Below are 55,349 nucleotides of genomic sequence, written 5' to 3' on the forward strand. Positions count from 1 at the left end.
GAACTCATGGCGCGTTACGCCACCCGCACCCTGCGGATCGAGCCGGGCAAGTTTGCCGACTCCCACGGCCCCGCCACTCCCACGGACGGCATGGCCGCACAGGCTGCGCCGGCACGCGCGGCCCGCACCGAGCCAGGCCTTGGCCATCCTGGAGAGTCCGCATGAACGCCTGGCTGCGGCAACATCGCTACGCGCTGCTGGTCACGCTGCGCCGGCTGATCAAACAACCCTTTTCCTCGCTCGCCAACCTGCTGGTCATGGCGCTGGCGCTGGCGCTGCCGCTCTTGGGCAGCGCCATCCTGGTGTCGGTGCAACCCGTGGCGCGGGAAATGTCCGTCACGCCGGAGGTCACCGTCTTCATGCGTGTGGACGCCCCGGCAGGCGCCGCCGCGGACGTGGCCAAGCGCATCAAGGACGACTACCCGCAGGACGTGCGCGCCGTGCGCGTGGTGGGCCGCGAAAGCGCCTTGGCCGACCTGCGCGCCAACCCCGCCTGGCAGGAGGCGCTGGCCGTGCTGCCCGGCAATCCGCTGCCCGATGCGGTCGTCGTCACGCTGGCCGATGGCGACAACCTGGCAGGTCGCGCCGACACGCTGGCCTCGGCCTGGAAGCAATGGAACCACGTGGACCTCGTCCAGCTGGACAGCGCCTGGGTTCAGCGGCTGGAAGCCATCCTGCGCTTCGCGCGGATCGGCCTGGGATTCCTGGCCGCGTGCGTGGCGGTCGTGGTGCTGGCCACGGTCTTTAACACCGTGCGCATGCAGGCGCTGTCGCAACGCGAGGAAATCGGCGTGGCGCGGCTGGTCGGCGCCACTGAATCGTTCGTGCGCCGGCCGTTCCTTTACCTGGGAGCGCTGTCCGGCGCCCTGGCCTCCTTGCTGGCCATCGGGGTCGCGGCGGTCGCGCTGTCGCCCTTGAACGAGGCCCTGCTGGGACTGGCCCGCAGTTACGGGGCGGAGTTCGCCCTGCACCTGCCGGGCGCCCCCGTCCTGATCGGCGCGGTCGTCGCCTCCGCCGCGCTCGGCGCGCTGTCTGCCCGCTGGTCGGTCACGCGCAGCACCCGGTTCTGAGCCCGCCGCGAGGGGGCCAGCCCCCTCGGGTCCTGCCGTCCGCGCCCGGCCCGCCGTCTGTGTCCTAACTGCCGGCGGGTCTAAAGGTCCGTTTGAAGCCCCTTCCTCCCCGTGATCCGGGGAAAGCCCCCCAAATGCCCTGTGTACGATGACTGCCTGCCATCCGTACGGGCCGTTTTGCGTGCGGGGAACAGGTACAAGTTCCAATAAACGACGCTTTGGTCGTATTTACACAGTTTTCTTCCAAGCGCTGCCGGGATATGCAAGAATAAAGCGACATTTTTGTACATTTTTTGTCACAATTACCGCTTCCGCTCGCATTTCAGTGTCTCAATCGCCGTTTTTGCCCAGATATCCGTCCCATGGCCGCTCTTGAAGCCCGCGCAACACGTCACTACTACGACAGCGCGTTCCAATCTCAGGCAGTGAAAGTGCTCCCCAATGAGTACTACGTCACCAACGAGAACATGATGATCTCGACCGTGCTGGGGTCCTGTGTGGCGGCGTGCATCCACGATCCGGTGACGGGCGTGGGCGGCATGAACCACTTCATGCTGCCCGAGGGCGACATGCAGTCCCCCGCGTCGGCCACCATGCGCTACGGCGCCTTTGCGATGGAAGTGCTGATCAACGAGCTGCTCAAGGCCGGCGCCTCGCGCGACCGCCTGGAAGCCAAGGTGTTCGGCGGCGGCGCGGTGCTGGCGGCCATGCAGCAGATGAACATCGGCGAGCGCAACGGCCAGTTCGTCCTGAACTACCTGAAGACCGAAGGCATCCCCGTCAAGGCGCAGGATCTCGGCGACGTGCACGCGCGCCGCATCAATTACTTCCCGCGCGACGGCCGGGTGATGGTGCGCAAGATGGCGCCGCACCACCAGCGCGCCGAAGAGATCATCGCCAAGCGCGAACAGGAAGCGGCGCAAAGCGCGGCGGCCAAGACCGCCACGCCGCAACGGGTCGAGCGCTTTGCGCGGCCGGGCGTCGAACGTTTCGACCGTCCAGGCGTGGAACGGCTGGATCGTCCCGGCGTCGAGCGGCTGAACCGCCCCGGCGTCGAGCGTTTCGACCGCCCTGCCGCCCGCCCCGGCGTGGAACGCTTTGACCGCCCTGCCCGGCCTGGCGTCGAGCGCTTTGACCGGCCCGCTGCGGCCGACGCCGCCCCCGCGCAAGCGGCCCGACCCAGCGCAGCGCGTCCCGGCGTGGAGCGCTTTGATACCGGACTGACCCGGCGCCCCAAGCCGTAACCCGGCCGGCCCGCCGCGCAGGACGGCAGACTGCAATAGCGCTTGGGCGTCCTACAATCTGCGCATGTCCACCCTCCGCCTCTTCTACGCGCTATGGCCGTCCCCTTCGCTGGCGGCGTCCCTTGCCGGATGGGCGGAGCAGGCCAGGCTGACATGCGGCGGACGCGCCATGCGCACCGAGACGCTGCATCTGACGCTGGCATTCCTGGGGCCGGTCGACAGCGCCCTGGCCGATGAACTGGCCGCCGCCACGCCCGAACGCAGGCTGGCGCCGGGCGACGTGCCGCTGGAACGCTATGGGGTGTTCACCCGCCAGCGCATCCTGTGGGCGGGCCCATCCCAAACGCCTTTCGGCCTGCAGCAAGCCCACGACGATCTCTGGCGGTGGCTGTCGGGCTACGGGCTCACCCCGCCCACCCAGCCTTTCCGCCCGCACGTCACGCTGCTGCGCAACATCATGCTTGCCGAGCCGCCCGACGACGCGCCCGCGCCGCTGGCCTGGCACTACGACCGCATGGTGCTGGTCGCGTCCGAGTCGCTGACCGGCGGCAGCCGCTACCGCATCGTGGCGCAATCCCGGCCGCTTGGCGGCTAGGGCACAATCGTACGGTTGCCAATACCTGGGACCCCCATGATCATCCTGCTGGATCAAGACGGCGTGCTGGCCGATTTTGAACACGCCTTCATCGACGCCTGGCGCGCGCGCCACCCTGACGTCGCGCCCGTGGCGTTCGAGAACCGCAAGTCCTTCTACATCCGCGAGGACTACGCCCCCGAACTACGCGGGATGGCCGAGGCGATCTACACGGCGCCGGGTTTCATCCGCAACCTGCCGCCGGTCCCGGGCGCGCTGGAGGCCTTCAAGGAGTTGCTGGCGCTGGGCATGGACGTGCGGATCTGCTCGTCGCCGCTGTCCCAGTTTGAAAACTGCGTCGCCGAGAAATATCTGTGGGTGGAAAAGAACCTGGGCCGCGAGGCCACCAACCGGCTGATCCTGACCAAGGACAAGACGCTGGTGCAGGGCCATCTGCTGATCGACGACAAGCCGCATATCCAAGGCGCCGCGCGGCCGCGCTGGAAGCACATTCTGTTCGATGCGCCCTACAACCGTGAGGTGACGGACCGCCCGCGCATCAACTGGCAGAACTGGCGTAACGTGCTGGCCGGCGAGCTCTATACGGCAGACGCCTGACTCCGGCTGAATCCTGTTCAGGCGTCATCGTTTGGGACTATCCTGTGGAGTCGTACGCCCCACCCGGGAGGAGCCCGCGCCATGAATCTGTACCGCCTGCTCAAGCAGCGAGAAGCCGACCACAAGCCTCTGCGAGTCGCATTGTTGGGCGCCGGAAAGTTCGGCGCCATGTTCATGAGCCAGGCCCCGCGCACGCCGGGCATCCGCCTGGTGGCGGTGGCGGACCTGGTGCCCGACCGGGCCCGCGCCGCGCTGACCCGTGTCGGCTGGCCGGCCGGCGCGCTCAACGCCAGCAGCATCAATGACGCCTACAAGAACGGCAAGGTCTATTTCTGCGACGATGCGCGCACCGTCATCGCCAGCCCCGACGTCGACATCGTCATCGACGCGACCGGCCAGGCCGCCGCCGGCATCACGCACGTGCTCACCTGCTGCGAATACGGCAAGCACATCATCATGGTCAACGTGGAGGCCGACGCGCTGGCCGGCCCGCTGCTGGCGCGCCGCGCGCGCGAAGCGGGCATCGTCTATTCGCTGGCCTACGGCGACCAGCCCGCCCTGATCTGCGAAATGGTGGACTGGGCGCGCGCCAGCGGCTTCGAGGTCATGGCCGCGGGCAAGGGCACCAAGTATCTGCCCGAATTCCACACGTCCACCCCCGACACCGTCTGGCCGTATTACGGCTTCACCGCCGAAATGGTGGCGGCGGGCGACTTCAACGCGCAGATGTTCAACAGCTTTCTGGACGGCACCAAGAGCGCCATCGAGATGGCGGCCGTCTCCAATGCCACGGGTCTTTTGCCGTCGCCCTCTGGCCTGCACTTTCCGCCTTGCGGCGTGGATGATCTGGCGCGCGTGCTGCGTCCCCGCGAGGACGGCGGCATGCTGCATCATCGCGGCCAGGTCGAGGTGATCTCGTCGCTGGAACGCGACGGACGGCCGGTGTTCCGGGACCTGCGCTGGGGCGTGTATGTCACGCTTGCGGCCGACAGCGACTACGTGCGGCGCTGCTTTCAGGAATATGGCCTGGTCACCGATCCCAGTGGCAACTTCACCGCCATGTACAAGCCCTACCACCTGATCGGCCTGGAACTGGGCATCAGCGTGGCCAGCGTGGGCCTGCGGCGCGAGCCCACCGGCGCGCCCGCGGGCTGGCACGGCGACGTCGTGGCCACCGCCAAGCGCGACCTGCAGGCCGGCCAGATCCTGGACGGCGAAGGCGGCTACACGGTGTACGGGCGCCTGATGCCTGCCCCCGATTCGGTCGAGGAAGGCTATCTGCCGCTGGGCTTGTCGAACAAGGTCAAGCTCAAGAACCCCGTGCGCCAGTCGCAGGCGATCCGCTGGCGCGACGTTGAGTACGACGAACGCTCGACCGCGGTGCAGTTCCGCCGCGAGATGGAGCAGACGTTCGCGTAGGCGCGGCCCCGCGGTCACACGGGCGCGGGGCGCTCCGCCTGGAACAACCGCAGCCGGTCCGCCGCGTTGCGCAGGTGCTGTTCGGCGGCGCGGCCCGCGGCGTCGGAGTCGCCGGCTTCAATGGCGGCAAAGATGGCCTGATGCTCGCTCTGCACGGCAGCCATGCGCTCGGCATACCTGCGCGCCGTGTTGTGGCGCGCGCTGCGGATGACGCGGCGCACATTCGCTTCCAGGTAGTCGTTCAGCGCCACCAGGTGCGGGTTGTGCGTCGCCTGCACGATGGCCTGGTGGAATTGATAGTCTTCCTCGTCGCCCAGCTTGTCGTTGATGAGCGCGTACTCCATGCCCACCAGCGCCTGCCGCATCTTCTTCAGGTCGGGCTCGGTGCGCCGCTGCGCCGCATAGCGCGCCGCCGTGACTTCGATGGACAGCATCAGTTCCAGGATGTGCTCCAGGTCCTGGTTGTCGCCCGGCGTGGGTGCGGCGATGCGAAACGCGTTCTTCTGGAAATTCGGGTCGACGAACACGCCGCTGCCCTGCTGCGACGTGACCAGCCCTTCGGACTTGAGGCGAGCCAGGGCCTCGCGCACGACCGCGCGGCTGACCGAGTGCATCTCCGTCAGCTGCTTTTCGGTCGGCAGGCGATCGCCGGGGGCCAGCACGCCTTGGCGTATCTGATCGGCCAGGGCGTCCGCCACCGCCGCCGATAGCGAGCTGCGGGGCGCGGCGCGCGCCGGATCGGGTTCTTGACTTGGCTGCATGTGGATCGTTCGAACGTGAGGGCGGCGCGCGGGCGCGTCGGCCATGGTTATAGGAATGTCTCGCGTGGTGGTCCCGACAGGCTGGTTCGCGGCAGCGCCCTGGAAATTATAGGTTTGCCGGTTTTTTCCGGCGCGCCGCGTTCTGGCACTTTACGCGATATAGATCCCGCCATTGACCTGCATGACCTCGCCCGTCACGAAGGCCGCCAGCGGCGAACACAGGAACGCGATGGTCCCGGCGATTTCCTCGGCCGTGCCAAAGCGGCGCAGCGGCGTGCTTTCCAGCAACTGCGCGCCCTTCTGCCCGATCAGGTCGTGCGTCATGGAGGTGGCGATGATGCCGGGCGCCACCGCGTTCACGCGGATCTGCGGAGCCAGCTCCAGCGCCAGGCTGCGGGTGAAGCTTTGCACCGCGCCCTTGGACGCGGCGTAGGCGGCGTGCGCGTAGCTGCCGCGCTGCGCGGCCAGCGATGTCAAGAGGACGATCGAACCGTCATGGCGCAGATGGCGCTGGGCGGCGCGGCACACGTAGAACGTGCCGTCCAGGTTCACGCGCATCAGCGTGCGCCAGGACTCGTCGCTGGTGTCCTTGACGAGCTGCTCGGGGTAGATGCCCGCGCAGTGGACCAGATGGTCAAGCCCGCCAAAGTGCCGGGCCGCGGCCTCGAACACCCGTTCGCAATCGTGCGACACCGATACGTCCAGCGCGTGCGTGTAGACGCGCTGCCCGCTGGGATCGAGCTCGGCCGCCACTTCCTGCAGCCGCGCGTTGTCGATGTCGGTCAGCACCAGCCGCGCGCCATGCGCGGCCATGAGGCGCGCCGTGGCCAAGCCGATGCCGTTGCCCGCGCCGGTGATGGCGGCAACCTGCCCCTCGAACGAAATCATCCTGTCTCCTGAAGCTGTTTTTGGCGGGCCGCGTCCCTTTCGCGGCAGCAGCTCGAATTCAGATTGAACGCCTGAATCGGTTGCTTGACACGAGAAAAACGCTTGCCCTATGATTTATCGGACAACTTAATAAAGTTGCCTGACAACTTGTTCACCAAAGCGTAAATCAACTGCCGCTTTCAGGCAAGTCAGTCAGAAAAACACGGCGTCACGCCGCATAAACAGGCAGGGGACAACCAGGTGAACTTCACCGGCAGCATGACCGCATCCGCGCCCTCGGCACGCCCGACGGCGCACCTTCAGACGCCCCGGCGGCTTCATGCCCTGCCCGGCCGGCGCCTCGCCCCGGCGCCCCGCGCGTCGGCGGCCGGCGCCATTGCCCCGTCTTCGCGCCACATCGCCTGCCCGCCCTCGCGGGGCGCGGGCGATGCGGCGTGCGCACCTGCCTGACCCACGCAAATCAACACACTCCCGTTCCACGGAGGAGACACGCATGAAATTGGCTTTCACCACCGGTCTGCTGTGCCTGGCCGGACTCGCCGCCACCGCCCACGCCGCACCCGTCAAGATCGGCCTGATCGAAACGCTGTCGGGCCCGCAGGCCTCGACCGGCCTGATGTTCCGCGCCGCCGTCAAATACGAGCTGGACCGCATCAACGCCGCTGGCGGTTGGAATGGCCAGCCGCTGGAGCTGGTGGAGTTCGACAACCAGGGTGGCCCCGTGGGCGCCTCGGACCGTTTCCGCGCCGCGGCCGCCGAGGGCGTGCAGGTGCTGGTGCAGGGGTCGTCCTCGGCCATTTCGGGCCAGCTCACCGAAGACGTGCGCAAGCACAACCTGCGCAACCCGGGCAAGGAGATCGTGTTCCTGAACGTGGGCGGCGAAGCGCTGGAGCTGACCGGCCAGAAGTGCCACTTCTACCACTTCCGCTTCACCACCAACGCCGACCTGCGCGTGAAGGCGCTGGCATCCGTCATGTCCGCCGACGGCACGCTGGGCAAGCGTGTGTACGCCATCAACCAGAACTACTCGTGGGGCCAGGACATGGAAGGCGCGACCGAGCGCTTTGCCAAGGAGTATGGGTACGAGGTCGTGGGCAAGACGCTGCACGAGGTCAACAAGATCCAGGACTTCGCGCCCTATGTCGCGCGCATCCGCTCGGCCACGCCCGACACCGTAGTCACCGGCAACTGGTCCAACGACCTGCTGCTGCTCATGAAGGCCACGCAGGCCGCCGGCCTGAAGGTGCGCTTTGCCACGGTGTTCCTGGACCAGGTCGGCAACCTGGCCAACGCCGGCGAGGTCGCGCTGGGCCATTACATCGCGCACCCGTACAACATCGAGGCCGCCGGCGAGGAAGGCGCGGCGTTCGCCGAGGACTACAAGTCCAAGACCGGCCACTACCCCAGCTACACCGAGCCGCAGACCGTGATCGGCGTGCGCTTTCTGGGCGAGGCCTTGAAGCAGGTCAAGCCGCAGGACGGCAAGCTGCCGGTGCCCGAATTGGCGCTGGCGCTGGAGAAGGTCACCTACAAATCGGCGCTGGGCGAATACACCATGCGCGCCGAAGACCATCAGGTGCAGTTGCCGATGGTGGTGTCCAAGGTGGGCAAGAACGCCAAGTACAAGGCCGACGGCACCGACATGGGCTTTGAACCCGTGAAGGTGCTGGCCGCGGCGGACGTGTCCGCGCCGGTGCAGGGCACCTGCAAGATGCAACGTCCGAAGTGATGCCCGCGCGGCGGGCTGCGCGCTGACCTGCGCGCGGGCCGCCGCCGGCACATGACAAGCGCACTCCCGGCGCGGGCCGGGCAAAAACAGCGTGCGCAATCGCTCGCGGGACGCCTGGCGTCCCGCGCAAGAATCCTGGAGCGGACATGGAATACTTTACCGTCTCGCTGTTGAACGGCGTGATCTACGGCCTGCTGCTATTCATGGTGTCGGCAGGCCTGACACTGATTTTCGGGATGATGGGTGTGCTGAACTTCGCGCACGCATCGTTCTACATGATCGGCGCGTATGCCGCCTACACCCTCACGCCCGTCACGGGCTTCTGGACGGCGCTGGTGCTGGCCACGATTATCGCGGGCGTGCTGGGCATGGGCGTCGAACGCTTCTTCCTGCGCCGCGTGCACAAGTTCGGCCACGCGCAGGAACTGCTGGTCACCTTCGGGCTGGCGTTCATCGTCGCCGAGCTGATCAAGCTGTTCTACGGCGACTTTCCCGTCGACTACCGCGTGCCCCCGTTCCTGAACTTCGCGGCATTCCGCGTGTTCGACGCGGACTATCCGTTCTACCGCCTGCTGATGGGCGGCGTGTCGCTGGCGATGTTCGCCGTGATCTACCTGCTCTTGTCGCGCACCCGCGTCGGCATCGTGGTGCGCTCGGCCATCTACCGGCCGCGCATGGCCGAGGCGCTGGGCCACAACGTGCCGCTGGTCTTCATGAGCGTGTTCGGCGTGGGCGCGGCAATGGCGGGCTTGGCCGGCGCGGTCGCGGGCGCCTTCTACACCACCAACCCGAACATGGCGCTGGAACTGGGCGTGCTGGTGTTCGTGGTGGTCGTGGTGGGCGGCCTGGGCTCGCTGGAAGGCGCGATGATCGCGTCGCTGCTGATCGGCCTGATCAGCTCGTTCTCGGTCGGCATCGACGCCAGCCTGGCGACGCTGTTTGGCCTGTTTGGCGCGCGTGAGTGGGCCGAAAGCGTGGGCGGGCTGATGACGGTGAAGATCTCCAGCCTGGCCGCAACGCTGCCGTTCCTCTTGATGCTGGTGGTGCTGCTGGTCAAGCCGTCGGGACTGAAGGGAGAGCAGGCATGAGCCATACCGCCACTTCCACCCGCCGCGCCACGGGCGCGCTGCTGTTGATCCTGTGCGTGGCCGCGCTGTGCGCGCTGCCGTGGCTGCTGCCTGCCGGCCAGCTCGTGGCGGCCGTGCAGATGCTGATCGCCGCGCTGTTCGCCTGCGCCTTCAACCTGCTGGCCGGCCAGGGCGGCATGCTGTCCTTTGGTCATGCCGCCTACTTTGGCGTCGGCACCTTCGCCACCATCCACGCGATGAATGCGCTGGGCGGCGCGGGCCTGCTGCCCACGCCGCTGATGCCGCTGGTGGGCGGCGTGGCCGGGCTGCTGTTCGGCCTGGTCGCCGGCTGGTTCGCCACCATGCGATCGGGCGTGTATTTTTCGATGATCACGCTGGCACTGGCCGAACTGCTGCACGCGCTGGCGCCGCACCTGAAAAGCGTCTTCGGCGGCGAGGCGGGCGTGTCCGCGATGCGCATGCCGGCATGGGGCTTTGCCTTCGGCTCGGACATCGAGGTGTACTACCTGGTGCTGGCGTGGGTGCTGGTGTCGCTGGCCGCGCTGTATGGCCTGACGCGCACGCCGCTGGGCCGGCTGACGCTGGGCCTGCGCGAAAACGCCAACCGTCTGCGCTACCTGGGCTACCGCCCGCATGCGCTCAAGACCATGGTGTTTGCGCTGTCGGCCATGTTTGCCGGCATCGCGGGCGGCTTGCAGGCGCTGAACATCGAAGCCGGCAACTACGTGCTGTTCGAGGTCAAGCTGTCCACCGACGCGGTGCTGTTCGCCTACATCGGCGGCGTCAATGCGTTCCTGGGACCGGTGCTGGGCGCGTCCATCCTGACCTTCCTGTCGCAGACGCTGGCCGACATCACGCGGTCGTGGCTGCTGTATCAGGGCATTCTCTTCGTGCTGGTGATGCTGTTCGTGCCGGACGGTCTGGTCGGCCTGGTGCAGCGCGCGGCCAAGTCGCTGCGCGAGCGCGGGCTGGCCAACTGGCTGCCGCGCGCCGCGGTGTCTGTGGCCGGGGGGTTGCTGCTCACCGGCGCCACCGTCTTCACCGTGGAACTGCTGCAACGCATGTTTGCGCGCGATTACCGCGCGCTCCTCGCCATGAACCCCGAGGCCGGCTGGCCCGCCATCCCGCTGTTCGGCCAGGACTGGGTGCCGCTTGCGCTGTCGACCTGGCTGGTGCCGCTGGTGCTGTTTGCCGCGGGCCTTGCCGCCTGCCGCTGGGCGCTGGCCCTGTGGCGCGACACGGGCGAAGCCGCCCCCCTGCTGGAGCCCGCCCAATGAGCCACGAGATCCTGACCCTGACCGACGTGCGCAAATCCTTTGGTGAAGCGCAGATCATCCGCGGCGTGAATCTGGCGGTCGAAGCCGGCGAACGCCACGCCGTCATCGGCCCGAACGGCGCGGGCAAGTCCACGCTGTTTCACCTGATGTCGGGCTCGTTCGCGCCCACGTCGGGCGACATCAGCCTGCGCTCGCGCCCGATCGGCGGCCTGGCGCCCGAAGCCATCAACCGGCTCGGCCTGGCGCGTTCGTTCCAGATCACCAACGTGTTCCCGCGCCTGTCGGTGCGCGAGAACCTGCGCCTGGCGGTGCTGCGCATGCACGGCCTGGTCTACAACTTCTGGCGGCCCATCGCACGCAACCGCGCCGTCAACGAGGACGTGGACCGCCTGCTGGAGAAAGTGCGGCTGACGGCGCGCCAGGACACGGCGGCCGGCGACCTGAACTATTCCGAGCAGCGTTCGCTGGAAATCGGCATGACGCTGGCGTCGCGGCCCAAGGTGATCCTGCTGGACGAGCCCATGGCAGGCATGTCGCAGCACGAGGTCGACTACACGGTCGAACTCATCAAAGACGTGACGCGCGACTGCACCCTGCTGATCGTCGAGCACGACATGCAGGTGGTGTTCTCGCTGGCCGACCGCATCAGCGTGCTGGTCTACGGTGAGATCCTGGCCACCGGCACGCCCGCCGAGATCCGCGGCGATGCCCGCGTGCGTGAGGCCTACCTGGGAGAGGAAACGGTATGACGACGCAATCCCCCCTCTTGTCGCTGCAGGGCGTGCATGCCCATTACGGCAAGAGCCACATCCTGCACGGCATCGACCTGTCGATCGGGCGCGGCGAAGTCGTCAGCCTGCTGGGCCGCAACGGCGCTGGCCGCTCGACCACCATGAAAAGCATCATGGGCCTGGTGGACGTGACCGGCGGCCAGATCGCGATGGAAGGCCGCGACATCACCAACAAGCGTCCCTTCGAGATCGCCCGCGCGGGCCTGGCCTTCGTGCCCGAGGAGCGCGAGGTGTTCGCCAACCTGACGGTGGACGAGAACCTGCGCATGGGCGAGCAGCCCCGGCGCGACGATGCGCCGTACTGGACCGTGGCGCAGATGTTCGACTACTTCCCGCGCCTGAAGGAACGCAGCAATACCCGCGCCGGCAACCTGTCGGGCGGCGAACAGCAGATGCTGACCATGTGCCGCTCGCTGCTGGGCAATCCCAAGGTCATCCTGATCGACGAGCCCACCGAAGGGCTGGCGCCCAAGATCGTCGAGGTGATTGCCGACGTCATCCGGGATATCCACAAGCAGGGAGTGTCCGTCGTGCTGGTCGAACAGAAACTGACGATCGCGCTGAAGGTGTCCACCCGCGTCAGCGTCATGGGCCACGGCCGCATCGTGTTCGAAGGACCGCCCGCGCAGCTGCATGAGCGCCAGGACGTCGTCCAGGAATGGCTGGCGGTCTGAGCCGCCTTACGTACTCACCTTACACAGGCACACATCGTGGACAACACCACTGAAGTCATTCATGCCGAGTTGCGCGGCCAGGCGGTCGTCATCACCGGCGGCGCGAAGGGCATCGGCTACAGCACGGCGCAGGCCTTTGCACGCCAGGGCGCGCGCGTCGCGCTGCTGGACATGGATGCCGGCGCGCTGGACGCCGCCGTCGCGGCCCTGACCGCCGACGGCGCGCAGGCCATGGCGGTGCAGGCGTCCGTCATGGATGCCGACGCCGTCGAGCGCGCCTTTGCGCAGGTTGCGGAAACCTGGGGCGGCATCGACGTGCTGGTCAACAACGCCGGCATCTCGGCCAACAAGCCCACGCTGGAAGTCACCGTGGACGAATGGCGCCGGGCCGTCGACATCAACCTGACCGGGGTCTTCCTGTGCGCGCAGGCGGCCGGACGGCGCATGGTGCCCGCCGGCTCGGGCAGCATCATCAACCTGGCCTCCATGTACGGCGTGGTGGCCGCTCCCGACCGCGCCGCCTACTGCGCCACCAAGGGCGCGGTGGTGCTGCTGACCGAGACGCTGGCCGTCGAATGGGGCCCGGCGGGCGTGCGCGTCAACGCGCTGGCGCCAGGCTATGTCGAAACCGACCTGGTGCGCGACCTGGCCGCGCGCGGCCGGCTTGACCCCGAACGCCTCAAGCAACGCACGCCCCTGCGCCGCATGGCGCAGCCGGCCGAAATGGCCGACCTGGCGGTTTTCCTGGCCTCGCGCCAGGCCGCCTACATCACCGGACACACCCTGGTGGCAGACGGCGGCTGGAGCCGCTACAGCTACCTCTGATTGCCCCGACGCTTAAAAAAACACACTGGAGATTCATTCATGGCCACCTACCAACCGCTCGAGCCCCAGGCGCCCTGGCGGCAACTGACGGCCGAGGCCTCGGACTGGCAGCAGGCGGACCCCGCGCTGCTCGGCACGATGCTGACCCAACTGCACTGGATCCGCGCTTTCGAGGAAGCCGTGCTGGAACTGGCCGCCGAAGGCCTGGTGCACGGTCCCGCGCACTCGTCGGTCGGGCAGGAAGGCGGCGCCGTCGGCTCGGTGCTGGCCCTGGGCGCCGGCGACCAGATCAACGGCTCGCACCGCGGCCATCACCAGTTCCTGGCCAAAGCGCTGCAGCACGTGGCGCCGCTGGGCCTGGATCCGCGCAACCCGCTCACGCCCGCCATCGATGAGGTCCTGCACAAGACGCTGGCCGAGATCATGGGATTGGCAAACGGCTACTGCCGCGGCCGTGGGGGCAGCATGCACCTGCGCTGGCTGGAAGCGGGCGCGCTGGGCACCAACGCGATCGTCGGCGGCGGCGTGCCGCTGGCCGCCGGCGCGGGCTGGGCGCACAAGCACGCGGGCACCGATCGCGTGGCCGTGACGTACTTTGGCGACGGCGCGGTGAACATCGGCTCGGTGCTGGAAACGATGAACCTGACCGCCGCGTGGAAGACGCCGCTGTGCTTTTTCATCGAGAACAACCGCTACGCCGTGTCCACGACCGTGGAAGAGTCCACCGCCGAGCCGCGCCTGTCCGCGCGCGGCCTGGCCTTCAACATTCCCGCGTGGAAGGTCGACGGCATGGACCCGCTGGCCGTGCACCTGGCCATGTCGGAAGCCGTGGCGCACATGCGCGCGGGCAAGGGTCCCACCATCGTCGAGGTGGACGTCTACCGGTTCTTCCACCAGAACGGCCCCTTCCCCGGCAGCGCCTTCGGCTATCGCACCAAGGACGAAGAGGCGCAATGGCGCCTGCGCGATCCGCTGGACCGCATCGCGGCCGAGATGATCGGCCGCAAGCTGGTCACGCAGGCTGAGGTGGACGCGCTGCGCCAGCGCTGCAAGGACGTGATGAAGGAAGTGTCCGGCCGCCTGACCGAAGCGGCTGACGGCGGCAAGCGCCGCGTGCGCGCCGACCTGTGGCCAAGCCCGGATTTCCGCGACGTGGGCCTGCGCAGTGATGGCTCGGAACTGGCCGGCCTGCGCTACCAGGAGGCGGCGGACCACACCGGCGCCACCGTGACGCGCAAGTTCGTCGATGCGGTGGCCGACGTGCTGGACCGCCGCATGGAAACCGACCCCGGCGTCGTGGTGCTGGGCGAAGACGTGCACCGCCTGAAGGGTGGCACCAACGGCGCCACGCGCGGCCTGAAGGACAAGTATCCGGACCGCGTGCTGGGCACGCCCATTTCCGAAAACGCCTTTGCCGGGCTGGGTGGCGGGCTGGCGATGGACGGCCGCTACAAGCCCGTCGTGGAATTCATGTACCCGGACTTCATGTGGGTCGCGGCCGACCAGATCTTCAACCAGATCGGCAAGGCGCGCCATATGTTCGGCGGCGACATCGACGTGCCCTTCGTGCTGCGCACCAAGGTCGCGATGGGCACGGGCTACGGCTCGCAGCACTCGATGGACCCGGCCGGCATCTTCGCCACCGCGCCCGGCTGGCGCATCGTCGCCCCGTCCACGCCGCACGATTACGTCGGCCTGATGAACACGGCGCTGGCCTCCAAGGACCCGGTGCTGGTCATCGAGCACGTCGATCTGTACGCGTCTTCGGGAGAGGTTCCCGAGAATGACCTGGACTACGCCATCCCGTTTGGCCGCGCGCAGGTGCGGCGCGAGGGTGGCAAGGTCACCATCCTGACGTACCTGTCCATGGTCAGCCGCGCGCTGGCGGCGGCCGAAGCGGCCGGCGTGGATGCGGAAGTCATCGATCTGCGCACGCTGGACCGCGCCAGCCTGGACTGGGACACCATCGGCGCCAGCATCAAAAAGACCAACAACGTGCTGATCGTGGAACAAGGCGCGCGGGGCACGTCCTACGGCGCCATGCTGGCCGACGAGATCCAGCGCCGCTACTTCGACTGGCTGGACCAGCCGGTCAAGCGCGTCACGGGCGGCGAGGCCTCCCCCAGCATCTCCAAGGTGCTGGAGCGCGCGGCATTCGCCGATACCGATGAAGTGGTGGCAGGCCTGGCCGACGTGCTGGCCGACCTGGGGGAAAAGCCATGACTGCCCTGCACATGACCGTGCCGATGGAAGTCGGCATCTGCTGCGCGGATCTCGATGCGCTGGCCGCGTTCTACACCGATTTGATGGGCCTGACGCTGGTGAATCGCGTGACCGTGCCAGCCGGCAAGGCGCAGGCCACGGGGCTCACGCCGCACGGCTACGACGTGGCGCGTCTGCAGACCCCTTATGGCGAGCGCATCAAGCTGCTGCAGCCGGCCGTGGCGCCCGAACCGGCCGTGCGCGGCAAGGCCATTCTGGACCGCCAGGGCGCCGCCTACCTGACCTTCATCGTGCGTGACCTGCGCGGCGTGGTGCGCGATCTGCAATCGAAGGGCGTGGTCTTTGACAGCGCGCCCGCGCCCATGGAAGTGCGGCCGGGCACGTGGCTCGCCTTCTTCCGCGACCCCGAAGGCAATGTGCTCGAACTCGTCGAATACGACGACCCCGCCGCGTACCGGCCCGACCTGGCCGGCGCCGCTGAATAGGAACAACATCGTGGCATACCTCATCAAGCTCCCCTCCGTTGCCGCCGACGCCTCCGGCGGCGTGCTGCACCAGTGGCTCAAGCAGGAAGGCGATCGCGTCGCCGTGGGCGAGGCGCTGGCGGAAGTCGAAACCGAAAAGGCCATCGTCGAGATCAACGCCGAACAGGCAGGCGTGCTGGGCCGCATCGTCGTGCAGGCCGGGCCGGCCTCGGTGCCCATCAACACCGTGATCGGCGTGCTGATCGCGGATGGCGAAGATGCAGCGGCGATCGATCGTGCGTTGGCCGAGCACGGTGGCGCGGCGGTGGCTGCCGGGTCGGCTGCTGGCGCGGCGGCAGATGGCGCGGCGGCTTCGGGAGCATCGGCTTCCGGAGCGGCGGCTCCCGGAGCATCGGCTCCCGGAGCATCGGCTGCCTCGGCATCCGCTGGCGCTGGCGCTGCCTCTGCCTCGCAACAAGCCGGCAACGCGTCAGCATCCGCCGCGCAATCCCCATCCGCATCCTCGGCTGCTCCCGTCCCCGGCGGCCGCCTCTTCGCCAGCCCCGTCGCCCGGCGCCTTGCCGCGCAATGGCACGTCGACCTGCTGGGCGTCACCGGCACCGGCCCGCATGGCCGCATCGTGCGGCGGGACGTGGAAGCGGCGCGCGACCGTGCGCCGGCCGCCGCCCCCGCTGCCGCGCCGCTGGCGGGCCGGTCGGCCGCGCGCCGCGTGCCCCACACCGGCATGCGCCGCGCCATCGCGCGCCGTCTTACCGAAAGCAAGCAGCACGTGCCGCACTTCTACCTGACGGTCGACTGCCGCATGGACGCGCTGCTGGCGCTGCGCGCGCAGGCCAACCAAGGCGGCGCCGTCAAACTGTCGGTCAATGACTTCATCGTGCGCGCCGCCGCGCTGGCGCTGCGCGAGGTGCCCGAGGTCAACGCGTCCTGGCACGACGATGACATCGAGTACCACGCCGGCGCCGACGTCTCGGTGGCGGTGGCCACCGACGGCGGCCTGGTGACGCCCATCGTGCGCGATGCCGACGTCAAGCCGCTGTCCGCCATCTCGGGCGAGATCGCCGAGCTGGCCGGGCGCGCCAAGGTCAACCGCCTGAAGCCCGAGGAGTTCACGGGCGGCTCGCTGACCGTCAGCAACCTGGGCATGTACGGCATCAGCCAGTTCGCCGCCATCATCAACCCGCCGCAGGCCGCCATCCTGGCCGTGGGCGCGGCCGAACGCCGCCCGGTGGTCGACGCCGAGGGTCAACTCGCCGCCGCCACCGTAATGACGGTGACGCTATCGGCGGACCATCGCGTCGTGGACGGCGCGGTCGGCGCACGCTGGCTGGCGGCCTTGCGCACCCTGATCGAAAACCCCGTGCGCATCCTGCTGTGAGCCCCGCCATGACGAAGACGAGTTTTGATCTGGTGGTGGTGGGCGGTGGCCCGGGCGGCTACGTCGCCGCGATCCGCGGCGCGCAGTTGGGCATGTCGGTCGCGCTGGTCGAGCGCGCCGAACTGGGCGGCATCTGCCTGAACTGGGGCTGCATTCCCACGAAAGCCCTGCTGCACAGCGCCACCGTGCTGCGCGCCTGCCGCGAGGCCGCGCATTACGGCGTGACGGGCGCGGGCGAGGCGCGTCCCGATCTGGCCGCCATGGTCACCCGGTCGCGCAAGGTCGCCGGCCGGCTGGGCCAGGGTGTCGCGCACCTGATGAAGAAGAACGGGGTGACGGTGTTTGCCGCCAGCGCCCGGCTTGCCGGGTCCGGCAAGCTGGCGCTGGACAACGGCGCCACGCTGTCGGCCAAGCACATCATCCTGGCCACCGGCGCGCGCGCCCGCGAGCTGCCGGCGCTGCCCGTGGGCGAACGCATCTGGGCCTACCGGCAGGCACTGGTTGCCGACGCGATCCCGGCATCGCTGCTGGTGGTGGGCGCGGGCGCCATCGGCGCCGAGTTCGCCAGCTTCTATCGCGCGGTGGGCGCCGAGGTCACGCTGATCGACATGACGCCGGAGATCCTGCTTCAGGAAGACGCCGAGATTTCGCAGTTGGCGCGCAAGGCCTTCGAGAAGCAAGGCATCCGCGTCCTGACCCGCTGCGCGGTGACGGCCTCGTCGACCACCGCCGACGGCGTCAAGGTCACGCTGGAGCACGACGGCGAAAAGATCGAACAGACGTTCGACCGCGTCATCGTCGCCGCCGGCATCGTCGGCAACGTCGAGAATCTTGGCCTGGAAAAGACGCGCGTCAAAATCGAAAAGACGCACATCGTCACCGACGGTCTGTGCCGCACCGGCGAGCCGGGCGTCTACGCGATCGGCGACGTGGCCGGCGCGCCGTGGCTTGCCCACAAGGCCAGCCACGAAGCCGTGCTGTGCGTGGAAGCCATCGCAGGCCTGCCCGTGCACACCATCGACCCGCTGCGCATTCCCGCCTGCACCTATTCCTACCCGCAGGTCGCCAGCATCGGCATGACCGAAGCCCGCGCGCGCGAACACGCCACCCGACACGGCGGCGACATCCGCGTTGGCAAATTCACCTTCGCTGGCAACGGCAAGGCGATTGCGATGGGCGAGGACCAGGGACTCGTCAAGACAGTCTTCGACGCCAAATCGGGCGAACTGCTGGGCGCGCACATCATCCACCCCGAGGCGTCCGAGCTGATTACCGGCTATGGCGTGGCGGCATCGTTGGAAGCCACCGAAGAAGACCTGATGCACACCGTGTTCGCGCATCCGACGCTGTCGGAAACGCTGCACGAATCGGTGCTGGCGGCATTTGGACGGGCATTGCACGCGTAGCCAATGTCGGTGTCTGACACCCTCGTGAGACAGGCGACATGCCCAGAGCACGTCCGCAGGGTGTCAGACACCTGCGCCGAATCGGTGCCGGCGGAATTGGGCCGGGCATTGCACGCGTAGCCAATGTCGGTGTCTGACACCCTCGCGAGACAGGCGACATGCCCAGAGCACGTCCGCAGGGTGTCAGACACCTGCGCCGAATCGAGACACCTGCGCCCAATCGGTGCCGGCGGAATTGGGCCGGGCATTGCACGCGTAGCCAATGTCGGTGTCTGACACCCTCGTGAGACAGGCGACATGCCGAGAGCACGTCCGCAGGGTGTCAGACACCTGCGCGCATCAAATCCGGCCCGCGTAAAAATCCAGGAAGCACGCAATCCGCCGCGACAGCTGCGTATTGCGGTGGTACACCGCGTGCATCGGTTGCAGGTAATCTGTGTATTCGTTTTGCAGCACCTTCACCAGCCGCCCGGCCGCGATATCTTCGCGCACGACAAAGTCCGACAGGCAGGCGATGCCCACGCCGCGCAGGGCCAGTTGCCGCTGCGTTTCGCCGCTGGAAGTCGCCAGCGTCGGCGTCGCCTGAAAGCTTGAACCGCCCGCATGGCGCAGCGGCCAGAGATTCAGGCTTTCCGGCTGGGTAAAGCCCAGCAATTCGTGGTCCGCCAGATCCTCCACCGTGCGCGGCGCGCCACGGCGGGCGATGTAGTCGGGACTGGCCATCATCCAGCGCGGCGACGGCCGTAGCGCGCGGGCGTGCAGCGTGGAATCGGTCAGCGGTCCCATGCGCAGCGCCACGTCGGTGCGATGCTCCATCAGGTCCACGATGCGGTCGTTGCTGGTGAGCTCCAGCGATATCTCCGGATACGCGCGCCGGAACTCGGCCACGTGCGGCACCACGCAATGCAGCATCACCGGCACCGACGCATCCACGCGCAATCGCCCGGCCGGCCGCTGGTGCACCATCCGCATGCACTCCTCGGCCTCTTCCAATGCGGCCACGATCTGGCGCGCCTTGGGCAGGAAATGCCGGCCTTCCTCGGTCAGCTCCATGCGGCGTGTGGTGCGGTTCAGCAGCATGACGCCCAGGTCTTCTTCCAGCCGCTGCAGACCGCGGCTGACGCCCGACGCCGTCTGGCCCAGCATTTCGGCGGCGGCGCTGAGGGAACCGGCGTCGACCACGCCGAGGAACAGGCGCAAGGCTTCGGAGTTCAGGGACATTTATTGCGCTCCGGTGGGGGGTCGCTGAATTTTATCGGCACGATCACCGCGTTCACCTGCGATCGACGCCAAATCCACGATTTACAGGCTGGAGACGGTATTTCCGGTTTACAAATCAAAAGCTGTAAAGCCAGCAAACCCGCCCGCTTGACGAGTGCCGTTTACCACTGCCACAGCCGCTCGGCACAAAAAAAGGCGGCGCCCGAAGCGCCGCCTTTCTCAGCAACCGGTCATCAACCGATCACCGCTTGCCCTTGAGCTTGAGCTGCGACAGATCGCGCACCGCGCCGCGATCGGCCGACGTGGCCAGCGCAGCATAGGCCTGCAGCGCCTGCGACACCACGCGTTCGCGGCCGACCGGCTCCCAGCCGTCGGCGCGCGCGTCCATCGCGGCGCGGCGGCGGGCCAGTTCGTCATCGGCAACCGCCAGGTGGATCTTGCGGTTGGGGATGTCGATCTCGATCGTGTCGCCTTCTTCGACCAGGCCGATGGTGCCGCCTTCGGCCGCTTCCGGCGAGGCGTGGCCGATCACCAGACCGGACGAGCCGCCCGAGAAGCGGCCGTCGGTAAAGAGCGCGCAGGTCTTGCCCAGGCCCTTGGACTTCAGGTAGGACGTGGGGTACAGCATTTCCTGCATGCCGGGGCCGCCCTTGGGGCCTTCGTAGCGGATCACCACCACGTCGCCCGCGACGACCTTGTCGCCCAGGATGCCTTCAACGGCGTCGTCCTGGCTTTCGAAGACGCGTGCGCGGCCCGTGAAGACCCATTGCGACTCGTCCACGCCGGCCGTCTTCACGATGCAACCCTTTTCCGCCAGGTTGCCGTACAGCACGGCCAGGCCGCCGTCCTTGGAATAGGCGCTTTCCTTGCTGCGGATGCAGCCCGTCTTGCGGTCGGTGTCCAGCGTCAGGAACGTGGCGTCCTGGCTGAAGGCGACCGTGGTCGGGATGCCGCCGGGCGCCGCGCGGTAGAACTTTTTGGCTTCTTCGCTGGCGTTGCCGGCCACGTCCCATTGCTGGATGGCGTTGCCCAGCGTGCCGCTGTGCACGTTGCCGCAGGACAGGTCCAGCAGATCGGCGCGCGCCAGTTCACCCAGGATGCCCAGGATGCCACCGGCGCGGTGCACGTCTTCGATGTGGTACTTGTCGGTGGCGGGCGCCGCCTTGCACAGGCACGGCACCTTGCGCGAGATGCGGTCGATATCGGCCATGGTGAAGTCCACGCCGGCTTCCTGCGCTGCGGCCAGCAAGTGCAGCACGGTGTTGGTCGAACCGCCCATCGCCACGTCCAGCGCCATCGCGTTCTGGAACGCGCTCTTGGTGGCGATGTTGCGCGGCAGGACGGATTCGTCTTCTTCGACGTAGTAGCGGCGGCACAGGTCAACGACCAGACGGCCGGCCTGTTCGAACAGCCCCTTGCGCCAGGCGTGCGTGGCGACGATGGTGCCGTTGCCCGGCAGCGCCAGGCCGATGGCTTCGGTCAGGCAGTTCATCGAGTTGGCGGTGAACATGCCGGAACAGGAGCCGCAGGTCGGGCAGGCGCTGCGCTCGACTTCGGCGACTTCCGCGTCCGACACGTTGGGATCGGCGGCCTTGATCATGGCGTCGACCAGATCGATCTTGGCGATGACCTTGCCGTCGGTGGGCGACTTGACCTTGCCGGCTTCCATCGGGCCGCCGGACACGAACACGACCGGGATGTTCAGGCGCATCGCGGCCATCAGCATCCCCGGGGTGATCTTGTCGCAGTTCGAGATGCAGACCATGGCGTCGGCGCAGTGCGCGTTGACCATGTATTCCACCGAGTCCGCGATGAGTTCGCGCGACGGCAGCGAATACAGCATGCCGCCGTGACCCATGGCGATGCCGTCGTCCACGGCGATGGTGTTGAATTCCTTGGCGACGCCGCCGGCGGCTTCGATTTCCTTGGCCACCAGCGCGCCCAGGTCGCGCAGGTGCACGTGGCCAGGGACGAACTGCGTGAACGAGTTCACCACGGCGATGATCGGCTTGCCGAAGTCGCCATCCTTCATGCCGGTGGCGCGCCACAAGGCGCGGGCACCGGCCATGTTGCGGCCGTGGGTCGAAGTGCGGGAGCGGTAGTGCGGCATGATCTGTCTCAGGCTGTAGCTGTTAGCGTGGGCGGCAAAACGGTAAATAATACGCTGGTTCCGCCCCCGGCCGCCCCGCGGCCGTGCTGAAACGGACACGCGGCCGTCAGGCGGACGCCACGCTGCGCGCCGCAAAGGCGCTGGGCGACTCCCCCAGCGCCTTGCGGAACATGGCCGCGAACGCGCTGGGACTTTCGTACCCCAGGTCCAGCGCCACATCCAATACCCGATCGCCCCGCGCCAGCCGCTCCATGGCCGCCAGCAGCCGGGCCTGCTGGCGCCAGCGGCCGAACGTCATGCCCGTATGCCGCAGAAAAAGCCGATGCACCGTCTTGGGATCCACCCCCAACGCCCGCGCCCAGTCGGCCGCCCCGTCCTGACGTTCCGGATGCCGCACGATGGCCCGGCAGATCCGGGCAAGGCGCGGTTCCGACGGCTGCGGCAGATGCAGCGGCAGCGCCGGCTCCTGGCGCAGCTCGTCCAGCAGCAGCATCATCAGCCGGCCGTCGCGCGTGTCCGGCGCCCAGTCCAGCGGCACCTGGGCGGCGGCGGCCATCAACTCGCGCAGCAAGGGCGACACCGACAGCACGCAGCACTGCGCGGGCAGATGCGCCGCCGCGCCGGGCTCCACAAACACGGTGCGCATGCGCGGTTCGCCGCTCATGCGGATGCCGTGCGTCACCCACGCCGGCACCCACACGCCGCGCGTCGGCGGCACCACCCAGATACCCGCGTCCGTATCCACCACCATCACGCCCGAGATCGCATAGACCAGCTGTCCGCGCCGATGGCGATGGCGCTTGACGCGATGCCCGTCCGGATAGTCCACGGCCAGCCCCGCCACTGGACGGCGCGACGACTCATAGGGATAGAGATCCAGTTCGGCCGGCGTGCGCGGCACGGAGGACGCCGTCATGGCGCATACCCCCGCAGCGCCAGCAGCGCATCCTGCAGATGGCGCAGCCCGCGGCTGAGCGGCTTGTCGCGCCGCAGAACGATCGCCAGGTCTCGCGACAGGCGCGGTGTCAGCGAGCGTACCTCCAGCGCCTCGCGCCGGCCCGCGCCCGACACCGCCAGCCGCGGCAGCACCGCGCAGCCCAGGCCCGCCCCCACGATCTCCTTCATCGCCTCCGTGCTGCCCAGTTCCATGATCGGCTTGGCCGCCACGCCCGCCGCCCCGAACCAGTCGTCCACCAGCCGCCGCGTACGCGCGCCCGGCTCGAACAGCACCAGCGGCATCCGCGCCAGCGCCTGCGGCGTCACCGCCTCGGGGATGGCGGCCGCATCGCGCGCCGGAAAGATCGCCACGAATTCGTCCTCCATCAACGGCGTCGCCTGGAACATGCGGCCCGGCGCGGGCAGCGTGATCAACACGATATCCAGCGTATTGGCCTCCAGCCCGCGCAGCATGTCCGCCGTGTTGCCCGTGCTGGCCACGACGTCCAGCGCCGGAAACCGCTGGCGCAGATCCGCCAGCACCGGCGGCAGCAGATAGGTGCACGCCGTCGCGCCCGTGCCCAGCCGAATCCGCCCCGACACCTGCGACGCATGCGCGCTCATTGCCTGCTCGGCCTGCGCAATCGCGCCGTCGATCACGCGGATGTGCGCCAGCAGCTCCCGCCCCGCCGCCGTCGGCCCCGCGCGCCGCCCCACGCGCTCGACCAGCTTCAGGCCAAATCGCCGCTCCAATTGACGGATCTGCAGGCTGACCGCCGGCTGCGTCACGCCCCCGCGCTCGGCGGCGGCGGAAAAACTACCCAATTCGATCACCTGCGCAAACGTGCGCAGGTGGTCCAGATTCAAGCCGCGCATAGCTCACACCAAAGTTCTACTTATGAAAATCATAATAGACCAAAGCTTTATTAATGAAAGCGCTTGGCCCACACTGACGTTTTCATTACCCAACCACGCGTCCATCTGCGCGTCCACGCTTGCGGCTCCTTGCGCACCTGACCGCCTACTAAATTTCCGGCTATTTCCATGTCGCCCCATTCGCCCACCGTCCTCATCCGCGACAGCGCGGAAGCCGATCTGCCCGCCATCAAGACCATCTATGCGCACCACGTGCAGCACGGCACCGCCTCGTTCGAGCTCGACCCGCCCTCCATCGCCGAAATGCGCCAGCGCCGCGCCGGCGTTTTGGAAAAGGAAATGCCCTACCTCGTCGCCGAGATCAATGGCGAAGTCGTCGGCTACGCCTACGTCACGCCCTACCGCCCGCGCCCCGCGTACCGCCACACCGTCGAGGACTCCGTCTACGTCAAGGCCGGCCGCGCCGGACTGGGCATCGGCGGCAAGCTGCTCGCCGCCCTGATCGAACGCTGCACCGCCGCCGGCTGGCGCCAGATGCTGGCCGTCGTGGGCGACAGCCGCAACGCCGCCTCGCTGGCGCTGCACGCCAGCCAGGGCTTTCACCCCGTCGGCACCCTGCGCTCCGTCGGTCACAAGCACGGCGAATGGCGTGACACCATCCTCATGCAGCGCAGCCTGGGCGACGGCGACACCACGCCGCCGCAACGCCCATGATCCGCCCCCACGCCGTCATCTGCCTGGGGCTCACCCAGCTTGTCGGCTGGGGCGTCACCTTCTACCTCATCGGCGCCCTGGGCCCGGCCATGACCGCCGACCTGGGCTGGAACGCCGCCACCATCTATGGCGGCTTCTCCGCCGCCATCGTCGTCATGGCCCTGGTCTCGCCCGCCGCCGGCGCCGCAGTGGACCGATGGGGCGGCCACCGCGTCATGCCCGCCGGCGCCGTGCTTTCCGCGCTGGGCTGCGCCCTGCTCGCCGTCACGCACTCCCTCGCCCTCTACTTCGCGGCCTGGGCCACGCTGGGCGTCGGCATGCGGCTGTGCCTGTACGACGCCGCCTTCGCCGCCCTGGCCCACGCCGCCGGCCCCGCCGCGCGCCGGCCCATGTCCCAGATCACCCTCTTCGGCGGCCTGGCATCCACCGTCATGTGGCCCGTCGGCCACTTTCTTGCCGAATGGCTGGGCTGGCGCGGCGCCGCCTGGTGCTACGCCGCACTGGCGCTCGCCACCGTCCCCCTCTACCTGGCCCTGCCCCGCCGCCGCTACACCGCCGCCACCCACACCGACCCCGGCAAGGCCGCCACCGCCCTGACCCGCACCGCCGCCGAACGCCGCCTGGCCGGCACCCTGTACGCCGTCATGGCGATGCTGACCAACTTCCTGGCCGCCGGCAACGCCGCCCACCTGTTCTCCCTGCTGACCGGCCTGGGCCTGGCCACCGCCGCCGCCGTCAGCGTCGCCGCCCTATGGGGCATCGGCCAATTCGCCGCGCGCCTCGGCGACGTCCTCGTCGGCGCCCGCCTGCATCCCCTGACCCTCAACCTGGCGGTGGGCCTCGCCCTCCCCCTATGCTTCCTGCTCGCCCTCGTTCCCGGCGGGCACCTCTACACCACCGCCGCCTACACCCTGCTCTACGGCGCCTGCAACGGCCTCATGACCATCACCCGCGGCACCCTGCCGCTGGCGCTCTTCGACTTCCGAAGCTACGGCGCGCTGGTCGGATCGCTGCTGATCCCCAGCTTTCTACTCACCGCCGCCGCGCCGGTTGCGTATGCGTATGTCATCGAGTGGCAAGGCGCGAAAGCAGCAATGATGGCGTCCGCAGCGTTGGCAGCGGTCATTGCTGCGGCAGCGGTGATGCTGAGATGGAGGTTTATCGGGCGGGTGAATGAAGCGGCAGTGATGGCGGCCGTCACACCTGCCGTTGTGCCGACGGCGCGGGATGGTGTTTGAGCGCTGCGTTCTTGGGACGGTGTCAGACACCCAGGAGGCGGTGGCGCTAGATGGGATGGCGTTTCTGTAGGGTGTCAGACACCTAGTGCGAACACACCGCAGCAACGTGCGAAGCGTCATCACCAAACGCAAGACACCGCGTAAGCCCCGCCAGGCCGCCCGCGCGGCCGTCGTGGGGCGGGCGCCGCAAGATGCTTCAACCCCTCACGACAGCAGGCAAGAACCTTAAGAACTCGATTCGCCCCAGCGCCCGCCAAGCTGAAACCACCAGAGCTCGGCGTGTCGTCGGCCTGGGGTGCGCGGGGCGTGTAGATGCGCCCGAGGGAATCTGAAGGAAGCGCCGAAGGCGCTGACGAAGATGACAACGGGGCAGTCCGGAGCGAAGGCTCCGGACCGCAATCGTAGCCCCGCGCGCCCCAGGCCGACGACGCGCCGGGCGTCTCAAGAACCAGCTCCAGTACGCCGAAACACCGACCGTCTTAAGAACCAGATCCAGTCCGCCGAAACACCGACCGTCTTAGGAACCAGCGCTAGGCCTCCGAAACACCGAGCGTCTCAAGAACCAGCCCCAGGCCATTGCCGAGCTGACCAGCCACTCACCCCTCAGCCGCAGAAGCCACCACCCATTTCTCCCACCCGATCTTCCTCAACTTGCAAGCCGGACACTCCCCGCACCCGTACCCCCAATCATGCCGAGCCCCCCGCTCCCCCAGATAACACGTATGGCTTTCCTCGACGATCGTCTCCACCAACGCATCACCCCCCAGCGCATAAGCCAGCGCCCAGGTCTCAGATTTGTCGATCCACATCAGCGGCGTCTCGATCGTCACCCGTGACCCAAGTCCCAGCCCCAACGCCACCTGCTGCGCCTTGATCGTGTCGTCCCGGCAATCCGGATACCCCGAGAAATCCGTCTCGCACATCCCGCCCACCAGCACGTCCAGCTGACGCCGATACCCCAGCGCCGCCGCCAACGTCAGGAACAACAGATTGCGCCCCGGCACAAACGTATTCGGCAGCCCGTTGGCCTGCATCTCGATCGCGCGGTCGCTAGTCATCGCCGTATCGCCCACCTGACCCAGCACCTTCAGGTCCAGCAGATGGTCCTCGCCCAACCGCGCCGCCCAGTCCGGAAAATTGGCCCGGATCTCGCGCAGCACATTCAGCCGCGCAGACAGTTCGATGTGATGACGCTGCCCGTAATCGAACGCCACCGTCTCCACATGCGCATAGCGGTCAAGCGCCCAGGCGAGGCAAGTGGTGGAATCCTGGCCGCCCGAGAACAGCACGAGCGCGCGACGTTGATGATTTTGCATAAAGGGGGCTTCTGGAATAACGAAGGGATACCTCGCACTTTAACCGAGCAAACGGCCTTCCCCGTAAGGAACGCTGCGTAAAATCGACCCATCATTTTCAAGGTTTGCCCGCAACGCCCGCTTCGACTTTTCCTCTTCCAACAGCCATCAGACGGATCCCCGCACGATGAATGCCAAGCGCACGCAGTCAGATTCCGCAGAACCCTTGCGTCACGATATCCGGCTGTTAGGCCGACTGTTAGGAGAAGTCATCGAAGAATGCGAAGGCAAGCGCGTCTTCGACACCATCGAAACCTTGCGCCGCACCGCCGTCAAATTCCGCCGCGAAGGCGACGACGCCGACAGCAAACTGCTTGAGCAACGCGTCAAGCGCCTGCAGGGCAGCGACCCCAACTCCGTCGCACGCGCCTTCAGCTACTTTCTGCACCTGGCCAACATCGCCGAAGACCGCGACCAGAACCGCCGCCAGCGCGCCCGCGCCCTCACCGACGGCACGCCCGCGCGTGGCAGCCTGCGCGAAGCCATCCAGGTGCTTGGCGGCCAGGGCGTCGGCGTGGCGCGCATCCGCCGCCTGCTGGCCGAAGCCTGCGTCATGCCCGTCCTCACCGCGCACCCCACTGAAGTGCAGCGCAAAAGCACGCTCGACGTCCACCGCGAAATCGCCAGCGCGCTTGCGCAGCGCGACGCCCAGCTCACGCCCGACGAACTGGCCGAACTCGACACCGCCCTGCTCGGCCGCGTCGCCACCCTGTGGCAGACCCGCATGCTGCGCTACACGCGCCTGACCGTCGCCGACGAAATCGAAAACGCGCTCTCGTACTATCGCAGCACCTTTTTGCAGGTCATCCCGCGCCTGTACGGCGACCTCTCCAAACTGCTCAACCGCGAGTCCGCCAAACCCTTCGCCGCCCCGCCCCCGCCGCTCGAACCCTTCCTGCGCATGGGCAGTTGGATCGGCGGCGACCGCGACGGCAATCCCAACGTCGACGCCGCCACGCTCGAACGCGCCCTGCTGCGCCAGGCCACCGTCCTCTTTGAACACTACCTGCAGGAAGTCCACGCGCTGGGCGCTGAACTGTCCATCACCACCCTGCTCATCGCCGCAGACCCCGAACTGCTCGCGCTCGCCGAGCGCAGCGGCGACGACTCCCCGCACCGCCGCGACGAACCCTACCGGCGCGCCCTCGTCGGCGTCTACGCCCGGCTGGCCGCCACCGCGCTGCGCCTGACCGGCCAGAACCTTGCCCGCCGCAGCACTGTCGCCGCCCCCGCCTACGACGCCCCCCAGGAATTCGCCGCCGACCTCGCCGTCATCGCCGCATCCCTCGCCGCGCACCACGGCGCCCCCCTCGCCAAGCTGCGCCTCTCCGGCCTGCAGCAGGCCCTCGAAGTCTTCGGCTTTCACCTGGCCACCGTCGACCTGCGCCAAAGCTCCGACGTCCACGAAGGCGCGCTTGCCGAACTCTTCTCGCGCGCCGGCGCCACGCACAACGGCAAGCCTCTCGACTACCTGGCCCTGACCGAAGACGAACGCGTCGAACTCCTGCGCGCCGAACTCGCCCAGGCGCGCCCGCTCGCGTCGCCCTGGATCGCCTACTCCGAAGACACCACCCGCGAGCTCGCCGTCCTGCGCGCCGCCGCCGCCGGCCGCGCGCGCTACGGCAAACAGGCCGTGCGCCAGACCATCGTCTCGCACACCGAAACGCTCAGCGACCTGCTCGAAGTCATGGTCTTGCAGAAAGAGGCCGGCCTCATCGCGCCCGCCGGACAGGACATCCTTCCCGAAGACGGCCTCATGGTCGTGCCGCTCTTTGAAACCATCCCCGACCTGCAACGCGGCGCCGACATCATGGCCGCCTGGCTCGACCTGCCCGAAATCCGCCAACGCGTGAAGCGCGCGCAAAACGGCGCGCAGGAAGTCATGCTGGGCTACTCCGACAGCAACAAGGACGGCGGCTTCCTGACCTCCAACTGGTCGCTCTACCAGGCCGAACGCGCGCTGGTCGATGTCTTCTCCAGCCGCAACGTCCGCCTGCGCCTCTTTCACGGCCGCGGCGGCTCCGTCGGCCGCGGCGGCGGTTCCAGCTTCGACGCCATCCTTGCCCAGCCTCCCGGCACCGTCGCCGGCCAGATCCGCCTCACCGAGCAAGGCGAAGTCATCCAAAGCAAGTACAAGGACGCCGAAGTCGGCCGCTGGCACCTTGAACTCCTCGTCGCCGCCACCCTCGAATCCAGCCTCGCCCCGCGCGCCGAAGCCACCAGCGCCGAAGACGCCCACATGGCCCACCACGGCCCCGCCATGTCCTTCATGTCCGACACCGCGCAACGCACCTACCGCGGCCTCGTCTACGACACCCCCGGCTTCGCCGAATACTTCTTCGCCGCCACGCCCATCAGCGAAATCGCCGGCCTGAACATCGGCTCGCGTCCCGCCTCCCGCAAAAAGGGCCAACGCATCGAAGACCTGCGCGCCATCCCCTGGGGCTTCTCCTGGGCCCAATGCCGCCTCATGCTCACCGGCTGGTACGGCATGGGTTCGGCCATCGAGGCCTACCTCGAAACCGGCGCCCCCGACGCCCCCCGCTCCCGCCGCGGCCGCCTCGCCCAACTACGCGAAATGGCCCGCGACTGGCCCGCCTTCCGCACCCTGCTCTCCAACATGGAAATGGTGCTGGCCAAATCCGACCTCGCCATCGCCGCCCGCTACGCCCAACTCGTCCCCCAGCGCGCCCTGCGCGAACGCATCTTCGGCGCCATCAGCGCCGAACACGGCCGCACGCTCGCCATGCTCAAACTGCTGACCCAACGCGAACTGCTCGCCGACAACCCCACGCTGCAAATCCTGCTGCGCGAACGCTTCGCGTATATCGACCCGCTGAACTATCTGCAGATCGACCTCATCCGCCGGCATCGTGCCGCGCAGAAAAATCCCGCTGCAGAGGTCGACAAGCGCGTGCAGCGCGCGATCCATCTGACGATCAACGGAATCGCGGCGGGACTGCGGAATTCGGGGTAGGAACGCTGGCGGGAACCGGAACTGCGGATGTCGATGACGCCACCAGGATTGCAGCTTGCGGCCGGTGTCAGGCACCCGGCCACGTCGCGGCAGGCTCAAGCGGCGGTGCTTAAGGGTGTCAGACACCTGGGAGCAGCTGGGAGGAACTGGCATCTTCGGCCGGTGTCAGACACCCGGCAACACGATCTGCAGATTCAGACGACAGTGCTTAAGGGTGTCAGACACCTAAGAGCGTCTGCATCTAGGCCGTCAGATACCTAGAAGACTGGGCGACCGCGAAGCGTCATCACGCCAACGCAAGACACCGCGTAAGCCCCGCCAGGCCGCCCGCGCGGCCGCCGCGGGGCGGGCACCGCAAGACGCTTCAAACCCGCACGACCGCAAGCAAGAACCTCAAGAACCCCACCCCCCCCCAGAGCCCGCCAAGCTGAATTCACCCGAGCCCGGCGTGGTGGCGGCCTGGGGTGCGCGGGGCGTGTAGATGCGCCCGAGGGAAACCGAAGGGAGCCGAAGGCGTACGAGGTTGACGAAGGGGCAGTCCGGAGCGAAGGCTCCGGACCGCAATCGTAGCCCCGCGCGCCCCAGGCCGACGACGCGCCGGGCGCCAAAAGAACACTGCCACGGTCTCCTTGAAAACCATCATAGGCCTGCACACAAAAACCCGGACACTCCCCCATCCGCAAAGACCACAGCCAGCGGACAAGACCCGCACACGTCACCGCTTCACAAGCCATTACCTCGCCAGACAAACCCTTCGCCCCCGAACCTCAGCCCGACGCCCCACGCACCACGCACCACCCACCGTCCACCCACCGAACACCCCCCATCCCCCATTTGTCCACCCCCAGCAACTTTTAGTACTATCCCCCACAGAAATTCTATACACGCACAAATGTTCGTATATAGAACACAAAGATTTTTCTGGCCAGCCGCGCACAGAAAGGCACCCTCGGACGAGACAGCGTTCCTCCTGGTCCCCGCGTGCCCGCGTGCAAGCAGCAGCCGCAAGCACCAAGCGAACCATATGGACACTCCCCTCAGAAATCTCGCCGTCATCGGCGCAGGCGCCATGGGCAGCGGCATTGCCGCGCTGTTCGCCTCGAAGGGACTCAATGTCGTTTTGATCGATCCGGTCGACGGCGCCCTGGACCGAGCCCTCAAGGCCATCGAACGGCAGTTGAACGTCTACGCGCCCGGCGAAGTCCAGCAGGTCATCCAGCGCATCCGCATGGAGCAAGGCCTCGAAGCCGCCGCCGCCAGCGACCTCGTCATCGAGGCCGTCCCGGAGAACCTGGATCTCAAGCGCGGCATCTTCGCCAAGCTCGACACCCTGTGCCCCGCGCACACCCTCTTCGCCACCAACACCTCCGGCCTGTCCATCAACGCCATCGCTAGCGCCGTCCAGCGCCGCGACCGCTTCGTGGGCGCCCACTTCTTCACCCCCGCCGACGTCATTCCGCTCGTCGAGGTCGTCCGCAACGACGACACCTCCGAGGACACCGTTGCCAAAGTCATGGCCACCCTGCGCTTCGGCGGCAAACGCCCCGTCCTCGTGCGGCAGGACATTCCCGGCTTCATCGCCAACCGCATCCAGCATGCGCTTGCGCGCGAAGCCATCTCCCTGCTGGAAAAGGGCGTTGCCAGCGCCGAAGACATCGACGAAGTCGTCAAGTGGAGCCTCGGCATCCGCTTGGCCCTGTCCGGCCCCCTGGAGCAGCGCGACATGAACGGCATCGACGTTCATTACGCCATCGCCAGCTACCTCTACAAAGACCTCGAAAACCGCACCGAACCGTCCGACCTGCTCAAGAGCAAAGTCGACAGCGGCCACCTCGGCGCCAAGAGCGGCCAGGGCTTCTACACCTGGAGCCCCGAACGCCGCGAACGCGTCCTGCGCGAGAAAAGCGCCGCCCTCGGCGAACTGGCCGCCTGGCTGAACGGCAAGGCCGGCGGCTCCTGAGCCGTTCTCAAACATCCACAAAAAGCGCGGCGGCCACGACCGACCGCGCCTCGGGCCACGAGCCCACCCACACAAAGAAAAGCAATCGTCCCGCGCGCCCGCATCGTCACCCGATGACGCGCGCCGCCGGACATCAGAGAACCGCCTTACGGAGTTGTTGGAGGCACCATGAATAAATTGGCTTCATTTTTCACCGAGCTGATGCGCAAGTATCTGCCCGATCCCTTTGTCTTTGCGATCGCGCTCACCTTGCTCACCGTGCTGCTGGCCATGGGCATCGAAGGCCAGAGCATCGGCGACGTCACCCGCGCCTGGGGCAAAGGCTTCTGGAGCCTACTGGCCTTCACCACCCAGATGGCCGTCATCCTGGCCATGGGTTACGTGCTGGCCACCGCGCCGCTGACCGACCGAATGCTCAACCGCATCGTCAGCCACGTCCACAAGCCGCACACCGCCATCATCGTCGCCACCCTTGTCGGCGGCATCGGCAGCTACCTGAACTGGGGCTTTGGCCTGGTCATCGGCGGCATCGTCGCCAAGAAACTGGCCCTGAAGGTCAAGGGCGTGCACTACCCCCTGATCATCGCCGCCGCCTACAGCGGCTTCACCATGTACGGTCTTGGCCTGTCGGCCAGCATCCCCGTGCTCGTCGCCACGCCTGGTCACCCCACCGCCGCGCAGATGGGCACCATCCCCCTGTCCCAAACCATCTTCTCCGTGCCCATGCTGATCACCAGCCTGGTCATCATCATCACCCTGCCGCTGCTCAACGCCTGGCTGCACCCCAAGAAGGGTGAAGCCATCGTCGAAGTCGATCCCAACATCGACCGCGACGCCAACGCGTCCAGCGCCGCCGAAGACATGCTCGAAAAGGGCACCCTCGCCTCCAAGCTCAACAACAGCCGCCTGCTCAGCCTGCTCATCGGCGCGCTCGGCGTGGCCTATGTCGTCTTTCACTTCATGGACGGCGGTTCGCTGGACCTGAACCTCATCAACTTCATCATCCTGTTCCTGGGCATCATCCTGCTCGGCACCCCCGCCGCCTACGTCGCCAAGCTGACCGAAGGCATCAAGACCATCTCCGGGATCATCCTGCAGTACCCGTTCTACGCCGGCATCATGGCCATCATGGCCGCCTCGGGTCTGGTTACCTCGATCTCCAAGGTCTTTGTCGACGTCGCCACGCCTGAAACGCTGCCGTTCTGGGGCCTGATCAGCTCGTTCGTCATCAACTTCTTTGCGCCGTCCGCCGGCGGCCACTGGGTCATCCAGGGTCCGTTCATGATCGACGCCGCCAAGGAAATCGGCAGCGCGCTCAACCAGACCACCATGGCCGTCATGCTGGGCAACGCCTGGAACGACCTCGTGCAACCCTTCTGGATCCTGCCCGCGCTCGCCCTGTCCAAGCTCAAGCTGCGCGACGTGATGGGCTATACCGTCATCATGATGCTGTGGGTCGGCGTGATCCACATCACCGCAGTATTGGCATGGGGCTATCTGACGCATTGAGCCCCCCCTACGCGCTTACGCGCGCCCCCAGGGGCGACACCTGCAGACCGGCGGAGCCGGATCTGGCGGTGTCCCCGATCTGGGGCGGGACTAGGGCTATTGTCAGAGCCTTGTTTTTTTGAATCGAACGGGAATTGATATGACCAAACCCACCGCATATCTCGTCACCGGCGGCAGCGCCGGAATCGGCGCCGCCATCGTCCGCATGCTGCTCGATGCCGGCCACAAGGTCGTCAACATCGACTACAAGCTGCCCGAGAATCCCCCGGCGGGTCTGGTCTCGTATCAGGCCGATCTGACTGATGAAGCGCGCACGCAGGAAGTCGCCCGCGAAGTCACCAGCGCGTTCAACATTGTCGGCCTCGTGAACAACGCCGGCGCCACGCGCCCCGGCACCGCCGACACCGCCACGCTGGCCGACCTGGACTACGTCGTCAATCTGCACCTGCGCACCGCGCTCATCCTGGTGCAGGCCGCGCTGCCCGCCATGCGCGAAGCCGGCTTCGGCCGCATCGTCAACATGTCCTCGCGCGCGGCGCTGGGCAAGCCGGATCGCGTGGTCTATTCGGCCACGAAGGCCGGACTGGTGGGCATGACCCGCACACTGGCCATGGAACTGGGCGGCGATGGCATCACCGTCAACGCCATCGGCCCCGGCCCCATCGCCACCGACCTCTTCACCAAGAGCAATCCCGCCGGCGCGCCGCAGACCGAGCGCATCATCAACAGCATCGTCGTCAAGCGCCTGGGCACGCCCGAAGACGTCGCGCGCGCCGCGATGTTCTTTTTGTCGCCCGACAACGGGTTCGTCACCGGCCAGATGCTGTATGTCTGCGGCGGCACGACGCTTGGCGTCGCACCCATCTGAACGCGGCCGCCATGTCCCTGCCGACCGACCTCGCCATCCGCCCGCGCTGCCTAGCGGCGCAGCAGCGCGTGGTTGATCTGGTCGGCGGCGCGGCGCAGCGGCGGCAGAAAGGCCTCCAGCATCGCCTCGCGCGAAAACCGGTTGGCATGGCCGCTGACGTTCATCGCGGCAATCACGCGGCCGCTGCGGTCGATGATGGGCACCGCCACCGACTGCAGGCCGGGCTCCAGTTCCTGCGCCACGCACGCGTAGCCATCGGCGCGCACGCCGGCCAGCACGCGCTTGATCTCATCGATGTCGGTAACGGTATCCGCCGTGTAGCGTTGGATCTGGCTCATCGCCAGCACGCGGTCCAGTTCGGCCGGCGGCAGGCCCGCCAGCAGCACGCGGCCCATCGACGTCACCCAGGCCGGCAAGCGGCTGCCCACGGCCAGGTTGATCGTCATCACCTTATGGGTCGACAGCCGCAGGATGTAGACGATATCGGCGCCTTCCAGCACCGACACGGAACACGATTCGAGCGTCAGCTCGGCGACTTCTTCCATGTAGGGCAGCGCCAGGTTCCACAGCGGCGTGCCCGACAGATAGGCGTAACCGAGCTCCAGGATGCGCGGCGTCAGCGAGAACTTGCGGTCCTCGACGGTGACGTAGCCCAAGTGTTCCAGCGTCAGCAGGATGCGGCGCGCGCCCGCGCGGGTCAGGCCCGTCACGGCCGCGACTTCGGACAGCGTCATCTGCGAACGGTCGGGGCCGAAGGCCCGGATCACCGACAGGCCGCGCGCGAAGGATTGCACGTAACTGTCGCTGGGTTGCTGGGGATCTTGCTCGGCCATCCGTCTGGTTCCAAGAGTAAAAGGCCCGCCGCCGGCGAGCCCTGCGTTGCCCCTTGCGGGCGACTCCGAACGATGGAGAGTGCGGCGTGCGGGCATGCCTTGACGCCTTCGCAGTCCCCATGAAACGATGTTCTTCAGAAGAACGAAAGTTCGAAAGAAGAACAAATTATGACACGCCACCTATGAGCGAACATCATGATCTCTAAGCTTGTTGCAAGCGCTGCCGCCGCCCTGGCGGACGTCCCCGATGGCGCCACCGTCATGATCGGCGGCTTCGGCACCGCCGGCCAGCCCATGGAACTGATCGACGCCCTGCTTGAACAGGGCGCCAAGGACCTGGTCATCATCAACAACAACGCCGGCAACGGCACCACCGGCCTCGCCGCGCTGCTGGGTGCCAACCGCGTGCGCAAGATCATCTGCTCGTTTCCGCGTCAGGCGGACTCGCAGATCTTCGACGGCCTGTACCGCAGCGGCAAGCTGGAACTGGAACTGGTGCCCCAAGGCAACCTGGCCGAGCGCATCCGCGCCGCCGGCGCCGGCATCGGCGCGTTCTTCACGCCCACCGGCTACGGCACGCCGCTGGCCGATGGCAAGGAAACCCGCGAAATCAACGGCCGCCAGTACGTGCTGGAGTACCCGCTGCACGCCGACTACGCGCTCATCAAGGCCGAACGCGGCGACCGCTGGGGCAACCTGGTCTACCGCAAGACCGCCCGCAACTTCGGCCCCATCATGGCCAGCGCCGCGCGCGTCGCCGTGGCCCAAGTGCGCGAAATCGTCGAACTGGGCGAGCTGGACCCCGAAACCGTCGTGACCCCTGGCATCTTCGTCAAGCGCGTCGTGCAGATCGCAGGCCAAGCGGCCGCCAAGGAGCAGCAATGAGCACCAAACTGACCCGCGACCAGATCGCCGCCCGCGTCGCGCAGGACATTCCCGAAGGCGCCTACGTGAACCTGGGCATTGGCCTGCCCACGCTCGTCGCCAACCACCTGCCGGCCGGCCGCGAAGTCATTCTGCACACCGAAAACGGCATGCTGGGCATGGGCCCGGCGCCCGCCAAGGGCGAGGAAGACTACGACCTCATCAACGCCGGCAAGCAGCCGGTCACCGAACTGCCCGGCTGCTCGTTCTTTCACCATGCCGATTCGTTTGCGATGATGCGCGGCGGCCATCTGGACATCTGCGTGCTGGGCGCCTTTCAGGTCTCGCAGCACGGCGACCTGGCCAACTGGCACACCGGCGCGCCCGACGCCATCCCCGCCGTGGGCGGCGCGATGGATCTGGCCATCGGCGCGAAAGACGTCTTCGTGATGATGGAACTGCAGACCCGCGAAGGCCAGAGCAAGCTGGTCGAGACCTGCACCTATCCGCTGACCGGCGTGCGCTGCGTATCGCGCGTGTACACCGATGTCGCGGTGTTCGACATCAACAAGGACGGCGTGACCGTCACCGACATCTTTGGCGACATGACCGCCGATGAGCTGCTGCGCCTGACCGGCCTGCCGCTCAAGTTTGCGAACTGAAGTCCCTTAATTGCCGATACGCCGCCCCGCCAGCCGGGGCGGCATCATGGAGAGTCCATCATGTTGTTCATGGTTCAAATGCAAGTCAATCTGCCCGTCGACATGCCCGCCGACCGCGCCGACAAACTGAAGGCCGACGAAAAGGCCCTGGCGCAGCAGCTTCAGCGCGACGGCAAGTGGAAGAGCTTGTGGCGCGTTGTCGGCCGCTACGCCAACGTCAGCATCTTCGACGTCGAAAGCAACGACGAACTGCATACGCTGCTGTCGTCCCTGCCGCTCTTCCCGTACATGGATATCGAAGTCACGGCGCTTGCGCGCCATCCCTCGGCGATCTGACAGGAGCCTTGCATGCCCTACATCATCGAAACCTTCGACAAGCCCAACCACCAGGACATGCGCCAGCAGCACCGCGCCAAGCACCTGGAATACCTGGACGCCAACAAGCAGCTCCTGTTGGCGTGCGGCGCCAAGCTGCAGGATGACGGCAAGGATGCCGGCGGCGGCCTGTACATCGTTGACGTCGACACGCGCGAAGCCGCGCAGCAGTTCATCGATGCCGACCCCTTCGCACAGGCCGACCTGTTCGACCGCGTGACCATCACCCGCTGGCGCAAAGCCTACGTCGACGGCGTCTGCCACCTGTAATCCCCGCGCGGCCGCCGTCAACGCCGCGCGGCCGCGGCTTTCCCGGAAGGAATCCCACATGTCTTATGCCGATCTCAGCCAGGCACGGCTGTTCTACGTCATCGATGGCCCCGCCGACGCGCCGGTGCTCGTGCTCTCCAATTCGCTGGGCACCTGCGCCGACATGTGGGCCCGCCAGATCCCCGAACTGACCCGCCACTTCCGCGTGCTGCGCTACGACACCCGCGGCCACGGCAAGTCCTCGGTCCCCGAAGGCGAGTACAGCTTCGAGCAGTTGGGCAACGACGTCGCCGAACTGCTGGCGCACCTGGACATCAAGCGCGCGCACTTCTGCGGCCTGTCGATGGGCGGCCCGACCGGCCTGTGGCTGGCGCTGGCGCGCCCCGAACTCGTCGGCAAGCTGATCCTGTGCAACACCGCCGCGCGCATCGGTTCCACGGAAGGCTGGAGCACCCGCATCGCCGCCGTCGCTGAGCAGACGCTGGAAAAGATGGCCCCCACGCTGGTCGAGCGCTGGCTGACCGACGGCTACCGCGCCGCCGAACCCGGCCTCACGCAGGTCCTGATCGACATGCTGCGCCGCACGCCGGACGCGGGCTACGCGAGCAACTGCGCCGCGCTGCGCGACGCCGACTTCCGCGAACAGGTGTCTTCGATCACCGCGCCCACACTCGTCATCAGCAGCACGCACGACCTGGCCGCCACGCCCGCGCAAGGCCAGGAACTGGCCGCCGCCATTCCCGGCGCGCGCTATGTCGAACTGAACACCTCCCACATCTCGAACTGGGAGCAACCGGAAGCCTTCACCCGCGTGGTCGTCGACTTCCTGACGGGGTGAGCCGCATGCAACGCTGGAAGCACCGGCCCGAAGGCTCCAACTGGGGCGACTTCGGGCCCGACGACCAACTCGGGCGCCTGAACCTCATCACCGAAGAGCAGGTTCTGAAGGGCGCGCGCGAGATCCGCGCCGGCAAGACCTTCTGCCTGTCCCTGCCGCTGGACCTGCCGGGCGGCAACGTGCTCAACCCGCGACGCCATCCGCCGCAGCTAAGCCCGACGAAGCTCAAGGACACGCCGTACCTGAACTTCCCGCTCAAGAACGTCAATCCGGACGCGCTGGACGTGCTGAGCGACGACCAGGTGCTGCTGTCCATGCAGTACTCGACGCAGTGGGACGCGCTGGCGCACGTGGGCGCGCTGTTTGACGCCGATGGCGACGGCACGCCGGAACTGCGCTACTACAACGGCTTTCAGGCCGGCGTGGACGTCGTGGGCCCCGCCGACGGCGACCACACCGGCTGCGGCTGCAACAGCGGCGGCCCGTCCGCCGCGCTGAAGCTGGGCGTCGAGAATCTGGCACAAAAGGGCATGCAGGGCCGCGGGGTGCTGGTGGACCTGTTCCGCCATTACGGCCCGGGCCGCACGCTGATCGGCCACGCCGAACTCATGCACGTGCTGGACGCGGACGGCATCGCCGTGGAGCCCGGCGACATGCTGGTACTGCGCACCGGCTACGCCGAAGCCGTGGTCGCCATGAACGGCGCCCCGGACCCCGAGGTGCTGCACACCTACGGCGCCGCGCTGGACGGCACCGACGACGCGCTGCTGCAATGGATCACCGACAGCGGCATCGCGGCCATCTGCGCCGACAACTACGCGGTCGAGGCCTACCCCGCCCGCGAAAAGTCCGGCGCGCGTCCCATGCTGCCGCTGCATCACCACTGCCTGTTCAAGTTGGGCCTGCCGCTGGCCGAGCTTTGGTATTTGAAGGAGCTGGCGGATTTCCTGCATGCCAACGGCCGCCACCACTTCATGCTGACAGCGCCCCCGCTGCGCCTGCCGCATGCGATCGGATCGCCCGTTACGCCGATTGCGACGGCGTGACGTGCATAGCGCCTCTGTCAGCGGACCAAAAAAAACGCCAGACCTCGTCTGGCGTTTTTGCTTGCCGGGCGGTCAGCCCTTCAGGCAGGTGCTCATGAAAGTCTTGCGGGCCTCACCCGTCAGCTTTTGCTCGCCGGCCTTGGCGTTGCAGTCCTTCATCTTCTGCTGCTGCGGCGTCAGTTGCTTGGCCGGCTCCTCGCCCTTCAGGCAGCTGCTCATGAAGGTCTTGCGGTCGTCGCCTTTCTTGCCCTCGGCGGCCTTGTTGCAGTCCGACATGCGCTGTTGCTGCGGCGTGGGCGTCTTGGCGGTTGAGGGCGCGGCGGGGGTCTGGGCCTGCGCGCCGGCAAAACATGCGGACAACAGGATGGCCGAGGCCAGCTGGGTGGTACGGGAAAGCATGAGTTCCTCCCTTGAGCGCCCCTCGCGCAATGGCACGCGCGACGCGGGCGGCACGGTCCGCCGGCCAAGGCGCCGGCCCGGTCATCATCGGACAAACCCACAGCGATGGCAACTTCCGCCGCAACCTGTTACCCATTCATCCATCTGACCCGTTGTATCCCCGGCCGGAAAGGAGTGAGATAGGCAAAACCCGCGCCGCGAGCCCCAGGAGACGCCCATGAAAAAAATCATCCTCGCCTCGATTGCCGTGCTGGCCAGCGCCTGCGCCGCCGCCGCCGGCGCGCAAAGCCTTGCCTATGGCGTCACTTTGGGCAACGTCCAGGCCGTGCGCGACAGCACCCGCAACGTCTCGACCATCACTGGTTTCCTGGCCAACCAGTCCGAACGCCCCGTCAACAGCGTCCTTCTGACGTACGTCCTGTACGACGCCCAGAACCGCGAGGTCGGCCGGGTCAGCGAAGACATCGTGGGCCCTCTCGCCCCCGGCCAGATCAAGGTGGTCAAGGCCATCACGCCGCTTGAATTCGCCCGCGTGACCCCGCTGGACGTAGCGGCCCGCTAAGGCTCCCCAGGGCTTCGACCCGCCGCAAAAAACCCTTTCGATATCAGGGTTTAGACAGGTGGCTATCAGCCCAATTATGGGAAAATCCCGACTGCCGACTCGATAAAAGGGGCTTCCACACGAAGCCCCTTCGTGCGTATGCCGGCGCGCCAGCAAGCCTGGCCTCGATATTAGGAACTGAAGATCATGTTTCCCAAAAGACTCTCCGAAGGCTACCAATCCTTCCTTGACGGCCGCTTCCAGACGGAAAGCAGCCGCTACCAAAAGCTGGCCGAAATCGGCCAAAGCCCGGAAATCCTGATCATTGGCTGTTGCGACTCGCGCGTGTCGCCCGAAGCGATCTTCGACGCAGGCCCCGGTGAAATGTTTGTGGTGCGCAACGTGGCCAACCTCGTGCCGCCCTGTGATCCCGACTCGGAATCGTCGTACCACGGCACCAGCGCCGCCATCGAATTCGCGGTCAACGGCCTGAACGTCAAGCACATCGTCGTCCTGGGCCACGCCTCCTGCGGCGGCATCCGCTTCTTCTTCGACGACGCCACGCCGCTCAGCAAGAGCGATTTCATCGGCAAATGGATGTCGCAGATCGAACCCGTCGCCAAGGGCATGTCCCCGGAGACCGGCGACCGCCAGGCCAACCTCAAGCGCCTGGAACTGGCCACCGTCGCGCACAGCCTGAACAACCTGATGACGTTCCCGTCAATCCGCCGCCGCGTCGAAAAGGGCGAACTGGAACTGCACGGCGCCTACTTTGGCGTGGCCACCGGCGTCCTGTTCCTGCGCGATCCGGAATCCGGCGAGTTCAAGCCCTGCCTGGAAACGGGCGTTACGGAATAAAGCCGTGAGCGCCGGTCCGCAAGGGTTCCGGCGTCGTCAGCACGCGGGGCGCGGCTCGTCCGACGCGCCTCTCTGCCTTTCCGCCGCCGGCCGCTTCCCCTTGCCGCTGGCGATTCCCCGCTTCATGCCTTCCCGATTGTCATCCGCAAGCAGGCTGGACAGCGTTAGCACGCTGCGCAACACTGACGCCTCTCACCGACAGGGAACCCCATGAAAATCTTCTTCTCGCCCGCTTCGCCCTTCGTACGCAAGTGCATGGTCATCGCCCACGAACTCGGCCTGGCCGACCGGATTGAAAAGCTGCCCAGCGCCGCCGGTCCCGTCGCCCGCGACCAGACCATCATCCCGAGCAATCCGCTGGGCCAGGTGCCCACCTTCATCACCGATGAAGGCCAGGCGCTGTTCGACAGCCGCGTTGTCTGCGAGTATCTGAACGACCTGGGCGGCGGATCGTTTTTTCCTGCCGGCAAGGCCCGCTGGCCCGTGCTGACCGAGCAGGCAATGGCCGACGGCATGCTGGGCGCGGCGCTGCTGGCGCGCTACGAGACCGTGCTGCGTCCCGAGGCCTTGCGCTGGGATGGCTGGGTCGAGGGCCAGCTGGGCAAGGTGCGCGATGGCCTTGCGCTCATCGAGAAGAACGCCGCGGGCCTCGCAGGCCGCCTGGACATCGGCACCGTCACCATCGGCTGCGCGCTGGGTTACCTGGACTTCCGCTTCCCTGACCTGGACTGGCGCGCCTCGCACCCGGCCACGGCTGCCTGGTACGAGGATTTCAGCCAACGCCCCTCGATGCAGGCCACCAAGCCCTGATCCGCCCGCCGGCGTTCTGCGCCGGTAAGTGCCACGGCATCAATGCGACGACACGAACGCGGCTTGCGCGAAGGCTGGTATGGCGAAGCCTTCACGCATGCGCCGCGCCTCTGCCGCTGGCGTCAGGCCAAATAGGCGCTTGAACTCGCGGCTGAACTGGGACGGGCTCGTGTAGCCCACCGCCTGGCTCGCCGTCTCGGCCGTCAGGTCCTGCCGCACCATCAAGAGGCGCGCCTGGTGCAGGCGGGTCGATTTCACGTACTGCATCGGAGACGCCTGCGTCACCGCCTTGAAATGGCTGTGAAAGCTCGGCACGCTCATGCCCGCCTCATTCGCCAGCCTGGTGACATCCAGCGGCTGGGCATACTCCGCATGGATGACACGCAGGGATTTGCCAATACGGCCAAACTGCCCTCGCAGCGATAGTGCTTCCCGCATCGAACTGCCCTGCGGGCCGGTCAGCACGCGGAAATAGAGTTCGCGCAGCAGGCCCGCTCCCAGTACTGCGGCTTCCAACGGCTTGGCCATGGCCTCGATGAAGCGCAACACCGACGCACGCATCGCTTCATCCATCGGGGTCGACATCATGCTCTGCGGCGCCTGGACAGGCGCCGCATGCCCGGCGCCGTCGATCTGCGACGCTAGCTCCGCCGCCAACGCAAAGTCCAGGTGCAGGTACAGCGCCAGCAGCGGCCGCTCGGGCGTGGCTTCAGTCTCCATGCTGAAAGGAACCGGGACGGAGACGGCCAGGTAGTGCTGCTCGTCATAGAGGTAAAGCCGATCCCCGAAATAACCGCGCTTACTGCCCTGGCACACGATCACGATCCCGGGGTCATACAGCACGGGCGTGCGCGCCAGCGCGCGGTTGGCGCGCAGCACGCGCACGCTGGGCAACGCCGTCAGGTTGTAGCCCTCATGGGGCGCCAAGCCGCGCAGCAGCTCGGCCATGCGGCTCTCGGCAAGAGCGGGGCCTGCCGCGCCGTCCGCGGCCGGGGAAATCGCGTTCATAGTTCTATGCAAGATAAGTAGCGGAATACGGCTTATCCGCGCGTTTTTGCGAGACTACCATGCATTCTCCACTGACTTTGGAGCCGACTCCATGACCTCCCCCAAAACCCTGCTCATCACCGGCGTCAGCAGCGGCTTCGGCCGCGCATTGGCCGAGGAGGCCCTGGCCGCCGGCCATCGGGTGGTTGGAACCGTGCGCAGCGACCCCGCGCGGATCGCCTTCGAGGCCTTGTCCCCAGGCGCGGCCATCGGGCGCGTCCTGGACGTCACCGACTTCGACGCCATCGACGGCGTCGTGGCCGATATCGAAGCCGGCGTCGGGGCCATCGATGTGCTGGTCAACAACGCGGGCTACGGTCACGAAGGCGTGATGGAAGAGTCGCCGCTGTCGGAAATGCGCCGCCAGTTCGACGTGAACGTGTTTGGCGCGGTCGCGATGATGAAAGCGGTCCTGCCCTTCATGCGCCAGCGCCGGCGCGGCCACATCCTGAACATCACGTCCATGGGCGGTCACATCACCATGCCGGGGATCGCGTACTACTGCGGCAGCAAGTTCGCGCTGGAAGGGATTTCCGAAGCCCTGGGCAAGGAAGTGCAGCCGCTGGGCATCGCCGTGACCGCCGTGGCGCCTGGATCGTTCCGCACTGACTGGGCGGGCCGATCCATGACACGTACCCCACGCGCCATTGCGGACTACGACGCCATCTTCGACCCCATCCGCAAGGCGCGCGAAGAGAAAAGCGGCCGACAACTGGGGGACCCGCGCAAGGCGGCGCGCGCCATGCTGGCGGCCATCGCCGCCGATCATCCGCCCGCGCACCTGCTGCTGGGCAGCGATGCGCTCGGGTTGGTCAGGGGCAAGCTGGCCGCCTTGCGGGAGGAATTGGCGGCGTGGGAGACGGTTACGAAATCCACAGATGGATAAAACCTTTCGCAGAAGGCTTTGCTACAGTGAACTTGCATCTCCCCTGACAGACCAACCCAAAGGTCAATCACGACAAGGAGCGCCCGCATGGCCATTTCTGCGATCTCCGCCATCCCGCACGTCGCCGCGCCTTTTCCGGCGCGCGTCTCGATGCTGGATGAGAACCGCCCCGCCTGGGAGGCCGAACGCGCCGCGCAGAACTTCGCGGCCCGCCAGGCGCAGCGGTCCGCCCAGGCCCAGGCCGCCCGCGAAGCCCAGCGCCTGGAACGCGCCCAGGCCGACAAATTGGCCAGGGCCGAGCAAAACGCCCCGCGCGTCAGAGACAACGCGGACCCCGCGGCCGCACCCCTCGCTCTTGCCGCCCCGGCCATCAACGTCGATGAATTGCGCGACCTGTACGCGGACGCCCGCATGCGGCGCGCGGTCGAAGACTTTGCCGCCCGGCCCGACCCGGCGGCCCAACGCGCCCAGGCCGCGAACGACTGGGGCACCATCGAAGGCCTGGCGCCGCTGCAACCTTATCGTGTCGCCATGGGCAATCCGCAAGTCGAGTTGCAGGCCGCGGCTGTCATGAAGGCAGCCAGCGCTGCCGTTCCGGCGGTGGCCAACATCGGCCCCACCGAAAACGCAACCGACAACGCGCGCTACCGGCCCGGCGCCGCGCCCTGATTCCCGCGCTGCCCCAGGTGTCAGACACCCGAAGGATCCTTGCGCTGACCCAGGTGTCAGACACCCAAAAGAGATGCCCGTCGGTGGGCGACGGCGTCTCGACGGGTGTCTGACACCGCCCCCAAGCTGGCCCATGAAAAAAGCCGCCTATAAAGGCGGCTTTATCATGGCGCGAAGACCGATCAGTGGAAGAATTCCGCGATCATCGTGGCGCCCATGAAGGTGCCGGCGTTGGCGGCCAGCGACACCACCACGATCTTCCAGCCTAGCTTGCGGAAGGCGGGCAGGTCTTTCAGGATCGACAGACCGGCCATGGCCAGGATGACCGTTGTGAACGGCAGGAAGTTGACCTTGCCGACCATTGCGATGATCTGGTCCGAGTACGGCAGCACGCCAGGGCAACCGGCCGTCATGGCGATCAGCGACAGCACGAACACCGCCGGCAGCTTGGGCACGACGCGCAGGATGAGGTCAGTGATGACGACCAGCAGCACGATGATGCCCATGCCGGGCAACGCGTCCGCGAACGGCACGTTGTAGCCCAGGCGGTTGCCCACCAACGCAAACAGGCCACAGATGACGTAGGCGGTCAGGCGGTCGCCAAAGCCCATCTTCGCGCCATGCGCCGGCACGTCTTCCGACACGCTGTCGTCGACCACGGCCTCGTTCTTGCCGCGCGAGAAGCGGCCCAGCACGGGCTCCAGCTTGCCGTACAGGAAGATCGTCGTGGGCAGCGAGATGAAGAGGGTGAAGTACACGCCCACCACGGTGGTCAGCAGGTTGGCCGCGGCGGCCAGGGCAGCCACCTGATGCGCCATTTCAGGCGTCTGCTGCGAGGCGATCGCGCCCACGCCGGCGGCCATCATGCTGCCCGAGCCCACGCCTGCGCCCATGGCGAGCGAGCGCGGATCGAAGATGTTCAGGCTGGTGATGAAGCCGGCCATCAGCGCCACGAACAGCGCGCCGATCACGGTGCCGGTGATGTATTCGGCCATGACGCCGCGGCCTTCGGGCGAATTCATGCCGTAGCGCTCGCCGATGATCGCCAGGCTGGGCTCACGGCCCACCGAGAACGTGGCGCCGATCGCTTCGCGCTTGATGCCCAGCAGCAGCGCCAGCGGCAGGCCGATGGCCATGGTGCCGAAGAAGTGGCCGAACTCCTGGAACACCAGCGCCCAGCCGGCCTCGCGCACCTGCGGCAAGGCGCCGCCGACCATCAGGCCCAGCTTGGCCAGGAACGGCAGCAACGCATATTGCAGGTAGCCACTGATGCGGGTCTGCATGGCCTTGTCGATGCCGATGCCGGACGGCAGCCGCTGACCGAAAGCCGCCACGACCGCGCCGATGAAAATGGCCCACAGCATGGGTTGCAGGACGATCTTGCCGGGACCGACCGAGAAGGTCACGCTGCCGATCGCTTCGGAGATGACGACCACCAGCAGGATGGCGGCGAGCATGCGCACGCGCCCCGATAGCGGCATGGAAGGCAAGGCCAGGCTGGCGCTGGCATGAGACATCGTTTTTCCCCTGATGACGAACGGCGCGCAACGGGCGCGCCGGTTCGGACTGCGCAATTTTCGCTCTGCCCGTTGGCGGGCAACCATGACACCCGCCGCCGAGAAACGTTGCGTAAAATGCAACGAATTGCCTTTTCCTGGGAAATTTTTGCACGGGACAGCGTTCGTTAAGGGTAAACCCTTAATTGTGCGCGTGGAAAATCCGCCGCATTCCCGCCCGGAGCCGCCGCCATGGATGAACAACTCGACGCCCGCCGCACGCATTACTTCATGCAGGTCATGAGCCGGGGCTCGGTGCGCGGCGCGGCCGAAGCGCTGGAAATGGATCCGTCCGCCGTCAGCCGCGCCATCGCCGCGCTGGAACGCGACTGCGGCATGGCGCTGTTCGAGCGCCGCGGCCGCGGGCTGGTGCCCACCGATGCCGGCCACATCCTTGCCCGCTACGTGAAGCGCCAGCAGGACATCCAGGAAAGCTTCTTTTCCGAGATCGACAGCCTGCGCAAGGCTGAGCGCGGCCACATCGATCTGGTGCTGGGCGAGGGCTTTGTCGAACTCATGTTCGACCGCGTCCTGCCGGGTTACTGGCGTAGCCACCCGGAAGTCACGCTAGACATCGACGTGGCCCGCACCTCCGAGATCGTGCAGCGCATCGTCGACGACCGCGCCTACATCGGGCTGGTGTTCCAGCCGCCCAATGACGCGCGGCTGCGCACGCATTACTCGCGGCCCGAACCGATACGCGCCATCGTGCGCCAGGATCATCCGCTGACCCGGCTGCGCCGCCCCCTGCTCTTGACCGACCTGGCCGACTACCCCGGCGCGTCCATGCAGGAAGGCTTTGGCGTGCGCCAGCACATCCAGGCCGCCGAGATCAGTGAGCAGGTGCGGCTGCACAACGTGCTGACCACTTCGTCCTTCAAGGCGCTGTGGCAATTCGCGGCCGCCGGCATCGGCTACGCGCTCACGCCCCCCATCGCCGTCACCGCCGACATGCAGGCACAGCGGCTGGCCAGCCTGCCGCTGGCCAATCCCATCCTGAATCAGGGCAGCCTGCACGTCCTGAGCCGCGCCGGCCGCCACATTTCGCCCGCCGCGCGCGAACTGCTGGACCACATCGTGCGCGGCATCGGCGCGCATGCCGCCGCGCCAACTGATACGGTCGGTTGAACCGGATCTGCCTCTGTCTGCGCCGCAGTCCAACGTCTACAGTGGACGGTCAAGAATCTGCCCGGAGGCGTATATGCTCAGTTTCCTGCGCACGGTCCGCTCCGTGCTATGGGCCTTTTTCGGCGTGCGCCGCAGCCGCGGCTACGACGCCGACATCGCCCACAACAAACCCGGCCCCCTCATCGCCACCGGCCTGCTGCTCGCGGCCTGCCTGGTGATCATTCTGGTGTTCGTGGCGCGGTGGGCGGTGAACGCGACGCTGTAGCCGCGTCGCCGGCGAGCACCGGCCGGGCCAGTTGCGACTATCTATAGGCAACGACGGCGCCGCTGTACGGCATCGGTGCAGATGATTTCCCGCAAAGGCTGAAAACCCATCCTTTGCAAAAATACCCGTCACGCATAAACCATGCCCCTCCGGCAGCCGACCTTTGCAAAGGGCGTAGCGCCCGGCCTCCGCAAAAACAGCCGCCCCGCCGCCCGGCCGCCCGAAGGCGGGGCAGCCCCCTCGGGGGGCAGCTAGCGCGCAAAGCGCGCGCGGCGTGGGGGCATTGATAGCCGCCCCGCCGCCCGGCCGCCCGAAGGCGGGGCAGCCCCCCCGGGGGGCAGCTAGCGCGCGAAGCGCGCGCGGCGTGGGGGCATTGATAGCCGCCCCGCCGCCCGGCCGCCCGAAGGCGGGGCAGCCCCCTCGGGGGGCAGCTAGCGCGCGAAGCGCGCGCGGCGTGGGGGCATTATTTCTTTATTACCAGAATGACTTAGACGGTCTTTACGGCTGCCTGTTACGGTTATGAATCCCGTTTGTCCGGCGCCGTGCGCCTGCCCCGTTCCGGGGTTCAGACCGAGAAGATTTCAAGGGCAGTAGACATGTACGTGTATGACCCCGTCGATCAACAGCTTGTCGAGCAGCGTGTCGCGCAGTTTGCCGATCAGACGCGCCGCTTTCTCGACGGCCAGCTTACCGAGGACGATTTCCGCGTCCTGCGCCTGCAGAACGGCCTGTATATCCAGCGCCACGCTCCCATGCTGCGCGTTGCGATTCCGTATGGCCTGCTGGCGTCGCGCCAGTTGCGCACCCTGGCGCACATCGCGCGCAAATGGGACCGCGGCTACGGGCATTTCAGCACCCGTCAGAACATCCAGTTCAACTGGCCCAAGCTCGAAGACGTGCCGGACATCCTGGCGGAGCTCGCCACGGTGCAGATGCACGCCATCCAGACCAGCGGCAACTGCATCCGCAACACCACCACGGATCACTTTGCCGGCGTCGCGCCGGACGAGCTCGTCGATCCGCTGATCTGGTGCGAGATCATTCGCCAGTGGTCCACGCTGCATCCGGAATTCGCCTTTTTGCCGCGCAAGTTCAAGATCGCGGTCAGCGGCGCCGTGGAAGACCGCGCCGCCGTGGGCGTGCACGACATCGGCCTGCAGGCGGTCGAACGCGACGGCAAGCTGGGTTTCCGCGTGTGGATCGGCGGCGGCCTGGGCCGCACGCCCATCGTCGGCAAACTGATCAATCCGTTCGTTGAATGGCAGCACCTGCTGACCTATCTGCAAGCCGCGCTGCGCGTGTACAACCTGCATGGCCGCCGCGACAACAAGTACAAGGCGCGCATCAAGATCCTGGTCAAGGACCTGACGCCCGAGGTCTACGCGCAGCAGGTCGATGAAGAATGGCAGCGCATCAAGGGCGGCCCCGACACCATCACGCAGGAATTCGTGGACCGCATCAAGTCGCGCTTCGTCTGGCCGCAGCACGATGCCGCCGCCGCGGCGGACATCGACAACACCGCCGCGCTGGCCGCGGGCGACAAGCGGTTTGCGCGCTGGCTGCGCACCAACGTGCATGCGCACAAGGTCGCCGGCTACGCGGCGGTCACGGTGTCGCTCAAGCCCACCGGCGTGCCGCCGGGCGACATCACCGCGGACCAGATGGACGCCGTGGCCGACCTGGCCGACGACTTCGGTTATGGCGAACTGCGCGTGTCGCACGAACAGAACCTGATCCTGGCCGACGTGCGCCGTTCGCGTCTGCATGAGCTGTGGCAAAAGCTGGAGGCCCTGAACCTCGCCACGCCCAACGTCGGCCTGCTGACCAACATCATCGCCTGTCCGGGCGGAGACTTCTGCGCGCTGGCCAATGCCGTCTCCATTCCCGTGGCCGAAGCCATCCAGCGCCAGTTCGACGATCTGGACTACCTGTTCGAAATCGGCGAGCTGGACCTGAACATCTCGGGCTGCATCAACTCTTGCGGCCACCATCACGTCGGCCACATCGGCATCCTCGGCGTCGATAAAGCCGGCGAGGAGTGGTACCAGGTCACGGTGGGCGGCCGCCAGAACGGCGCCGCCAAGCCGCTGCCCGACCTTGAATCCACGCACGGCGGCGGCGCGGCCATCGGCCGCATCATCGGCCCGTCGTTCGCGCGCCATCAGGTGCCCGGCGTGGTCGACCGCCTAATCCGCACCTACCTGGGCCTGCGCGACAGCGAGGCCGAGCGCTTCATCGACGTGGTCGACCGCGTCGGCATCGACCCCTTCAAGCAGGACGTGTACGCGGACCCTGCCTTCGCCAAACCCACGCAGCACGCGGAGCCCGCCCATGTCTGAGATCTACGCCCACGACGCGCCCGGCCCGCACCTGATCCGCAACGGCAAGCTGGAGGCCGACACGTCGCGCCCCTTCGTGCCCGAGCCCGAAGTGCCGGCCGAAGGCCAGGTGCCCGCCGACGAGCCCGGCTGGATCGTCCCGCTGTGCGTGTGGAAGACATCGCGCGCCACGCTGCGCCGCCACAAGCACCCCGTGGCGGTATTGCTGGGCCCCGATGCCGACCTGACCGATCTGGCGGACGCAGACGGCGTGCTGCATCCCGAAGGCATTGCCTTCATCGCCGTGGACTTTCCGGTCTACACCGATGGCCGCGGCTACTCGCTGGCCCAATTGCTGCGCACGCGCTACCAGTGGCAGGGCGAGCTGCGCGCGGTGGGCGACGTGATGATCGACACCATCCACTACCAGGCGCGCGTGGGTTTTGACAGCTTTCTCGTCAAGCCTGGACACGATCCGCACAAGGCGCTGGCCGCCTTCAAGACGTTCACGGTGCACTACCAAAAAACGTACCGCGTCCCCACGCCCGCGGCCGCATAAACGGGTCGCAAAAACGGGTCGCAAAAACGGGTAGCAAAAACGGGCCGCCTGAACGAGGCCCCCTGCGGCCTCAGTCCCCTTCGCCGGGCGACGCCCCAAGCTGCATGCCGAACCCGCTCTGCGCCAGTTGCGCGCGGATCAGATCGGCAATGCTGCGCTGGCGCGGCGCCTGCATCCGGCTGATCAGGCTGGATACGCTGACCGCCAGCCGCGGATACCCGCCGGCATCGCACAGTGCCACCCCCACGCCCAACACTCCCGGCACCGCCGCGTTGCCCACCACCGCCCAGCCGCGCCCGCGTGTGTTCTCGACCAGCCGCCGCATCTGCGCCACCGTCATGCCGCCATAGGCGCGTAGCGCCTGCTCGTTCTGCGCCACGACCTCGTCGGCTTCGGCGGCAGGCAACGCGCCCAGCAGCGCCAGACCCGCCGCGCCCACGCCCAGCGGCTGGCGATGCCCGACCGTCACGGCCAGCACCTGCACCGGGTAGTTGCCGACCTCGCGATGCAGGCAGAGCGAATCGTTCGCCGCCCGGCAGATGAGAAACGCCGAATCGCCGCTGACATCGCTGATCTGGCGCAGTAATGGCCGCAGGCTGCGCACGGCCTGCGCGTGCGGATCGCCGGCCATCATCACGCCCAGTTCGGCAACACGCCATCGCGGCGCGCCCGATTCGCGCAGGGCATAGCCTTCTTCGACCAGCACATCCAGGTAGCGGTACACCGTGGACCGCTGCATGCCGGCGGCCCGCGCGATGTCCACCACGTGCATGCCGGCCGCGCCGGCCTGGCGCAACACGCCCAGCACCTTCAGCCCGCGCCGCAGGATGCGCGGACCGGAACCCTCGGAATCCGGTTTGTTCAATTTCTGGACACCTTGCGTTGATAGGGCCTCCATCAAAGCCGAATATGAAGGCGGACAGACGGAGATCTGTCCAATTATTAGACAAACAGGACGGAGACAACAATGAAGACATTCGGCAAGCGCTGGACCGCTGCGGCGGTGGCCTTGAGCGGCGCCCTCGTGGCCGCCGCCCCCGCCTGGGCGGCCAAACCCTATCCCGAACGCCCCATCACCCTCGTCGTCGGTTACGCCGCCGGCGGCGCCACCGACATCGTGGCGCGCCTGATGGCCAAATCGTTGTCCGAAGAGCTGGGACAGACGGTCGTGGTCGAGAACAAGACCGGCGCCAACAGCAACATCGGCGCAGAAATCGTCTCGCGCGCCGCGCCCGACGGCTACACGCTGTACGTCGGGTCCATCGCCAACACAATCAACCGCACGCTGTACAGCCAGCTGAACTACGACTTCGTCAAAGGCTTCGAACCGGTCGGCCTGCTGGCGACCATTCCGAACATCCTGGTGGTCAATCCCAAGCTGCCGATCAAGTCCGTGCAGGAGTACATCGCGTATGCCAAGAAGAATCCCGGCAAGCTGACCTGCGCCTCGTCCGGCAGCGGATCGTCCATTCACCTGTCGTGCGAGCTCTTCAAGATGAAGACCGGCACCGACATCCTGCACGTGCCCTATCGCGGCAGCGGCCCCGCGGTGGCGGACCTGCTGGGCGGCCAGGTGGATTCCATGTTCGACAACCTGCCCTCGTCCCTGCCCCACGTGCAGGCGGGCAAGCTGCGCGCCATTGGCGTGACCTCGCCCGAGCGCCTGCCCGCCACGCCCGATGTGCCCACGCTGGCCGAATCCGGTCTGCCGGGCTTCGACGTGGAATCGTGGTTTGGCCTGGTGGCGCCGGCCGGCACGCCCAAACCCGTCATCGACCGCCTGAATCAGGCAGTGAACAAGGCGCTGGCCAGCCCCGCCCTGCAGACCTCGTACAAGCAGGGCGGATTCTTCCCGCCGCAACCGCCCAACACGCCGGAGACCTTTGCCAAGAAGATCGCCAGCGAAATCGACAAGTGGGGTGCGGTCGTGAAAAGCGCCAACCTCAAGGCCAACTAGCGATCCAAGGAGCCAAGGTGTACCCGATTGATTTTTTCTTCCGCGCGGCCGAGCTGCATCCGGACCGCGTGGCGCTCGACGGTCCCGACGGGCAGGTCACCTACGCGCGGCTGGCGGCCGACACCCGCGCGCTGGCGGCCGCCCTGCAGGACCTGGACCCGGCGCCGCAGACGCGCGTGGCCATCTGCGCCGGCAACTCGGCGCGCCACATCCTGGCGCTGCTGGCGGTGCTGGCCAGCGGCAAGGTGTGGGTGCCGCTCAACTACCGCAGCACCGCGCGCGAGATCGGCCGCATCCTGGATGCCACCGAGCCGACCATCGTGATCGTGGACGGCGTGGGCGGGCCGCTCGTGCCCGTGGGCCCGGCGCGTCGCGTCGAACTGGAAGACACGGCGGCAGACCTGACGCTGGATGGCCTGTTGGCCGGTTTCGCGGGCCGTGCGCCGCTGCGGCACGCTCTACCCCGCGATGCCACCCAGGCCATCAAGTTCACGGGCGGCACCACCGGGCTGCCCAAGGGCGTGATGCAGCCGTATCACGCGTGGAACGCCGGCATCGTCAACCAGATCCTCAACTGGGGCCTCACGGCCGACGACCGCTATGTCGTGTCCGCGCCCATCACGCACGGCACGGGCACGTATCTGTTGCCGGTGCTGGCGCAAGGCGGCGCGCATCTGCTGCTGGATATCGTGTCGCCCGCCACCATCACGGCGGCGTTTCGCGAGCGGGGCGGCACGCTGAGCTTCATGCCGCCCACGCTGATCTACATGCTGATGGCGCAGCCAGGTGTGTCGCGCGCGGACTTCCCGCGGCTGCGCAACCTGATCTACGGCGGCGCGCCGATGCCCGTCGAGAAAATCGAGCGCGCGCGCGCGTTCTTCGGTCCGGTGCTGGGCACGACCTACGGCCAGACCGAGGCCCCGCAGATCGTCACCGTGCTGCGCCCCGCCGACCTCGAAGCGCCCGAGAACCGCGCGTCGGTCGGCCGGGTCACGCCGCTTTCGGACGTGGCGATCATGGCGCCCGACGGCACGCTCTTGCCGCGCGGCGAGATCGGCGAAGTGGTGGTCCAGGGCGACCTGGTCATGACCGGCTACTGGCGGCTGCCCGAGAAAACGGCCGAAACCGTGGTCGACGGCTGGCTGCACACCGGCGACACCGGCCTCATCGATGCGCGCGGCTATCTGTTCCTGAAGGACCGGCTGCGCGACGTCATCATCACTGGCGGTTTCAACATCTACCCGGTTGACGTCGAGAACGCGCTGTCCGCGCATCCAGCCGTCTACGAGTGCTCGGTATTCGGCGTGCCCGACGACAAATGGGGCGAGGCGGTGCAAGCGGCCGTTCAGCTTCAACCCGGCGCGCAAGCGAGCGACGATGAACTGAAGGCGCACGTGCGCACGCTGCTGGGCCCGGTGGCCACGCCCAAGCAGATCCATTTCCACGACAGCCTGCCGCGCTCGAGCGTGGGCAAGGTGCTGAAGAACGCGGTGCGCGACGCCGCAATGAAGGAGACGCCATGAACACGCCCGAAACCCGCCTGTGCGCCCATCACCTGACCGGCATGTCGTACCGCGACGTCGACCTGGTCGAAGACCTGATCGGCAAGAAGTCCTTCACCGAGGTGATGATCATGCAGATCCTGGGACGCGACGCGCGCCCGGTGGACATGCGCATCGTGGACGCCGTGCTGGTCACGCTGATGGAACACGGCATGACGCCCAGCGCGATCGCCACGCGCCTGATCTACATGAGCGCCCCCGAGAACCTGCAGGGCGCTGTGGCGTCCGGGCTGATGGCCGTGGGCAGCCAGTTCGTCGGCACCATGGAGAATTGCTCGCGCCTGCTGGACCGCATCCGGCAGGCTGCCGACGGCCCCGCAGAGGCGCTGGCGATCGCACGCGAGCACCGCGCCTCGCGCAGCCCGCTGCCCGGCTTCGGGCATCACCTGCACAAGCCGGACGATCCGCGCGCGATCAAGCTGCTGGCGCTGGCCGAGGCGGAAAGCGAGCTGAGCGGCGAGTCCGTGCAGGCCCTGCGCTGGCTGGCCAGCGCCATCGACGAGACGTACGGCAAGCACATCACCATCAATGCGACGGGCGCCGTGGCCGCGCTGCTCAGCGAAATCGGCGTGCCCACCGACCTGATGCGCGGCTTTGCCGTCATCTCGCGCGCGGCGGGCCTGGTGTCGCACGTTGCCGAAGAGCAGCAAAGCCCTTCCGGGCGGTTTATCTGGGAAACCATCGACCACGCCATTCCGTACGTGGGCAAGGGCAAGTCCCATCAGTCCCATCAGCAAGACGGCGGGCAATCATGACGGCGGCATCCGGCGGGCGCCTGGCCGGCAAGGTCGCGCTGGTAGCGGGCGCGGGCACGTCGGCGCCCGGCTGGAGCATCGGCAAGGCCAGTTGCGTGACGCTGGCGCGCCAGGGCGCGGCCGTCGTTGCGCTGGACGCCAACTTTACCGCTGCCGAAGACGCGGCGCACGAAGTCGAATCGGCCGGCGGCATCGCACTAGCGGTGCAGGCCGACGTGGCCGACCCGGCTGCGATGCAGGCCGCGGTGGAGGCGGCGCTGGGCCGCTTCGGCCGCATCGACATCCTCCAGGCCAACGCGGGTATCGGCAAGGTGGGCGGCCCCGAAGACATCTCGCTGCAAGACTGGGACCGCATTCAGCAGGTGAACGTGACCAGCCTGCTGATCGCGACACGGCTGGTGGTCCCGCTGATGCGCGCGCAAGGCGGCGGGGCCATCGTCGCGGTGTCGTCGATCGCGGGCATCCGGTACACCGGCTATCCGCATCTGGCGTACAGCGTCAGCAAGGCCGCCGTCATCCACTTCGCGCGCATGGCCGCGCAGCAATATGCCGCCGACCGCATCCGCGTGAACACGGTGATTCCCGGGCTGATCGACACCCCGCGCGTGGCCACCAACGTCGCCAGAATGTTCGATGCCAACGACCTGGACGCCGCCCGCGCGGCGCGCGACAGGCAGGTGCCGATGGGCCGCATGGGCACGCCCTGGGAGGTCGCCAACGCGGTGGCCTTTCTGGCTTCCGACGACGCGTCTTACATCACCGGCACCGAACTGCTGGTCGATGGCGGCCTGACAGGCAAGTACGCCTGAAGGGCAAGTACGCCTGACGCGCCTACTCGGCCTTGATATTGCCGCGCTGGATCACGCCCGTCCACTTGGCCACGTCCTCCTGGATGCGCTGCGCGAATTGCGCCGGCGTGCTGCCGACGGGCTGAAAG

General features: G+C 67.3%; 54 protein-coding genes (2 of these 54 running past the window's edge). 41 read left to right on the forward strand and 13 right to left on the reverse strand.

Translation table 11 applies throughout. The features are described from left to right. From LN047_RS26135 to LN047_RS26160, 6 genes are all read left to right on the forward strand, one after another. Window positions 1-165: the 3' portion of a cell division ATP-binding protein FtsE gene (locus tag LN047_RS26135; RefSeq protein WP_056320486.1), read on the forward strand. Its footprint begins 591 nt before the window's first position; only the last 165 of its 756 coding nucleotides appear in the window; its start codon lies off the left edge, out of view; its stop codon occupies window positions 163-165. Continuing rightward, window positions 162-1,070, forward strand: a complete 909-nt coding sequence (locus LN047_RS26140) for an ABC transporter permease (protein ID WP_063954607.1) — start codon at window positions 162-164, stop codon at window positions 1,068-1,070. The genes LN047_RS26135 and LN047_RS26140 overlap by 4 nt, the downstream gene beginning before the upstream one ends. 362 nt (window positions 1,071-1,432) lie before the next feature. Continuing rightward, on the forward strand, window positions 1,433-2,314 hold the full coding sequence (gene cheD / locus LN047_RS26145) for a chemoreceptor glutamine deamidase CheD (protein ID WP_081259871.1): 882 nt from the start codon (window positions 1,433-1,435) through the stop codon (window positions 2,312-2,314). Between the two features lie 64 nt (window positions 2,315-2,378). Next, window positions 2,379-2,909, forward strand: coding sequence for an RNA 2',3'-cyclic phosphodiesterase (gene thpR / locus LN047_RS26150; protein ID WP_373980649.1), 531 nt, complete (start codon window positions 2,379-2,381; stop codon window positions 2,907-2,909). A 36-nt stretch (window positions 2,910-2,945) separates the two neighbouring features. Further along, window positions 2,946-3,506, forward strand: coding sequence for a 5'-3'-deoxyribonucleotidase (locus tag LN047_RS26155; protein ID WP_373980650.1), 561 nt, complete (start codon window positions 2,946-2,948; stop codon window positions 3,504-3,506). An 81-nt stretch (window positions 3,507-3,587) separates the two neighbouring features. Next, window positions 3,588-4,925 (forward strand): NAD(P)H-dependent oxidoreductase, encoded by a 1,338-nt coding sequence (locus LN047_RS26160; protein WP_056320475.1) that lies wholly within the window; start codon window positions 3,588-3,590, stop codon window positions 4,923-4,925. Window positions 4,926-4,939: 14 nt separating this feature from the next. Here the strand turns inward: LN047_RS26160 and LN047_RS26165 are convergent, their stop codons facing one another. Both LN047_RS26165 and LN047_RS26170 read right to left on the reverse strand, forming a co-directional pair. Then, complete coding sequence (locus tag LN047_RS26165) at window positions 4,940-5,686, reverse strand: FadR/GntR family transcriptional regulator (RefSeq protein ID WP_152382793.1); 747 nt, start codon at window positions 5,684-5,686, stop codon at window positions 4,940-4,942. Window positions 5,687-5,836: 150 nt separating this feature from the next. Then, complete coding sequence (locus tag LN047_RS26170; RefSeq protein ID WP_056320470.1) at window positions 5,837-6,574, reverse strand: SDR family NAD(P)-dependent oxidoreductase; 738 nt, start codon at window positions 6,572-6,574, stop codon at window positions 5,837-5,839. Between the two features lie 493 nt (window positions 6,575-7,067). Between LN047_RS26170 and LN047_RS26175 the strand changes: the two genes are divergently transcribed. The 10 genes from LN047_RS26175 (at window position 7,068) to lpdA (ending at window position 18,450) form a co-directional block, all read left to right on the forward strand. After that, window positions 7,068-8,303 (forward strand): branched-chain amino acid ABC transporter substrate-binding protein, encoded by a 1,236-nt coding sequence (locus LN047_RS26175; protein WP_056320468.1) that lies wholly within the window; start codon window positions 7,068-7,070, stop codon window positions 8,301-8,303. A gap of 146 nt (window positions 8,304-8,449) precedes the next feature. Further along, window positions 8,450-9,391 (forward strand): branched-chain amino acid ABC transporter permease, encoded by a 942-nt coding sequence (locus LN047_RS26180; RefSeq protein ID WP_056320465.1) that lies wholly within the window; start codon window positions 8,450-8,452, stop codon window positions 9,389-9,391. Continuing rightward, window positions 9,388-10,668 carry a branched-chain amino acid ABC transporter permease gene (locus tag LN047_RS26185; protein WP_373980651.1) on the forward strand — a complete coding sequence of 427 codons (1,281 nt, stop codon included), beginning with the start codon at window positions 9,388-9,390 and terminating at the stop codon, window positions 10,666-10,668. The genes LN047_RS26180 and LN047_RS26185 overlap by 4 nt, the downstream gene beginning before the upstream one ends. Continuing rightward, complete coding sequence (locus tag LN047_RS26190) at window positions 10,665-11,417, forward strand: ABC transporter ATP-binding protein (RefSeq protein ID WP_062841282.1); 753 nt, start codon at window positions 10,665-10,667, stop codon at window positions 11,415-11,417. The genes LN047_RS26185 and LN047_RS26190 overlap by 4 nt, the downstream gene beginning before the upstream one ends. Further along, on the forward strand, window positions 11,414-12,133 hold the full coding sequence (locus tag LN047_RS26195; RefSeq protein WP_063954599.1) for an ABC transporter ATP-binding protein: 720 nt from the start codon (window positions 11,414-11,416) through the stop codon (window positions 12,131-12,133). Before LN047_RS26190 ends, LN047_RS26195 begins: the two co-directional genes overlap by 4 nt. Window positions 12,134-12,169: 36 nt before the next feature. Continuing rightward, window positions 12,170-12,958, forward strand: coding sequence for an SDR family NAD(P)-dependent oxidoreductase (locus LN047_RS26200; RefSeq protein ID WP_373980652.1), 789 nt, complete (start codon window positions 12,170-12,172; stop codon window positions 12,956-12,958). Between the two features lie 39 nt (window positions 12,959-12,997). Next, window positions 12,998-15,181 carry a thiamine pyrophosphate-dependent enzyme gene (locus tag LN047_RS26205; RefSeq protein WP_373980653.1) on the forward strand — a complete coding sequence of 728 codons (2,184 nt, stop codon included), beginning with the start codon at window positions 12,998-13,000 and terminating at the stop codon, window positions 15,179-15,181. Next, window positions 15,178-15,666, forward strand: coding sequence for a VOC family protein (locus tag LN047_RS26210; protein ID WP_373980654.1), 489 nt, complete (start codon window positions 15,178-15,180; stop codon window positions 15,664-15,666). Before LN047_RS26205 ends, LN047_RS26210 begins: the two co-directional genes overlap by 4 nt. Before the next feature lie 10 nt (window positions 15,667-15,676). Beyond that, on the forward strand, window positions 15,677-17,044 hold the full coding sequence (locus LN047_RS26215) for a pyruvate dehydrogenase complex dihydrolipoamide acetyltransferase (protein WP_373980655.1): 1,368 nt from the start codon (window positions 15,677-15,679) through the stop codon (window positions 17,042-17,044). Window positions 17,045-17,052: 8 nt separating this feature from the next. Further along, window positions 17,053-18,450: a dihydrolipoyl dehydrogenase gene (gene lpdA, locus LN047_RS26220; RefSeq protein ID WP_373980656.1), complete on the forward strand. Its 1,398-nt coding sequence runs from the start codon at window positions 17,053-17,055 to the stop codon at window positions 18,448-18,450. Window positions 18,451-18,789: 339 nt separating this feature from the next. Here lpdA and LN047_RS26225 read toward each other — a convergent pair whose 3' ends face one another. From LN047_RS26225 to LN047_RS26240, 4 genes are all read right to left on the reverse strand, one after another. Then, the gene (locus LN047_RS26225) at window positions 18,790-19,671 is read right to left on the reverse strand and encodes a LysR substrate-binding domain-containing protein (RefSeq protein WP_373980657.1); all 882 of its coding nucleotides are present in this window, start codon (window positions 19,669-19,671) and stop codon (window positions 18,790-18,792) included. 241 nt (window positions 19,672-19,912) lie between these two features. Continuing rightward, on the reverse strand, window positions 19,913-21,781 hold the full coding sequence (ilvD, locus tag LN047_RS26230) for a dihydroxy-acid dehydratase (protein ID WP_108006097.1): 1,869 nt from the start codon (window positions 21,779-21,781) through the stop codon (window positions 19,913-19,915). A 106-nt stretch (window positions 21,782-21,887) separates the two neighbouring features. Then, window positions 21,888-22,697 carry a helix-turn-helix domain-containing protein gene (locus tag LN047_RS26235; RefSeq protein ID WP_056319794.1) on the reverse strand — a complete coding sequence of 270 codons (810 nt, stop codon included), beginning with the start codon at window positions 22,695-22,697 and terminating at the stop codon, window positions 21,888-21,890. After that, window positions 22,694-23,593 (reverse strand): LysR family transcriptional regulator, encoded by a 900-nt coding sequence (locus LN047_RS26240; RefSeq protein WP_279991672.1) that lies wholly within the window; start codon window positions 23,591-23,593, stop codon window positions 22,694-22,696. Before LN047_RS26240 ends, LN047_RS26235 begins: the two co-directional genes overlap by 4 nt. 168 nt (window positions 23,594-23,761) lie before the next feature. On the opposite strand from LN047_RS26240, the gene LN047_RS26245 reads away from it, so the two are divergent. After that, complete coding sequence (locus LN047_RS26245) at window positions 23,762-24,307, forward strand: N-acetyltransferase family protein (protein WP_373980658.1); 546 nt, start codon at window positions 23,762-23,764, stop codon at window positions 24,305-24,307. Continuing rightward, complete coding sequence (locus LN047_RS26250; protein WP_373980659.1) at window positions 24,304-25,545, forward strand: MFS transporter; 1,242 nt, start codon at window positions 24,304-24,306, stop codon at window positions 25,543-25,545. Before LN047_RS26245 ends, LN047_RS26250 begins: the two co-directional genes overlap by 4 nt. Window positions 25,546-26,141: 596 nt before the next feature. Here the strand turns inward: LN047_RS26250 and queC are convergent. Then, complete coding sequence (gene queC / locus LN047_RS26255) at window positions 26,142-26,861, reverse strand: 7-cyano-7-deazaguanine synthase QueC (RefSeq protein WP_056319804.1); 720 nt, start codon at window positions 26,859-26,861, stop codon at window positions 26,142-26,144. Window positions 26,862-27,027: 166 nt separating this feature from the next. On the opposite strand from queC, the gene ppc reads away from it, so the two are divergent. The 4 genes from ppc (at window position 27,028) to LN047_RS26275 (ending at window position 34,214) form a co-directional block, all read left to right on the forward strand. Continuing rightward, the gene (gene ppc, locus LN047_RS26260; RefSeq protein WP_373980660.1) at window positions 27,028-29,877 is read left to right on the forward strand and encodes a phosphoenolpyruvate carboxylase; all 2,850 of its coding nucleotides are present in this window, start codon (window positions 27,028-27,030) and stop codon (window positions 29,875-29,877) included. Between the two features lie 1,024 nt (window positions 29,878-30,901). After that, on the forward strand, window positions 30,902-31,837 hold the full coding sequence (locus LN047_RS26265; RefSeq protein WP_373980661.1) for a 3-hydroxyacyl-CoA dehydrogenase family protein: 936 nt from the start codon (window positions 30,902-30,904) through the stop codon (window positions 31,835-31,837). 168 nt (window positions 31,838-32,005) lie between these two features. Then, a complete protein-coding gene (locus LN047_RS26270) occupies window positions 32,006-33,346 on the forward strand; it encodes a short-chain fatty acid transporter (protein WP_056319815.1) in 1,341 nt (446 codons plus the stop codon). Window positions 33,347-33,485: 139 nt separating this feature from the next. Next, window positions 33,486-34,214, forward strand: a complete 729-nt coding sequence (locus LN047_RS26275) for an SDR family NAD(P)-dependent oxidoreductase (RefSeq protein WP_062839031.1) — start codon at window positions 33,486-33,488, stop codon at window positions 34,212-34,214. Window positions 34,215-34,264: 50 nt separating this feature from the next. Here LN047_RS26275 and LN047_RS26280 read toward each other — a convergent pair whose 3' ends face one another. Then, window positions 34,265-35,047: an IclR family transcriptional regulator gene (locus LN047_RS26280; protein ID WP_373980662.1), complete on the reverse strand. Its 783-nt coding sequence runs from the start codon at window positions 35,045-35,047 to the stop codon at window positions 34,265-34,267. A 195-nt stretch (window positions 35,048-35,242) separates the two neighbouring features. Here LN047_RS26280 and LN047_RS26285 point away from each other — a divergent pair, with 195 nt between their 5' ends. From LN047_RS26285 to LN047_RS26310, 6 genes are read left to right on the forward strand one after another with little or no spacing between them, the layout of a single operon-like run. After that, on the forward strand, window positions 35,243-35,932 hold the full coding sequence (locus tag LN047_RS26285; protein WP_056319823.1) for a 3-oxoacid CoA-transferase subunit A: 690 nt from the start codon (window positions 35,243-35,245) through the stop codon (window positions 35,930-35,932). Then, on the forward strand, window positions 35,929-36,573 hold the full coding sequence (locus LN047_RS26290; RefSeq protein WP_056319825.1) for a 3-oxoacid CoA-transferase subunit B: 645 nt from the start codon (window positions 35,929-35,931) through the stop codon (window positions 36,571-36,573). Before LN047_RS26285 ends, LN047_RS26290 begins: the two co-directional genes overlap by 4 nt. Window positions 36,574-36,633: 60 nt before the next feature. Continuing rightward, the gene (gene catC, locus LN047_RS26295; RefSeq protein ID WP_171667756.1) at window positions 36,634-36,909 is read left to right on the forward strand and encodes a muconolactone Delta-isomerase; all 276 of its coding nucleotides are present in this window, start codon (window positions 36,634-36,636) and stop codon (window positions 36,907-36,909) included. A 12-nt stretch (window positions 36,910-36,921) separates the two neighbouring features. Further along, window positions 36,922-37,218 carry a YciI family protein gene (locus tag LN047_RS26300; protein WP_056319830.1) on the forward strand — a complete coding sequence of 99 codons (297 nt, stop codon included), beginning with the start codon at window positions 36,922-36,924 and terminating at the stop codon, window positions 37,216-37,218. A 58-nt stretch (window positions 37,219-37,276) separates the two neighbouring features. After that, entirely contained in the window at window positions 37,277-38,056 is a 780-nt protein-coding gene (pcaD, locus tag LN047_RS26305; protein WP_373980663.1) for a 3-oxoadipate enol-lactonase, read from the forward strand. A 5-nt stretch (window positions 38,057-38,061) separates the two neighbouring features. Next, window positions 38,062-39,102, forward strand: a complete 1,041-nt coding sequence (locus tag LN047_RS26310) for a cyclase family protein (protein WP_373980664.1) — start codon at window positions 38,062-38,064, stop codon at window positions 39,100-39,102. A 72-nt stretch (window positions 39,103-39,174) separates the two neighbouring features. Here the strand turns inward: LN047_RS26310 and LN047_RS26315 are convergent, their stop codons facing one another. After that, complete coding sequence (locus LN047_RS26315) at window positions 39,175-39,501, reverse strand: PsiF family protein (protein WP_062839027.1); 327 nt, start codon at window positions 39,499-39,501, stop codon at window positions 39,175-39,177. Window positions 39,502-39,718: 217 nt separating this feature from the next. Between LN047_RS26315 and LN047_RS26320 the strand changes: the two genes are divergently transcribed. The 3 genes from LN047_RS26320 (at window position 39,719) to LN047_RS26330 (ending at window position 41,710) form a co-directional block, all read left to right on the forward strand. Then, entirely contained in the window at window positions 39,719-40,063 is a 345-nt protein-coding gene (locus LN047_RS26320; RefSeq protein ID WP_056319838.1) for an FxLYD domain-containing protein, read from the forward strand. 186 nt (window positions 40,064-40,249) lie between these two features. Beyond that, entirely contained in the window at window positions 40,250-40,900 is a 651-nt protein-coding gene (locus LN047_RS26325; protein ID WP_056319841.1) for a carbonic anhydrase, read from the forward strand. Between the two features lie 210 nt (window positions 40,901-41,110). Beyond that, window positions 41,111-41,710, forward strand: a complete 600-nt coding sequence (locus LN047_RS26330; RefSeq protein WP_056319865.1) for a glutathione S-transferase — start codon at window positions 41,111-41,113, stop codon at window positions 41,708-41,710. A gap of 39 nt (window positions 41,711-41,749) precedes the next feature. Here the strand turns inward: LN047_RS26330 and LN047_RS26335 are convergent, their stop codons facing one another. Beyond that, a complete protein-coding gene (locus LN047_RS26335; RefSeq protein ID WP_373982185.1) occupies window positions 41,750-42,658 on the reverse strand; it encodes an AraC family transcriptional regulator N-terminal domain-containing protein in 909 nt (302 codons plus the stop codon). Between the two features lie 151 nt (window positions 42,659-42,809). Between LN047_RS26335 and LN047_RS26340 the strand changes: the two genes are divergently transcribed. Then, on the forward strand, window positions 42,810-43,643 hold the full coding sequence (locus LN047_RS26340) for an oxidoreductase (RefSeq protein ID WP_373980665.1): 834 nt from the start codon (window positions 42,810-42,812) through the stop codon (window positions 43,641-43,643). An 87-nt stretch (window positions 43,644-43,730) separates the two neighbouring features. Beyond that, entirely contained in the window at window positions 43,731-44,312 is a 582-nt protein-coding gene (locus LN047_RS26345) for a hypothetical protein (RefSeq protein ID WP_280003360.1), read from the forward strand. Window positions 44,313-44,494: 182 nt separating this feature from the next. Here the strand turns inward: LN047_RS26345 and LN047_RS26350 are convergent, their stop codons facing one another. Further along, window positions 44,495-45,829 (reverse strand): DUF3100 domain-containing protein, encoded by a 1,335-nt coding sequence (locus tag LN047_RS26350; RefSeq protein ID WP_128829098.1) that lies wholly within the window; start codon window positions 45,827-45,829, stop codon window positions 44,495-44,497. Between the two features lie 231 nt (window positions 45,830-46,060). Here LN047_RS26350 and LN047_RS26355 point away from each other — a divergent pair, with 231 nt between their 5' ends. The 4 genes from LN047_RS26355 (at window position 46,061) to LN047_RS26370 (ending at window position 50,138) form a co-directional block, all read left to right on the forward strand. After that, window positions 46,061-46,996, forward strand: coding sequence for a LysR family transcriptional regulator (locus LN047_RS26355; RefSeq protein ID WP_175156481.1), 936 nt, complete (start codon window positions 46,061-46,063; stop codon window positions 46,994-46,996). Window positions 46,997-47,069: 73 nt separating this feature from the next. Continuing rightward, on the forward strand, window positions 47,070-47,261 hold the full coding sequence (locus LN047_RS26360) for a DUF2970 domain-containing protein (RefSeq protein WP_373980666.1): 192 nt from the start codon (window positions 47,070-47,072) through the stop codon (window positions 47,259-47,261). Window positions 47,262-47,857: 596 nt separating this feature from the next. Further along, window positions 47,858-49,600: a nitrite/sulfite reductase gene (locus LN047_RS26365; RefSeq protein WP_128829100.1), complete on the forward strand. Its 1,743-nt coding sequence runs from the start codon at window positions 47,858-47,860 to the stop codon at window positions 49,598-49,600. Beyond that, window positions 49,593-50,138, forward strand: a complete 546-nt coding sequence (locus LN047_RS26370; protein WP_373980667.1) for a DUF934 domain-containing protein — start codon at window positions 49,593-49,595, stop codon at window positions 50,136-50,138. The genes LN047_RS26365 and LN047_RS26370 overlap by 8 nt, the downstream gene beginning before the upstream one ends. 70 nt (window positions 50,139-50,208) lie before the next feature. On the opposite strand, the gene LN047_RS26375 is transcribed toward LN047_RS26370, so the two are convergent. Next, on the reverse strand, window positions 50,209-51,003 hold the full coding sequence (locus LN047_RS26375; protein WP_142052570.1) for an IclR family transcriptional regulator: 795 nt from the start codon (window positions 51,001-51,003) through the stop codon (window positions 50,209-50,211). Window positions 51,004-51,105: 102 nt separating this feature from the next. On the opposite strand from LN047_RS26375, the gene LN047_RS26380 reads away from it, so the two are divergent. From LN047_RS26380 to LN047_RS26395, 4 genes are read left to right on the forward strand one after another with little or no spacing between them, the layout of a single operon-like run. Continuing rightward, window positions 51,106-52,095, forward strand: a complete 990-nt coding sequence (locus LN047_RS26380; protein ID WP_056319888.1) for a tripartite tricarboxylate transporter substrate binding protein — start codon at window positions 51,106-51,108, stop codon at window positions 52,093-52,095. 17 nt (window positions 52,096-52,112) lie between these two features. Next, entirely contained in the window at window positions 52,113-53,618 is a 1,506-nt protein-coding gene (locus LN047_RS26385; RefSeq protein WP_373980668.1) for a class I adenylate-forming enzyme family protein, read from the forward strand. After that, the gene (locus tag LN047_RS26390; protein ID WP_373980669.1) at window positions 53,615-54,412 is read left to right on the forward strand and encodes a citryl-CoA lyase; all 798 of its coding nucleotides are present in this window, start codon (window positions 53,615-53,617) and stop codon (window positions 54,410-54,412) included. Before LN047_RS26385 ends, LN047_RS26390 begins: the two co-directional genes overlap by 4 nt. Continuing rightward, on the forward strand, window positions 54,409-55,221 hold the full coding sequence (locus LN047_RS26395; protein WP_373980670.1) for an SDR family NAD(P)-dependent oxidoreductase: 813 nt from the start codon (window positions 54,409-54,411) through the stop codon (window positions 55,219-55,221). Before LN047_RS26390 ends, LN047_RS26395 begins: the two co-directional genes overlap by 4 nt. Window positions 55,222-55,243: 22 nt before the next feature. Here LN047_RS26395 and LN047_RS26400 read toward each other — a convergent pair whose 3' ends face one another. After that, window positions 55,244-55,349, reverse strand: the end of a protein-coding gene (locus LN047_RS26400) for a tripartite tricarboxylate transporter substrate binding protein (protein WP_056319902.1). Its footprint extends 887 nt past the window's final position; the window shows 106 of its 993 coding nt (coding positions 888-993); its start codon lies beyond the right edge, outside the window; it ends in the stop codon at window positions 55,244-55,246.

This window comes from Achromobacter sp. JD417 (genome assembly GCF_041879325.1).
Taxonomy (GTDB): domain Bacteria; phylum Pseudomonadota; class Gammaproteobacteria; order Burkholderiales; family Burkholderiaceae_B; genus Achromobacter; species Achromobacter mucicolens.

What these genes read in the sequence shown, in the direction of transcription:
- LN047_RS26265 (WP_373980661.1), top strand. Translation starts at nt 30,902, where the DNA reads ATGGACACTCCCCTCAGAAATCTCGCCGTCATCGGCGCAGGCGCCATG.
- LN047_RS26275 (WP_062839031.1), top strand. Translation starts at nt 33,486, where the DNA reads ATGACCAAACCCACCGCATATCTCGTCACCGGCGGCAGCGCCGGAATC.
- LN047_RS26195 (WP_063954599.1), top strand. Translation starts at nt 11,414, where the DNA reads ATGACGACGCAATCCCCCCTCTTGTCGCTGCAGGGCGTGCATGCCCAT.
- LN047_RS26360 (WP_373980666.1), top strand. Translation starts at nt 47,070, where the DNA reads ATGCTCAGTTTCCTGCGCACGGTCCGCTCCGTGCTATGGGCCTTTTTC.
- thpR (WP_373980649.1), top strand. Translation starts at nt 2,379, where the DNA reads ATGTCCACCCTCCGCCTCTTCTACGCGCTATGGCCGTCCCCTTCGCTG.
- lpdA (WP_373980656.1), top strand. Translation starts at nt 17,053, where the DNA reads ATGACGAAGACGAGTTTTGATCTGGTGGTGGTGGGCGGTGGCCCGGGC.
- LN047_RS26310 (WP_373980664.1), top strand. Translation starts at nt 38,062, where the DNA reads ATGCAACGCTGGAAGCACCGGCCCGAAGGCTCCAACTGGGGCGACTTC.
- LN047_RS26300 (WP_056319830.1), top strand. Translation starts at nt 36,922, where the DNA reads ATGCCCTACATCATCGAAACCTTCGACAAGCCCAACCACCAGGACATG.
- LN047_RS26240 (WP_279991672.1), bottom strand. Translation starts at nt 23,593, where the DNA reads ATGCGCGGCTTGAATCTGGACCACCTGCGCACGTTTGCGCAGGTGATC.
- LN047_RS26365 (WP_128829100.1), top strand. Translation starts at nt 47,858, where the DNA reads ATGTACGTGTATGACCCCGTCGATCAACAGCTTGTCGAGCAGCGTGTC.
- pcaD (WP_373980663.1), top strand. Translation starts at nt 37,277, where the DNA reads ATGTCTTATGCCGATCTCAGCCAGGCACGGCTGTTCTACGTCATCGAT.
- LN047_RS26390 (WP_373980669.1), top strand. Translation starts at nt 53,615, where the DNA reads ATGAACACGCCCGAAACCCGCCTGTGCGCCCATCACCTGACCGGCATG.
- LN047_RS26350 (WP_128829098.1), bottom strand. Translation starts at nt 45,829, where the DNA reads ATGTCTCATGCCAGCGCCAGCCTGGCCTTGCCTTCCATGCCGCTATCG.
- LN047_RS26140 (WP_063954607.1), top strand. Translation starts at nt 162, where the DNA reads ATGAACGCCTGGCTGCGGCAACATCGCTACGCGCTGCTGGTCACGCTG.
- LN047_RS26180 (WP_056320465.1), top strand. Translation starts at nt 8,450, where the DNA reads ATGGAATACTTTACCGTCTCGCTGTTGAACGGCGTGATCTACGGCCTG.
- LN047_RS26340 (WP_373980665.1), top strand. Translation starts at nt 42,810, where the DNA reads ATGACCTCCCCCAAAACCCTGCTCATCACCGGCGTCAGCAGCGGCTTC.
- LN047_RS26320 (WP_056319838.1), top strand. Translation starts at nt 39,719, where the DNA reads ATGAAAAAAATCATCCTCGCCTCGATTGCCGTGCTGGCCAGCGCCTGC.
- LN047_RS26325 (WP_056319841.1), top strand. Translation starts at nt 40,250, where the DNA reads ATGTTTCCCAAAAGACTCTCCGAAGGCTACCAATCCTTCCTTGACGGC.
- LN047_RS26250 (WP_373980659.1), top strand. Translation starts at nt 24,304, where the DNA reads ATGATCCGCCCCCACGCCGTCATCTGCCTGGGGCTCACCCAGCTTGTC.
- LN047_RS26165 (WP_152382793.1), bottom strand. Translation starts at nt 5,686, where the DNA reads ATGCAGCCAAGTCAAGAACCCGATCCGGCGCGCGCCGCGCCCCGCAGC.
- LN047_RS26380 (WP_056319888.1), top strand. Translation starts at nt 51,106, where the DNA reads ATGAAGACATTCGGCAAGCGCTGGACCGCTGCGGCGGTGGCCTTGAGC.
- LN047_RS26280 (WP_373980662.1), bottom strand. Translation starts at nt 35,047, where the DNA reads ATGGCCGAGCAAGATCCCCAGCAACCCAGCGACAGTTACGTGCAATCC.
- LN047_RS26370 (WP_373980667.1), top strand. Translation starts at nt 49,593, where the DNA reads ATGTCTGAGATCTACGCCCACGACGCGCCCGGCCCGCACCTGATCCGC.
- LN047_RS26285 (WP_056319823.1), top strand. Translation starts at nt 35,243, where the DNA reads ATGATCTCTAAGCTTGTTGCAAGCGCTGCCGCCGCCCTGGCGGACGTC.
- catC (WP_171667756.1), top strand. Translation starts at nt 36,634, where the DNA reads ATGTTGTTCATGGTTCAAATGCAAGTCAATCTGCCCGTCGACATGCCC.
- LN047_RS26270 (WP_056319815.1), top strand. Translation starts at nt 32,006, where the DNA reads ATGAATAAATTGGCTTCATTTTTCACCGAGCTGATGCGCAAGTATCTG.
- LN047_RS26175 (WP_056320468.1), top strand. Translation starts at nt 7,068, where the DNA reads ATGAAATTGGCTTTCACCACCGGTCTGCTGTGCCTGGCCGGACTCGCC.
- LN047_RS26210 (WP_373980654.1), top strand. Translation starts at nt 15,178, where the DNA reads ATGACTGCCCTGCACATGACCGTGCCGATGGAAGTCGGCATCTGCTGC.
- ppc (WP_373980660.1), top strand. Translation starts at nt 27,028, where the DNA reads ATGAATGCCAAGCGCACGCAGTCAGATTCCGCAGAACCCTTGCGTCAC.
- LN047_RS26395 (WP_373980670.1), top strand. Translation starts at nt 54,409, where the DNA reads ATGACGGCGGCATCCGGCGGGCGCCTGGCCGGCAAGGTCGCGCTGGTA.
- LN047_RS26225 (WP_373980657.1), bottom strand. Translation starts at nt 19,671, where the DNA reads ATGTCCCTGAACTCCGAAGCCTTGCGCCTGTTCCTCGGCGTGGTCGAC.
- LN047_RS26170 (WP_056320470.1), bottom strand. Translation starts at nt 6,574, where the DNA reads ATGATTTCGTTCGAGGGGCAGGTTGCCGCCATCACCGGCGCGGGCAAC.
- LN047_RS26245 (WP_373980658.1), top strand. Translation starts at nt 23,762, where the DNA reads ATGTCGCCCCATTCGCCCACCGTCCTCATCCGCGACAGCGCGGAAGCC.
- LN047_RS26335 (WP_373982185.1), bottom strand. Translation starts at nt 42,658, where the DNA reads ATGGCCGAGCTGCTGCGCGGCTTGGCGCCCCATGAGGGCTACAACCTG.
- LN047_RS26355 (WP_175156481.1), top strand. Translation starts at nt 46,061, where the DNA reads ATGGATGAACAACTCGACGCCCGCCGCACGCATTACTTCATGCAGGTC.
- LN047_RS26315 (WP_062839027.1), bottom strand. Translation starts at nt 39,501, where the DNA reads ATGCTTTCCCGTACCACCCAGCTGGCCTCGGCCATCCTGTTGTCCGCA.
- queC (WP_056319804.1), bottom strand. Translation starts at nt 26,861, where the DNA reads ATGCAAAATCATCAACGTCGCGCGCTCGTGCTGTTCTCGGGCGGCCAG.
- cheD (WP_081259871.1), top strand. Translation starts at nt 1,433, where the DNA reads ATGGCCGCTCTTGAAGCCCGCGCAACACGTCACTACTACGACAGCGCG.
- LN047_RS26235 (WP_056319794.1), bottom strand. Translation starts at nt 22,697, where the DNA reads ATGACGGCGTCCTCCGTGCCGCGCACGCCGGCCGAACTGGATCTCTAT.
- LN047_RS26160 (WP_056320475.1), top strand. Translation starts at nt 3,588, where the DNA reads ATGAATCTGTACCGCCTGCTCAAGCAGCGAGAAGCCGACCACAAGCCT.
- LN047_RS26205 (WP_373980653.1), top strand. Translation starts at nt 12,998, where the DNA reads ATGGCCACCTACCAACCGCTCGAGCCCCAGGCGCCCTGGCGGCAACTG.
- LN047_RS26345 (WP_280003360.1), top strand. Translation starts at nt 43,731, where the DNA reads ATGGCCATTTCTGCGATCTCCGCCATCCCGCACGTCGCCGCGCCTTTT.
- LN047_RS26155 (WP_373980650.1), top strand. Translation starts at nt 2,946, where the DNA reads ATGATCATCCTGCTGGATCAAGACGGCGTGCTGGCCGATTTTGAACAC.
- LN047_RS26185 (WP_373980651.1), top strand. Translation starts at nt 9,388, where the DNA reads ATGAGCCATACCGCCACTTCCACCCGCCGCGCCACGGGCGCGCTGCTG.
- LN047_RS26290 (WP_056319825.1), top strand. Translation starts at nt 35,929, where the DNA reads ATGAGCACCAAACTGACCCGCGACCAGATCGCCGCCCGCGTCGCGCAG.
- LN047_RS26190 (WP_062841282.1), top strand. Translation starts at nt 10,665, where the DNA reads ATGAGCCACGAGATCCTGACCCTGACCGACGTGCGCAAATCCTTTGGT.
- LN047_RS26330 (WP_056319865.1), top strand. Translation starts at nt 41,111, where the DNA reads ATGAAAATCTTCTTCTCGCCCGCTTCGCCCTTCGTACGCAAGTGCATG.
- ilvD (WP_108006097.1), bottom strand. Translation starts at nt 21,781, where the DNA reads ATGCCGCACTACCGCTCCCGCACTTCGACCCACGGCCGCAACATGGCC.